Origin of the sequence: Actinacidiphila acididurans, assembly GCF_016918855.1 — a bacterium.
GTDB classification, from domain to species: Bacteria; Actinomycetota; Actinomycetes; order Streptomycetales; family Streptomycetaceae; genus Actinacidiphila; species Actinacidiphila acididurans.
Window position 1 is genome coordinate 1 of sequence record NZ_JADKYB010000002.1, and the last position, 55,976, is coordinate 55,976.

At 71.7% G+C, this 55,976-nt stretch carries 53 protein-coding genes and 2 tRNA genes (1 of these 55 running past the window's edge); 30 read left to right on the forward strand and 25 right to left on the reverse strand.

Going from position 1 to position 55,976, the window contains the following annotated elements:
* From ITX44_RS03155 to ITX44_RS03165, 3 genes are all read left to right on the forward strand, one after another.
* On the forward strand, positions 1-1,031 hold a 1,031-nt coding region (locus ITX44_RS03155; RefSeq protein ID WP_205355442.1), incomplete at its 5' end, for an AIM24 family protein.
* A gap of 6 nt (positions 1,032-1,037) precedes the next feature.
* A complete protein-coding gene (locus ITX44_RS03160; protein ID WP_205355443.1) occupies positions 1,038-1,715 on the forward strand; it encodes an AIM24 family protein in 678 nt (225 codons plus the stop codon).
* Positions 1,716-1,731: 16 nt separating this feature from the next.
* A complete protein-coding gene (locus tag ITX44_RS03165; protein WP_205355444.1) occupies positions 1,732-2,499 on the forward strand; it encodes an AIM24 family protein in 768 nt (255 codons plus the stop codon).
* A gap of 243 nt (positions 2,500-2,742) precedes the next feature.
* Here the strand turns inward: ITX44_RS03165 and ITX44_RS03170 are convergent, their stop codons facing one another.
* Complete coding sequence (locus ITX44_RS03170; RefSeq protein WP_307795068.1) at positions 2,743-3,285, reverse strand: NUDIX hydrolase; 543 nt, start codon at positions 3,283-3,285, stop codon at positions 2,743-2,745.
* Positions 3,282-4,727, reverse strand: a complete 1,446-nt coding sequence (locus tag ITX44_RS03175) for a zinc-dependent metalloprotease (RefSeq protein ID WP_205355445.1) — start codon at positions 4,725-4,727, stop codon at positions 3,282-3,284. The genes ITX44_RS03170 and ITX44_RS03175 overlap by 4 nt, the downstream gene beginning before the upstream one ends.
* A 194-nt stretch (positions 4,728-4,921) precedes the next feature.
* Between ITX44_RS03175 and ITX44_RS03180 the strand changes: the two genes are divergently transcribed.
* From ITX44_RS03180 to ITX44_RS03195, 4 genes are all read left to right on the forward strand, one after another.
* Positions 4,922-6,025 (forward strand): SDR family oxidoreductase, encoded by a 1,104-nt coding sequence (locus tag ITX44_RS03180; protein WP_205355446.1) that lies wholly within the window; start codon positions 4,922-4,924, stop codon positions 6,023-6,025.
* Between the two features lie 87 nt (positions 6,026-6,112).
* Positions 6,113-6,550, forward strand: coding sequence for a molybdenum cofactor biosynthesis protein MoaE (locus tag ITX44_RS03185; RefSeq protein ID WP_205355834.1), 438 nt, complete (start codon positions 6,113-6,115; stop codon positions 6,548-6,550).
* Between the two features lie 162 nt (positions 6,551-6,712).
* The gene (locus ITX44_RS03190; RefSeq protein WP_205355447.1) at positions 6,713-6,952 is read left to right on the forward strand and encodes a hypothetical protein; all 240 of its coding nucleotides are present in this window, start codon (positions 6,713-6,715) and stop codon (positions 6,950-6,952) included.
* A gap of 9 nt (positions 6,953-6,961) precedes the next feature.
* Positions 6,962-8,038 (forward strand): YlbL family protein, encoded by a 1,077-nt coding sequence (locus tag ITX44_RS03195; RefSeq protein WP_205355448.1) that lies wholly within the window; start codon positions 6,962-6,964, stop codon positions 8,036-8,038.
* A gap of 121 nt (positions 8,039-8,159) precedes the next feature.
* Here ITX44_RS03195 and ITX44_RS03200 read toward each other — a convergent pair whose 3' ends face one another.
* Complete coding sequence (locus tag ITX44_RS03200; RefSeq protein WP_205355449.1) at positions 8,160-8,711, reverse strand: PPA1309 family protein; 552 nt, start codon at positions 8,709-8,711, stop codon at positions 8,160-8,162.
* 109 nt (positions 8,712-8,820) lie between these two features.
* Between ITX44_RS03200 and ITX44_RS03205 the strand changes: the two genes are divergently transcribed.
* The 5 genes from ITX44_RS03205 (at position 8,821) to ITX44_RS03225 (ending at position 15,966) form a co-directional block, all read left to right on the forward strand.
* Positions 8,821-11,799: a UPF0182 family membrane protein gene (locus tag ITX44_RS03205; RefSeq protein WP_205355450.1), complete on the forward strand. Its 2,979-nt coding sequence runs from the start codon at positions 8,821-8,823 to the stop codon at positions 11,797-11,799.
* 44 nt (positions 11,800-11,843) lie between these two features.
* A tRNA-Met gene (locus ITX44_RS03210) sits at positions 11,844-11,917 on the forward strand.
* Positions 11,918-12,108: 191 nt separating this feature from the next.
* Positions 12,109-14,034 (forward strand): tetratricopeptide repeat protein, encoded by a 1,926-nt coding sequence (locus ITX44_RS03215; protein WP_372440824.1) that lies wholly within the window; start codon positions 12,109-12,111, stop codon positions 14,032-14,034.
* A 333-nt stretch (positions 14,035-14,367) separates the two neighbouring features.
* Positions 14,368-14,441, forward strand: a tRNA-Met gene (locus ITX44_RS03220).
* 280 nt (positions 14,442-14,721) lie between these two features.
* Entirely contained in the window at positions 14,722-15,966 is a 1,245-nt protein-coding gene (locus tag ITX44_RS03225; protein WP_307795069.1) for a HEAT repeat domain-containing protein, read from the forward strand.
* A 108-nt stretch (positions 15,967-16,074) separates the two neighbouring features.
* On the opposite strand, the gene ITX44_RS03230 is transcribed toward ITX44_RS03225, so the two are convergent.
* Positions 16,075-16,497: a Fur family transcriptional regulator gene (locus tag ITX44_RS03230; RefSeq protein WP_205355451.1), complete on the reverse strand. Its 423-nt coding sequence runs from the start codon at positions 16,495-16,497 to the stop codon at positions 16,075-16,077.
* A gap of 131 nt (positions 16,498-16,628) precedes the next feature.
* Between ITX44_RS03230 and ITX44_RS03235 the strand changes: the two genes are divergently transcribed.
* Positions 16,629-18,089, forward strand: a complete 1,461-nt coding sequence (locus tag ITX44_RS03235; protein ID WP_205355452.1) for a catalase — start codon at positions 16,629-16,631, stop codon at positions 18,087-18,089.
* 94 nt (positions 18,090-18,183) lie between these two features.
* Here the strand turns inward: ITX44_RS03235 and ITX44_RS03240 are convergent, their stop codons facing one another.
* Together ITX44_RS03240 and hisN are read right to left on the reverse strand one after the other, a co-directional pair.
* A complete protein-coding gene (locus ITX44_RS03240) occupies positions 18,184-18,591 on the reverse strand; it encodes a CBS domain-containing protein (protein ID WP_205355453.1) in 408 nt (135 codons plus the stop codon).
* A 249-nt stretch (positions 18,592-18,840) separates the two neighbouring features.
* Entirely contained in the window at positions 18,841-19,638 is a 798-nt protein-coding gene (gene hisN / locus ITX44_RS03245; protein ID WP_205355454.1) for a histidinol-phosphatase, read from the reverse strand.
* A 160-nt stretch (positions 19,639-19,798) separates the two neighbouring features.
* Here hisN and ITX44_RS03250 point away from each other — a divergent pair, with 160 nt between their 5' ends.
* The gene (locus tag ITX44_RS03250; RefSeq protein WP_205355837.1) at positions 19,799-20,368 is read left to right on the forward strand and encodes a TetR/AcrR family transcriptional regulator; all 570 of its coding nucleotides are present in this window, start codon (positions 19,799-19,801) and stop codon (positions 20,366-20,368) included.
* A 37-nt stretch (positions 20,369-20,405) separates the two neighbouring features.
* Here ITX44_RS03250 and ITX44_RS03255 read toward each other — a convergent pair whose 3' ends face one another.
* The 4 genes from ITX44_RS03255 to ITX44_RS03270 all read right to left on the reverse strand — a co-directional run bounded on the left by ITX44_RS03255 (position 20,406) and on the right by ITX44_RS03270 (position 24,280).
* Positions 20,406-20,729 carry a DMT family transporter gene (locus tag ITX44_RS03255; RefSeq protein ID WP_205355455.1) on the reverse strand — a complete coding sequence of 108 codons (324 nt, stop codon included), beginning with the start codon at positions 20,727-20,729 and terminating at the stop codon, positions 20,406-20,408.
* Between the two features lie 160 nt (positions 20,730-20,889).
* Positions 20,890-21,891 carry a ribosome small subunit-dependent GTPase A gene (gene rsgA, locus ITX44_RS03260; protein ID WP_205355456.1) on the reverse strand — a complete coding sequence of 334 codons (1,002 nt, stop codon included), beginning with the start codon at positions 21,889-21,891 and terminating at the stop codon, positions 20,890-20,892.
* A 9-nt stretch (positions 21,892-21,900) separates the two neighbouring features.
* The gene (aroA, locus tag ITX44_RS03265; RefSeq protein WP_205355457.1) at positions 21,901-23,298 is read right to left on the reverse strand and encodes a 3-phosphoshikimate 1-carboxyvinyltransferase; all 1,398 of its coding nucleotides are present in this window, start codon (positions 23,296-23,298) and stop codon (positions 21,901-21,903) included.
* Positions 23,299-23,566: 268 nt separating this feature from the next.
* Entirely contained in the window at positions 23,567-24,280 is a 714-nt protein-coding gene (locus ITX44_RS03270; RefSeq protein WP_205355458.1) for a M50 family metallopeptidase, read from the reverse strand.
* Between the two features lie 67 nt (positions 24,281-24,347).
* Between ITX44_RS03270 and ITX44_RS03275 the strand changes: the two genes are divergently transcribed.
* Both ITX44_RS03275 and ITX44_RS03280 read left to right on the forward strand, forming a co-directional pair.
* Positions 24,348-25,163, forward strand: coding sequence for an SOS response-associated peptidase (locus ITX44_RS03275; RefSeq protein ID WP_205355459.1), 816 nt, complete (start codon positions 24,348-24,350; stop codon positions 25,161-25,163).
* A 220-nt stretch (positions 25,164-25,383) separates the two neighbouring features.
* Positions 25,384-26,058: an alpha/beta hydrolase family protein gene (locus ITX44_RS03280; RefSeq protein WP_205355460.1), complete on the forward strand. Its 675-nt coding sequence runs from the start codon at positions 25,384-25,386 to the stop codon at positions 26,056-26,058.
* Here the strand turns inward: ITX44_RS03280 and ITX44_RS03285 are convergent.
* Positions 25,997-26,635, reverse strand: coding sequence for a helix-turn-helix domain-containing protein (locus ITX44_RS03285; protein ID WP_205355461.1), 639 nt, complete (start codon positions 26,633-26,635; stop codon positions 25,997-25,999). The two genes, ITX44_RS03280 and ITX44_RS03285, sit on opposite strands and share 62 nt — an antisense overlap.
* Positions 26,636-26,990: 355 nt before the next feature.
* Here ITX44_RS03285 and ITX44_RS03290 point away from each other — a divergent pair, with 355 nt between their 5' ends.
* The 4 genes from ITX44_RS03290 (at position 26,991) to def (ending at position 30,018) form a co-directional block, all read left to right on the forward strand.
* Entirely contained in the window at positions 26,991-27,656 is a 666-nt protein-coding gene (locus tag ITX44_RS03290; RefSeq protein ID WP_372440825.1) for a sigma-70 family RNA polymerase sigma factor, read from the forward strand.
* Positions 27,653-27,955 (forward strand): mycothiol system anti-sigma-R factor, encoded by a 303-nt coding sequence (gene rsrA, locus ITX44_RS03295; RefSeq protein WP_205355462.1) that lies wholly within the window; start codon positions 27,653-27,655, stop codon positions 27,953-27,955. The genes ITX44_RS03290 and rsrA overlap by 4 nt, the downstream gene beginning before the upstream one ends.
* A gap of 322 nt (positions 27,956-28,277) precedes the next feature.
* Positions 28,278-29,285, forward strand: coding sequence for a tetratricopeptide repeat protein (locus ITX44_RS03300; RefSeq protein ID WP_205355463.1), 1,008 nt, complete (start codon positions 28,278-28,280; stop codon positions 29,283-29,285).
* Between the two features lie 109 nt (positions 29,286-29,394).
* On the forward strand, positions 29,395-30,018 hold the full coding sequence (gene def / locus ITX44_RS03305) for a peptide deformylase (protein WP_205355464.1): 624 nt from the start codon (positions 29,395-29,397) through the stop codon (positions 30,016-30,018).
* Here the strand turns inward: def and ITX44_RS03310 are convergent.
* Positions 29,984-30,226 (reverse strand): hypothetical protein, encoded by a 243-nt coding sequence (locus tag ITX44_RS03310; protein ID WP_205355465.1) that lies wholly within the window; start codon positions 30,224-30,226, stop codon positions 29,984-29,986. The two genes, def and ITX44_RS03310, sit on opposite strands and share 35 nt — an antisense overlap.
* A 90-nt stretch (positions 30,227-30,316) precedes the next feature.
* Here ITX44_RS03310 and ITX44_RS03315 point away from each other — a divergent pair, with 90 nt between their 5' ends.
* Positions 30,317-31,312, forward strand: coding sequence for a helix-turn-helix domain-containing protein (locus ITX44_RS03315; RefSeq protein ID WP_205355839.1), 996 nt, complete (start codon positions 30,317-30,319; stop codon positions 31,310-31,312).
* Positions 31,313-31,481: 169 nt separating this feature from the next.
* Here ITX44_RS03315 and mctP read toward each other — a convergent pair whose 3' ends face one another.
* From mctP to ITX44_RS03330, 3 genes are all read right to left on the reverse strand, one after another.
* Positions 31,482-33,146 (reverse strand): monocarboxylate uptake permease MctP, encoded by a 1,665-nt coding sequence (gene mctP / locus ITX44_RS03320; RefSeq protein ID WP_205355466.1) that lies wholly within the window; start codon positions 33,144-33,146, stop codon positions 31,482-31,484.
* Positions 33,143-33,418 carry a DUF3311 domain-containing protein gene (locus ITX44_RS03325; protein ID WP_205355467.1) on the reverse strand — a complete coding sequence of 92 codons (276 nt, stop codon included), beginning with the start codon at positions 33,416-33,418 and terminating at the stop codon, positions 33,143-33,145. Before ITX44_RS03325 ends, mctP begins: the two co-directional genes overlap by 4 nt.
* Before the next feature lie 116 nt (positions 33,419-33,534).
* Positions 33,535-34,302, reverse strand: a complete 768-nt coding sequence (locus ITX44_RS03330) for a GntR family transcriptional regulator (RefSeq protein ID WP_205355840.1) — start codon at positions 34,300-34,302, stop codon at positions 33,535-33,537.
* 315 nt (positions 34,303-34,617) lie between these two features.
* On the opposite strand from ITX44_RS03330, the gene ITX44_RS03335 reads away from it, so the two are divergent.
* Genes ITX44_RS03335 through ITX44_RS03350 form a run of 4 tightly spaced genes read left to right on the forward strand, consistent with a single transcriptional unit; the run spans position 34,618 to position 39,361 of the window.
* The gene (locus ITX44_RS03335) at positions 34,618-35,922 is read left to right on the forward strand and encodes an extracellular solute-binding protein (RefSeq protein ID WP_205355468.1); all 1,305 of its coding nucleotides are present in this window, start codon (positions 34,618-34,620) and stop codon (positions 35,920-35,922) included.
* A 54-nt stretch (positions 35,923-35,976) separates the two neighbouring features.
* Positions 35,977-36,969 carry a carbohydrate ABC transporter permease gene (locus ITX44_RS03340; RefSeq protein ID WP_205355469.1) on the forward strand — a complete coding sequence of 331 codons (993 nt, stop codon included), beginning with the start codon at positions 35,977-35,979 and terminating at the stop codon, positions 36,967-36,969.
* The gene (locus ITX44_RS03345) at positions 36,966-37,856 is read left to right on the forward strand and encodes a carbohydrate ABC transporter permease (RefSeq protein WP_205355470.1); all 891 of its coding nucleotides are present in this window, start codon (positions 36,966-36,968) and stop codon (positions 37,854-37,856) included. The genes ITX44_RS03340 and ITX44_RS03345 overlap by 4 nt, the downstream gene beginning before the upstream one ends.
* Positions 37,853-39,361: a glycoside hydrolase family 3 protein gene (locus ITX44_RS03350; protein WP_205355471.1), complete on the forward strand. Its 1,509-nt coding sequence runs from the start codon at positions 37,853-37,855 to the stop codon at positions 39,359-39,361. Before ITX44_RS03345 ends, ITX44_RS03350 begins: the two co-directional genes overlap by 4 nt.
* Before the next feature lie 177 nt (positions 39,362-39,538).
* Here ITX44_RS03350 and nagB read toward each other — a convergent pair whose 3' ends face one another.
* Positions 39,539-40,324 (reverse strand): glucosamine-6-phosphate deaminase, encoded by a 786-nt coding sequence (gene nagB / locus ITX44_RS03355; RefSeq protein ID WP_205355472.1) that lies wholly within the window; start codon positions 40,322-40,324, stop codon positions 39,539-39,541.
* A 150-nt stretch (positions 40,325-40,474) separates the two neighbouring features.
* On the opposite strand from nagB, the gene ITX44_RS03360 reads away from it, so the two are divergent.
* Positions 40,475-41,524, forward strand: coding sequence for an SIS domain-containing protein (locus ITX44_RS03360; protein WP_205355473.1), 1,050 nt, complete (start codon positions 40,475-40,477; stop codon positions 41,522-41,524).
* A 408-nt stretch (positions 41,525-41,932) separates the two neighbouring features.
* Complete coding sequence (locus tag ITX44_RS03365) at positions 41,933-43,381, forward strand: sensor histidine kinase (protein WP_205355841.1); 1,449 nt, start codon at positions 41,933-41,935, stop codon at positions 43,379-43,381.
* 158 nt (positions 43,382-43,539) lie between these two features.
* Here ITX44_RS03365 and ITX44_RS03370 read toward each other — a convergent pair whose 3' ends face one another.
* Positions 43,540-43,797: a WhiB family transcriptional regulator gene (locus tag ITX44_RS03370; RefSeq protein WP_205355474.1), complete on the reverse strand. Its 258-nt coding sequence runs from the start codon at positions 43,795-43,797 to the stop codon at positions 43,540-43,542.
* Between the two features lie 326 nt (positions 43,798-44,123).
* Positions 44,124-45,092 carry a diacylglycerol/lipid kinase family protein gene (locus ITX44_RS03375; RefSeq protein ID WP_205355475.1) on the reverse strand — a complete coding sequence of 323 codons (969 nt, stop codon included), beginning with the start codon at positions 45,090-45,092 and terminating at the stop codon, positions 44,124-44,126.
* A gap of 48 nt (positions 45,093-45,140) precedes the next feature.
* Between ITX44_RS03375 and ITX44_RS03380 the strand changes: the two genes are divergently transcribed.
* Complete coding sequence (locus ITX44_RS03380; protein WP_205355476.1) at positions 45,141-45,587, forward strand: hypothetical protein; 447 nt, start codon at positions 45,141-45,143, stop codon at positions 45,585-45,587.
* A gap of 135 nt (positions 45,588-45,722) precedes the next feature.
* Here ITX44_RS03380 and ITX44_RS03385 read toward each other — a convergent pair whose 3' ends face one another.
* From ITX44_RS03385 to ITX44_RS03400, 4 genes are all read right to left on the reverse strand, one after another.
* Positions 45,723-46,628 carry an RNA polymerase sigma factor SigF gene (locus ITX44_RS03385; protein WP_372440834.1) on the reverse strand — a complete coding sequence of 302 codons (906 nt, stop codon included), beginning with the start codon at positions 46,626-46,628 and terminating at the stop codon, positions 45,723-45,725.
* A 227-nt stretch (positions 46,629-46,855) separates the two neighbouring features.
* Positions 46,856-47,269, reverse strand: a complete 414-nt coding sequence (locus ITX44_RS03390) for an ATP-binding protein (RefSeq protein ID WP_205355478.1) — start codon at positions 47,267-47,269, stop codon at positions 46,856-46,858.
* A gap of 156 nt (positions 47,270-47,425) precedes the next feature.
* Positions 47,426-47,977: a GNAT family N-acetyltransferase gene (locus tag ITX44_RS03395; protein WP_205355479.1), complete on the reverse strand. Its 552-nt coding sequence runs from the start codon at positions 47,975-47,977 to the stop codon at positions 47,426-47,428.
* Positions 47,978-48,112: 135 nt separating this feature from the next.
* Positions 48,113-49,105, reverse strand: coding sequence for a 1-aminocyclopropane-1-carboxylate deaminase/D-cysteine desulfhydrase (locus tag ITX44_RS03400; RefSeq protein WP_205355480.1), 993 nt, complete (start codon positions 49,103-49,105; stop codon positions 48,113-48,115).
* A gap of 141 nt (positions 49,106-49,246) precedes the next feature.
* Here ITX44_RS03400 and ITX44_RS03405 point away from each other — a divergent pair, with 141 nt between their 5' ends.
* Positions 49,247-50,164, forward strand: coding sequence for a MurR/RpiR family transcriptional regulator (locus ITX44_RS03405; protein ID WP_307795071.1), 918 nt, complete (start codon positions 49,247-49,249; stop codon positions 50,162-50,164).
* A 127-nt stretch (positions 50,165-50,291) separates the two neighbouring features.
* On the opposite strand, the gene ITX44_RS03410 is transcribed toward ITX44_RS03405, so the two are convergent.
* The 3 genes from ITX44_RS03410 to ITX44_RS03420 form a co-directional block, all read right to left on the reverse strand.
* The gene (locus tag ITX44_RS03410; RefSeq protein ID WP_205355481.1) at positions 50,292-52,331 is read right to left on the reverse strand and encodes an N-acetylmuramoyl-L-alanine amidase; all 2,040 of its coding nucleotides are present in this window, start codon (positions 52,329-52,331) and stop codon (positions 50,292-50,294) included.
* A gap of 157 nt (positions 52,332-52,488) precedes the next feature.
* Entirely contained in the window at positions 52,489-53,043 is a 555-nt protein-coding gene (locus ITX44_RS03415) for a Uma2 family endonuclease (RefSeq protein WP_236060003.1), read from the reverse strand.
* 241 nt (positions 53,044-53,284) lie between these two features.
* On the reverse strand, positions 53,285-54,487 hold the full coding sequence (locus ITX44_RS03420) for an NAD(P)-dependent malic enzyme (RefSeq protein WP_205355483.1): 1,203 nt from the start codon (positions 54,485-54,487) through the stop codon (positions 53,285-53,287).
* 525 nt (positions 54,488-55,012) lie between these two features.
* Here ITX44_RS03420 and ITX44_RS03425 point away from each other — a divergent pair.
* Positions 55,013-55,976, forward strand: partial view of an ABC transporter substrate-binding protein gene (locus ITX44_RS03425; protein WP_205355484.1) — the 5' portion only. Its footprint extends 23 nt past the window's final position; the window shows 964 of its 987 coding nt (coding positions 1-964); it begins with the start codon at positions 55,013-55,015; its stop codon lies beyond the right edge, outside the window.

The following is a 55,976-nucleotide window of genomic DNA, read 5'->3' on the forward strand; positions in this document are numbered from 1 at the left end:
CACCCCCTCCGACCTCGGCCGCGCCGCCCCCCCCGCCGCCGCCGGCGCCCGCCGCCCCCACGCCGCCCCCGGGCTTCACCCCGCCCCCCGGCGACCCCTCGATCCACCAGGCGCCCACGATGATCGCGCCCATGGCGCCGCCTCCCGGCCAGGCCCCGCCCGCGCCGCCGTCCTTCGGCCAGGTCCCGCCGCCTCAGCCGCCGCCCGGCGCCGGCGGGTTCCCCGCGCCCCCCGGATACGGTCAGCCCCCCGGCCAGCAGCCGCCGCCCGGTTACGCCCAGCCGCCCGGTTACCAGCAGCCCCCGGCCCCGCCCGGCTACCCGCAACCCGGCGGCTACGGGCAGCCCCAGGTCCCCGCCGGTCCCGGCCCGGGCCTGGCCGTCGCGATGCAGAAGTACCGCGAGGTGCCCACCGGCCGGCGCTGGACGCAGCAGAACCCCAAGATGATGCGCGCCGACCTCTCCCAGGGCGGCGGCCAGCCGGTGCTGGCCCGCCAGGGCAGCATGGTGCTCTACCAGGGCAAAGTCGATTTCGGCTACAAGGGCGCGGGTTTCACCGGGCGCATCGTCGGCAACCTGACCGGCCAGGAGATGCAGCTCATGCGCTGCACCGGCGGCGGCCAGGTCTTCTTCGCCGAGAACGCCTCCTACCTGCACCCAATCGAGCTGCAGAACGACGCACTTTGCGTGTCGGCGGAGAACGTGCTGGCCTTCGACGAGGGCCTGCAGCACGAGGTGCGCCGGATCGAGGGCCACGGCATCCCCGGCGGTGCCCTGTTCATCATGCAGTTCCAGGGCACCGGCACCCTGATCGTCAAGACCCACGGCACCCCCGTGGTGCTGCCGGTCACCCCCACCACCTACGCCGACAGCAACGCCATCGTGGCCTGGTCGGCCGCCGCCCAGGTGATCGTCTCCAGCCAGGTCCGTCTGCGCCGCAGCGCGTATCCCGGCCACAGCGGCGAGACCGTGAACCTCCAGTTCCGCGGCGCCCCCGGCAACTTCATCGTCGTCCAGCCCTACGAGGTGTGACCCGCCATGGACCAGCAGATGATTGCGGGATACGCGCCCACGCCGGTGACCGCCCGCATGGAGAACCACGGCTCGGCGATGCTCAAGGTCGCCATGCAGACCGGCCACGACCTGTTCGCCCGTACCGGCTCGATGATCGCGTACGAGGGCTTCGTCCAGTACGAGCCCAACCCGCCGGCCGTGCGCCAGATGGCCTCCGCCTGGCTGACCGGTGAGAGCACCCCGCTGATGAAGTGCAGCGGCGACGGCCTGCTCTACCTCGCCGACTACGGCGCCGACGTGGTCTGCCTGAACCTCAACAACGAGTCCGTGTCCGTCAACGGCACCAACCTGCTGGCCTTCGACGCGCACCTCACCTGGGGCGTCGAGCGGGTCAAGGGCCTGGCCAAGTTCGCCGGGCAGGGCCTGTTCAACGTCGGTGTGTCCGGTCAGGGCTGGGTCGCCGTCACCTCCCGCGGCACGCCGATCGTGGTGGACTGCGGCGCCGACGAGACGTACGTCGACCCGGACGCGCTCGTCGCCTGGTCGTCGGGGCTGAAGATGAAGGCCAAGCGCAGCTTCAAGGCGTCCTCGCTGATCGGCCGGGGCAGCGGCGAGGCGTTCCAGATCGGTTTCTCGGGCCAGGGCTTCGTGGTCGTCCAGCCCAGCGAGGACAGCAGCGACCGGCTCCGGATCCGGGGCTGAGGGGGAGCGACACACCATGCAGAGCCCGCTTTTCGCGTACACCGAGGTCCAGAACCAGGACCACTACAGCCTGCAGAACTCGTACCTGCTGCGGGTCCGGCTGGACGGCGCCACCGGACCGGACTGCCTGGCCCGCAAGGGGACGATGGTCGCGTACCAGGGAATGGTGGAGTTCGACGGGGAGTACCAGTCGCACCACCAGCGCAGCGGCCGCCGCCACACCGGCGAGGGCCTGGACCTGATGCGCTGCTCCGGCCAGGGCACGGTCTACCTCGCCAACCTCGCGCAGCAGATCCACATCATGGACGTGGACCACGACGGACTGACCGTCGACAGCGCGTACGTGCTCGCGCTCGACTCCGGGCTGCACTGGGACGTCATCGCGGTGGACAGCGAGTTCGGCGTGTCCGGTACGGGCAAGTACAACCTGGTGATCAGTGGTACGGGCAAGGCCGCGCTGATGACGTCTGGCAAGCCGCTGATGATGCCGGTCACGCCGGACAAGTACGTGTCCTGTGACGCGGACGCCGTCGTCGCCTGGTCCACCGGGCTGCGGGTCCAGATGCAGGCGCAGACCAGCAGCTCCGGGGTGTTCCGGCGGCGTGGCAGCACCGGCGAGGGCTGGGAGCTCAATTTTGTGGGCCAGGGGTACGTGCTGGTTCAGCCCAGTGAGCAGATGCCCCCGCAGGGGGCGGAGATCGGGCATGGATTGCGGGCCCAATACGGCCTTGGCCCGCAGGGGGCGCATGGGGCGAACCCGGGGAACATCTGGTCCAACCGCTGAGTGCCGGGCCCTCCGGGTTGGGCTTGCGTTTCGGGGTCCAGCTCGGGGGGTTCTGTTGGGTTGCCGGGTGGCGGATGGAGGGTGGTTTCTCGCGCAGTTCCCCGCGCCCCTTTCGGCAACCGGGGTGGGGGGTTCTGTGCGTTGCCGACCGCGCCTTCGCTGTGGCTTGTCGCGCAGTTCCTCGCGCCCCTAAGGGGCCTGCGGCCCCTCGCGGCCCCTTGCGGGGCCGCAGCCATTTCCGGCCTACAGCACGTCCTGCAAAAGCTTCAGCGTGCGGGTCAAAAGGGACTGGACGGACGCGTCGGCGACTTCCGGGAGCTGGGGGTAGGGGAACCAGCGGAGGTCGAGGGATTCGTCGCTGATGTGGGGGGTGGCGTCGGCGGGGGCGAGGGCGGCGTATTGGACGTCGAGGTGCCAGGCGCAGGGGGTGAGGTGGCGGTCGAGGGTGACGGGGGCGGGGGCGAGGAGGCGCAGGCCGGGGATGCCGGACTCCTCGGTGGCCTCGCGGAGGGCGGCGGCAGCCAGGGAGGAGTCCTCGGGTTCGCAGTGGCCGCCCATCTGGAGCCATTGACGCAGCTTGGCGTGGAGGGTGAGCAGGACGCGCTCGCGCTCCGGGTCGATGACCAGGGCGCTGGCGGTCAGGTGGCCCTCGGCGCAACGCTTCCAGATGCCGTCGGGGTGGGTGGCGAGGTGCGCCAGGTATTCCTGGCGCAGCTTCTCCCGGGCGGGGTCGGGCGCGGTCCAGTCCTGAAGGACGCGCACCGCGTCCGCGTGCAGGTCGCTCACTTGCCGGAGTCGCCCTCGCCGTCCGTGTCCTGACCGTCCTCGTCGGTGGCGGCCTCGCGGCGCTTGCGTTCGATCTCCTCCTGGGCGGCGTCGCCGAGGATGCGGTCGAGTTCGGCGACGTCGAAGGCCTCGCGGTGCACGAAGCCGTCCGGGTCGTCGAGGTCGGCCGCGGTGGGCAGCATGTCCGGGTGCGCCCAGAGGCCGTCGCGTCCCTCCATGCCGCGCGCGTCGGTCAGGGAAGCCCACAGCCGGGAGGCGTCGCGCAGCCGGCGCGGCCGCAGTTCGAGGCCGACCAGGGTGGCGAAGGTCTGCTCGGCGGGACCGCCGGAGGCGCGGCGGCGGCGCAGGGTCTCGCGCAGCGCGCCGGCGGACGGCAGGTGCGGGGCCGCGGCGGCGTGCACCACCGCGTCGACCCAGCCCTCCACGAGGGCGAGCGCGGTCTCCAGGCGGGCCAGCGCGGCCTTCTGCTCCGGGGTGTCCTCGGGCTGGAACATGCCCTGCTGCAATGCCTCCTGGAGCTGCTCGGGCTGCGTCGGGTCCAGCTGTCCGACGGCCTCCTCCAGCCGGGAGGTGTCCACCTTGATGCCGCGGGCGTAGCCCTCGACCGCTCCGTACAGGTGCGCGCGCAGCCACGGCACGTGGGCGAACAGCCGCTGGTGGGCGGCCTCGCGCAGCGCCAGGTACAGCCGCACTTCCTCCTGCGGGACGCCCAGGTCCTTGCCGAAGGCGGAGATGTTCGCCGGGAGCAGCGCGGACTTGCCGGCCGGGCCCAGCGGCAGGCCGACGTCGGACGAGCCGAGCACTTCACCGGCGAGGTTGCCCAGCGCCTGGCCGATCTGCGAGCCGAACATGGCGCCGCCCATCGACCGCATCATGCCGAGCAGCGGGCCGGTCATGGCCTGCATCTCCTCGGGCACCACGTCGCCCATGGCGCCGGCCACCCGCTCGGCGACCGGGTCCACCAGCTCCTGCCAGGCGGGCTGGGTGGCCTCCACCCATTCCGCGCGGCTCCAGGCCACCGCGGTGCCCGAGCCCGACGGGAGCGAGGTGACCCCGTCCAGCCAGAGGTCGGCCAGCCGGACCGCCTCCTCCACCCACGACCGCTCGGCGCGGCTGACGCTGGCGTCCTTCACCCCGTCCGGGGTGCCCTGGGCCACCGTCTGGCGCGCGATGTCCTTGGCCATGTCCCAGTTCACCGGCCCGCCCTCGTACGAGAGCATCTGGCCGAGCTGCTGGAACGCGGCTCCGATGTCGTTCGGGTTCAGCGAGCCGAACATGGCCGCGAACGGGTTGTCGCCGCCCGGGCCGAACGGCGAGCCACCGCCGAAACCGAAGGGGTCGGGCTGTCCGCCGCCCTCGCCGTCACCCTTGCGCTGCTTGCCGTCGTCGCCGTCCTCGGGCTCCTCGGGAGGGACGCCGAATCCGAAGGGGATGTCGCTCACGGGATTCCTCGGCTCTGTGTCGTAATGGCTGGGTCGTAGTGGCTGGGTCGTAGTCGCTGTGTCGCAGCCCCGCCGGCTGTGTGCGAGGGCTACGAATCCGGGTCGGCTTTTGTCTGCGGGCTGTACCTCCAGCCTAGACACCTGTCCGGCAGGATGGCTGCGTACATAACTGAGACAACCGTGGGAGACACCCGGTGAGTTCCCCAGAAGCACACGTTCGCCCAGAGCGGAGCGCCCAGCGCCCGGGGACGGGTCCGGTGGTCGCGGTCACCGGCGCGGCCTCCGGGGTGGGCCACGCGCTGGCGTGCCGGCTCGCCGCGTCCGACCAGGTCAAGAAGGTCGTGGCGATCGACGAGCGGCGGGCGGACGTGCCGGGGGCCACCTGGCGGGTGCTGGACGTGCGCGACCCCGCGATCGCGGACAAGCTGCGCGGCGCCGACGTGGTGGTGCACCTCGCCCTCGACCTCGACCTGGACTCCGACCCCAAGGCCCGCTCGGCGTTCAACGTCCGCGGCACCCAGACGGTGCTGACCGCGGCCGCCGCGGCCGGGGTACGGCGGGTGGTGCTGTGCACCTCGGCGATGGTCTACGGCGCCCAGGCCGACAACGACGTGCCGCTCGCCGAGGACGCGCCGCTGCGCGCCACCTCCGAGGCGAGCTTCGTGGACGACCTGCTGGAGATCGAGCGCCTCGGCCGCCGCGCCCCGCGCGCCCACCCCGGCCTCAATGTGACGGTGCTGCGCCCTGCGGTGCTGGTCGGCGGCACCGACACCGCGCTCACCCGGTACTTCGAGTCGCCGCGGCTGCTGGTGGTGGCCGGCAGCCGGCCGTGCTGGCAGTTCTGCCACGTGGAGGACCTGGTCTCCGCGCTGGAGTTCGCGGCGCTGGAGAAGGTCGACGGCGAGATGTCGGTCGGCTGCGACGGCTGGCTGGAGCAGGAGGAGGTCGAGGAGCTGACCGGGATCCGGCGGATGGAGCTGCCGCCGTCCATCGCCTTCGGCACCGCCTCCCGGCTGCACCGCCTGGGCCTGACCCCCTCGCCGGCCGGCGACCTGGCGTACACCATGCACCCCTGGGTGGTCAGCGGCAGCCGCCTCCATGACGCGGGCTGGCGGCCGTCCTGGACGAACGAGGAGGTGCTGGCCGAACTGATCACCGAGGTGGCCGGGCGCAATTCCGTCGCCGGGCGGCGGCTGGGCCGCAAGGACGCCACCGCCCTCGGCGCGGCCGGCGCCACTGTTGCCCTGGTGGGCGCCGCGGCCGCGGTCCGCCGGGCTCGCAGACGCAGGGGTATTTAGGGGTACGGCGTCGCAGATGCGAGGCCGTTTCGGGGCTGGAATGGAACCGCCTTTCCGTATCGCGGCACATGAGGCAGCATGAGCCGCATGACGACCGTCCACGACCCCATCCGGCTGCTTTCCGTCCGCGACACGCCCCTGTCGGTGGACGAGGTGTTCGCCGCGGTCGGCGACGCCGCGGCGGGCGGCACCACGCTCTTCGTCGGCACGGTGCGGGACCACGACGGGCGCCCGGACGCGGAGGTCACCGCCCTCACCTATACGGCGCACCCTTCCGCCGAGGCGGAGCTGCGCCGGGTGGCGGAGAAGGTGGTCGCGGACTTTCCCGTCAGCGCGCTCGCCGCCGTGCACCGGGTCGGTGAGCTCGCCGTCGGCGACATAGCGGTCGTGGTCGCCGTTGCCTGCCCGCACCGGGCGGAGGCTTTCGCGGCGAGCAGGCGCTTGATCGACGAGCTGAAAAGTACGGTGCCGATTTGGAAGCACCAGGTGTTCGGTGACGGCTCCGAGGAGTGGGTGGGGGTCTGAGCGGGTTGGGCTTCTGGCGGAGCCCGGCTCGGGGGCGGTGATCACCCTCCGTCGGGGGGATGTGGGGTTGCGTGACCTCGGTGGCGGTATGAACGTGGGGGAGTGGGTGGCTAATCTGCTCATACGTCCGCTTTTGGGGTAGTACGGGGTCGGGAGTTCGCCGTGGGAGCACTCGCTTGGCTGGTCATTCCGATGGTGGCGCTCTGTGCGGCGGCCCTGTGGTCCAAGTGGGCGTCGCGCAACAAGGGGGCGACCGGGGACGGGGCTTCGCTGGCCGGGTACGAGCGGTTCCGGCAGGCCATGCAGCAGCCGGCCGGGCGGGGCGGGACTGCCCCCGCCGAGGGGCCCTCGGAAGGGGACGAGGACTCACCCAGGGGCCCGCTGGCCGGTCCGGTCCCGTAGATTCGTCGTATGCCACGCCGCACCGCGACCCTGCTCGCCTCGACCCTGACCCTCATAGCGCTGCTGTGCGTGGCACTGCTCGCGCCCACTCCGTACTCGGAGATGTCGCCGGGCCCGACCGTGAACACGCTGGGGGACTACGGCAGCGACACGGTGATCCAGATCTCCGGCCACAAGACGTATCCGGCCGACGGGCACCTGAACATGACCACCGTCCGGGTCACCGGCGCCGACTACACCATGAACCTGGTCGAGGCGTTCATGGGCTGGGTGCGGCACGACGACAAGGTGGTCGAGCACGACACCCTCTACCCGCAGGGGCAGACCGCCCAGCAGGCGGACCAGCAGAACGCCGAGGAGTTCAGCCAGTCCCAGGACAGCGCCAAGGTGGCCGCGCTCGACGAGCTGCACATCCCGGTGACGTCGCGGGTGATCGTGGCGGCAGTCGTCAAGGGCGGCGCCTCGGAGGGCGTGCTGCACGCCGGTGACGTGATCAAGGCGGTGGACGGCTCCCCGGTGAACAAGGCCGAGGACGTGGCCCCGCTGGTCACCAAGCACAAGCCCGGTCAGCGGGTCACCTTCACCGTGGTCAGGGCGGCGGACGCGAAGAACAAGCAGGCCCCCACCCAGCAGGTGACCGTCGTCACCCGTACCTCGAACGACCAGGGGCCCAAGCGCGCGGTGGTCGGCATCCAGGCCGGCGTCGAGCACACCTTCCCGTTCACCATCGACATCAAGCTGGCCGACGTGGGCGGCCCCAGCGCCGGCATGATGTTCGCGCTCGGCATCATCGACAAGCTCACCCCGGGCAACCTCACCGGCGGCCAGTTCGTCGCGGGCACCGGGACCATAGACGACAGCGGCAAGGTCGGCCCGATCGGCGGCATCAGCCTCAAGACGATCGGCGCGCGCGACAAGGGCGCGAAGTACTTCCTGACCCCGGCCGACAACTGCGAGGAAGCCGCGAAGGACATCCCGCACGGCCTCACCCTGGTCAAGGTCTCGACGCTGAACGACGCGATGTCGGCGCTCACCGACATCCGCACCGGCCACACGTCCGCGCTGCCGAGCTGCGCCAAAGGCTGACCCCAGGGGCTGACACCGAGGGCTGACGCCCAGGGCCGGCGGGACGGAAACGGACACGGGACGGCATCGCGCGGGTCCCCGCGCCGTACGCCGTCCCGCACCCGTGACGCGGATTACGGGATTACGCGAAGGTCGCCGACAGGGCGTCCGCCAGGCCCGGCACCAGGTCGGCGCCGGTGAGCACCTCGGTGGCGGAGTCCTTGTCCCGCAGCCGCACCGCCGACTCGCGGGCGCCGTCGCGCAGCACCGCGACCGTCATGCGCACCTCCTGCCGGTCCGGGTGGGCGGCCACCCAGGCGGTCAGGGCGGCCTCGTCCAGGTCGCCGGGGATGGCGGCCTCGGCGGACGGCGGCAGCATCAGGCGTTCCACGGTGAGCGCGCAGCCGGCGATCACCTCCGGCCAGGCGATGGTGGCCAGGAACTCGTCCAGCGGGCGCCCGGGCGGCAGTTCCTCCTGCTCGATCGGGGTCAGGCCGGCTTCGGACGGCTCGTCCAGGCCGAGCCGGTCGGCCAGCCCCGGCTCCTGGGCGCGCAGATGCGCGGTGTCGACGAGGGCGAACAACCGGGCCGGCTGGTCCCAGCCCAGCCCGGCGGCATAGGTGTCGATCTCCAGGACGGCTCGGGTCAGCGGGCTCGCGGCGAGTGGGGCACCGTCGGGGGTGGTCTCAGGCATGGTCACTATCCTGCCTCTTCCCCGGCCGGAATCGGGAACCGGCCAAAGCGTGAGTAAGTTGCACCAGTGGGGTCCGAGCCGGGCACCCGCGAAACCGTGACATTTCGAGGTGTGCGCCTTGGTATTCCAGATGCCGGACCGGAGCGAAGGGCCGCCGGGACCGCGGACGAGGGTCGGCCGTCCGTCACGGCGCGCGCGGACGCTTCTGGTCACCATCGGCGTCCTCATGGTGCTCATGATCGCCTTCGTGATGTTCGCCGGTTTCTGGACCGACCTGCTGTGGTACCGCTCGGTGCACTACTCGTCGGTGTTCTCCACCATGGTGTGGACGAAGATCGGGCTGTTCTGCGTCTTCGGACTGGTGATGGCCACGGTCGTGGGCGTCAACATCTACCTTGCGTACCGGCTGCGGCCGCCGCTGAGCGCCATGTCGGCCGAGCAGCAGAACCTGGACCGCTACCGGATGGGGATCGCGCCGTACCGGGCCTGGGCGCTGGCCGGGATCTGCGCCGCGGTCGGGCTGGTGGCCGGCGGCTCGGCGGCCACCCAGTGGCGGCTGTGGCTGCTGACCACCAACGCCACCCCCTTTCACGTGAAGGACCCGCAGTTCCACAAGGACGTTTCCTTCTACGCCTTCGACCTGCCCTGGTACCGCTTCCTGCTCGGCTTCGGCTTCGCCGCCGTGCTGCTCTCCCTGGTCGCCGCCCTGCTGGTGCACTACCTCTACGGCGGCCTGCGGCTGACCTCACCCGGCGGCGGCCGGGCCACCGCCGCGGCCACCGGCCACCTGTCGGTGCTGCTCGGCGTGTTCGTGTCGCTCAAGGCGGTCGCCTACTGGCTGGACCGGTACGGCCTGGCCGTCAAGCACAGCGACTTCAAGGCCACCGACAACTGGACCGGCCTGCGGTACGTGGACGCCAACGCCTATCTGCCGGCCAAGACGATCCTGTTCTTCATCGCGGTGATCTGCGCGCTGCTGTTCTTCGCCACCTTGTGGCGGCGTACCTGGTCGCTGCCGATGATCGGGCTCGGCCTGCTGGTGCTGTCCGCGATCCTGATCGGCGGCGTGTACCCGGCGCTGGTGCAGAAGTTCCAGGTGCAGCCCAACGAGGCCGCCAAGGAAGCGCCGTACATCCAGAAGAACATCGACGCCACCAGGGCCGCGTACGGCATCGCCGACAGCAAGGTGACGGATTACGCCGGCACCAGCACCGCGTCCGACTCGACGCTGCGGGCCGACAGCAACACCTCCGCGTCGATCCGCGTGCTCGACCCCAATGTGGTCTCGCCCACCTTCCAGCAGACGCAGCAGTCGCGCGGCTACTACTCCTTCCCCTCCACGCTCGACGTGGACCGCTACACCGACGGCGGCAAGGAGCAGGACACCGTGGTGGGGCTGCGCGAGCTGAACATCAAGGGCGTGCCCGAGAGCAACTGGATCAACGACCACTTCACGTACACCCACGGCTTCGGCATAGTCGCGGCCAAGGGCACCGAGGTGACCAGCGGCGGGGGCGCCACGGAGGGCAACGACCCGAACGGCCAGCCCGTCTACACCGAGAAGGACCTGCCGACGACCGGCAGCATGGGGCCGTACGAGCAGCGCATCTACTTCGGCGAGCAGACCACGCAGTACTCGATCGTGGGCGGGCCGGCCAAGGAACTGGACTACGCGGACAAGCGGTCGTACTCCTACCACGGCAAGGGCGGGGTCAGCCTCAGCAACCCGGTGACGCGCGCCGCCTATGCGGTGGCTTTCGGGGAGCCGCAGATCCTGTATTCCGGCGCCATAGGTCACGGTTCGAAGATCCTGTACAACCGCACACCCAAGGACCGGGTCGAGGCGGTCGCGCCCTGGCTGACGATCGACGGCGACCCGTACCCGGCGGTGGTCGACGGGCACATCGTGTGGATCGTGGACGCCTATACGACGACCGACGGCTATCCCTACGCCTCGCGGACCACGCTCGGCGACACCACCACCGACTCGCTCACCGACGACCAGCGCTCGGTGGTCGCGCAGCAGAACCAGGTCAACTACATCCGCAACTCGGTCAAGGCGACCGTGGACGCCTACGACGGGACGGTGACCCTCTACCAGTGGGACACCCAGGACCCGGTGCTCAAGACCTGGATGAAGGCCTTCCCGCACACCGTGCAGCCCAGGAGCGCCATCCCGCCGGACCTGCTGGCCCACCTGCGCTACCCGCAGGACCTGTTCAAGGTGCAGCGGCAACTGCTGGCCAAGTACCACGTCACCAAGGCGGCGCAGTTCTACGCCGGCAGCGAGGTGTGGGAGGTGCCCGACGACCCGGCCTCGAAGTCCGGCAAGGCGGTGCCGCCGTACTACCTGAGCCTGAAGATGCCGGGCCAGGACGCCCAGGCGTTCTCGCTCACCTCCACCTTCACCCCCAACAGCCGCAAGAACCTGGCCGCCTTCGTGGCGGTGGACGCCGACGCCACCAGCCCCGACTACGGCACGATGCGGATGCTCAAACTGCCCAGCGACGCGCCGGTGGACGGCCCGCAGCTCGTGCAGAGCAAGTTCAACTCCGACTACGCCCAGTCGATCACCCTGCTGCGCGGCAAGGACTCCACGATCGAGTACGGCAATCTGCTGACGCTGCCGCTGGACGGGGGGCTGCTGTACGTGGAGCCGGTCTACGTACGCGGCGCCAACACCGACTACCCGTTGATGAAGAAGGTGTTCGTCAACTTCAACGGTCAACAGACCGCCCTGGAAGACACCCTCGGCAAGGCACTGGATTCCGCCTTCGGCACGACCGGCGCCGGCCCGCCCTCCGGGCCCGGTACGGGACCGGGTACGGGAGGCGGCACCGGCACCGGCGGGGGCACGGCGACCAGCCCGCCGCACGCGGCCTCGCCCTCGCTCCAGGACGCGCTCAACCGCGCGCAACAGGCGTACGACGACGGGCAGCAGGCGCTCAAGGACGGCGACTGGCAGAAGTACGGCGAGGCGCAGAAGCGGCTCGCGGCGGCCCTGAAGGACGCTCGGGCGGCGGAAAAGGGGACGTCATCCGGCGCATCGGCCTCACCCGCCCCGAAGGCATCGGGAAAGAAGGGCTGAGTCGGGAAAGACCCCGCGTCGTGGTACTGTTTGGGACACAACGACGCGGGGTGGAGCAGCTCGGTAGCTCGCTGGGCTCATAACCCAGAGGTCGCAGGTTCAAATCCTGTCCCCGCTACGTATCAAGAGGCCCGAAGTCAACCGACTTCGGGCCTCTTCACGTGAACGTGAATTCACTTGAACCGGGGACGTCGTCGCGTACGTGTTTGATCGTGAGCGATGTCGGGAAGTCGGGAAGTCGACAAAACGCTGAAGTGACCGATCGGGTTGCGGTATACCTGGTGTACGCCGGTAACAGGTGGTGCGACGATGGGGCTTATGGGGGACGGTGCGAGGCTGCTGAACACTCGTCAGATCCATGATCAGCGTGGGTCGGCGGGCGGTCCGGCCACGCCCGCGGGCCCTGCGCAGGGAGCCGCGGCGGGAGCGCTGCTGCCCGCCCAGCGCACCGAGGACGCCGTGCCGCAGCTCGCCGTCCCCGCGGGCGACGGGAGCGGACCGGCGGGCGAGGAGCTGCCCGCCCCCGTCCTGCTCACCGAGCTGCCCGACGAGGAGACCCTCGCCATGCGCGAGGAGGCCGAGATAGAGGCCAGGCACCGCAGGGCGGCCGAGCAGGGCGACCCGGGGGCGATGAGCGCGCTCGGCACGCTGCTGCTGCGCCGCGGCGACCTGGACGGCGCGGAGCCGTTCCTGCGCGCCGCCGTCCAGCACGGCGACCGGGCCGCCGCCAACAACCTCGCGGTCCTGCTGCACCAGCGCGGGTACGCCGACGAGGCGGCCGGCTGGTGGCGGATCGCCGCCGTCGCCGGCTCCGCGCCGGCCGCGCACGCGCTCGGCCGGCACTTCCGGGAGCGCGGCGACGAGCCGGGCGCCGAGTACTGGCTGCGCCAGGCCGCCGAGTCCGGCCACACCCTGGGCGCCTACGCGCTGGCCGACCTGCTCGACCACCGGCGCGACGTCGGCGCCGAGCGCTGGTACCGGGCCGCGGCCGAGCACGGCCACCGCGAGGCCGCGTACCGGGTGGCCCGGATCTGCGCGGAGCGCGGCCACGACCGCGAGGCCGAGCAGTGGTACCGGCAGGCCGCCGCGCGCCGCCACCGGCGGGCCGCGCTGCGCCTGGGCACCCTGCTGGAGGAGCGCGGCGAGATCAAGGAGGCCGGGCACTGGTACCTGACCGCGGCCCGTGACGGCGAGGCCCGCGCGGCCTGCGCGCTCGGCTTCCTGCTGCGCGACGCCGGCGACGTGGAGCAGGCCGCCACCTGGTGGCGGCGCGCCGCCCAGGCCGGCGACGGGAACGCGGCGAACGCGCTCGGCGCCTTGCACGCGCAGGGCGGCGAGACCCAGACCGCCGAGCGGTGGTACCGCTCCGCCATGGCAGCCGGTGACGTCAACGGCGCCTACAACCTCGGCCTGCTCTGCGCCGGGCAGGGCCGCACCACGCAGGCCGAGCAGTGGTACCGCAAGGCGGCGTACGCCGGGCACCGCGAGGCGGCCAACGCGCTGGCCGTCCTGCTGCTCCAGCGCGGCGACGCGGCCGGGGCCGAGCCCTGGTTCTCCAAGGCGGCCGAGGCCGGCTCCATCGACGCGGCCTTCAACCTCGGCATCCTGCACGCCGGGCGGGACGAGAGCGAGGACGCCCGGCGCTGGTACGAGCGGGCCGCCGCGGCCGGACACGCCGAGGCCGCGCTTCAGGTGGCGATCGCGCTCCAGCACGAGGGCGACCACCACGCCGCCGAGCGCCATCTGCGGTGCGCCGCGGGCGGAGGCAGCCCCGAGGCCGCCTTCCGGCTCGGCGGGCTGCTCGAGCGGCGCGAGCAGGAGGAGGGCGCCGTCGCGCACGGCGAGGCGGAGGAGTGGTACGAGCGGGCCGCCCGGCAGGGGCACGCCCGGGCCCAGGTGCGGCTCGGCATGTGCGCGGCCAAGCGCGGTGACGTGGTGGGCGCCGCCCACTGGTACCGCCAGGCCGCCGAGTCCGGCTCCCGCAACGGCGCGTTCAATCTCGGGCTGCTGCTGGCCCGGGAGGGGTCCGAGCCCGAGGCCGCGCTGTGGTGGACCCGCGCGGCGGATGCCGGGCACGGGCGCGCTGCGCTGCGCTTGGCTCTGCTTTCCGCTCGTCGCGGTGACTTGTCCGCGGCGCAGTCGTGGTGTGCCCGCGCGATTTCCTGCGGGCCGCCGGAAGTGGCCGAGCGGGCGGCTCGGCTCACCGATGCGGTGGCTCACGAATTGACGGCTTGACCGGGGGGAGGGCCGCGGCTCCCTGCGGGGCTCGCCTTTGTGGCGTCCAGCTCGGGGGGTGCGGTGCGTTGCCGGGTGTCGGTGCGTTGTGGTTTCTCGCGCAGTTCCTCGCGCCCCTGGTGGGGCGGCCTGCTTCCCGGCTCACCCGCGCCCCTGGTGGGGCGGCGTGCTCCTTTGCGCCCCTGGCGGGGCGGCCTGCTTCCCGGCTCAGCCGCGCCCCTGGCGGGGCGGCCCTGCCCGACCCGCGCCCTCTGCCCAGCCGCGCCCCTGCGGGGCGGCCTGGGAAACGGATTTGGTCGGGTCACCGTGCGTGGTCTAGAGTGGTCGCAACGACGCGGGGTGGAGCAGCTCGGTAGCTCGCTGGGCTCATAACCCAGAGGTCGCAGGTTCAAATCCTGTCCCCGCTACGAAAAGAAGGGCCCGGAGGCAAGTGCCTCCGGGCCCTTCGTCTGTTCCGGCAAATGTTCCGGCAAAGACCGGTCGAACCGGGTTGGTGGAGACCGGGCCGGAGGGAGATCCTGGAGCCGGCACCGGAGGTGCCGGACGCAGCGCGCGGCGGGAGGGAACCCCGCACGGCCCGGGAAGACCAGCCCGCGGTCGCGCGCGGCGCGAGGTGCCGCCGTAACGGGGAAGATCCAGGCAAGCGTGGAGGCGGGATTGCTGCGCAGACGGCGGAGCCGGTCCGCGGTGACCGTGAACACGGCGCGCTGGAGCATGTGGTGCGCCCGCGCCCAGTCCGGCCGCCCCGAGGACGTGCGCTCTCTCGTCGTTCAGTTGCGGGGAGCGGTCGAGCAGGGGCCGGTCTACGACCGTGCCGCGGCTCTGGACGCGCTCGCCCGGGATCCCGTGCCGCTGCTGATCCACTTGGACCGGCACGCCCGTCCGGGCGGACTGACCACGGGTGTGCCCGAGGGCCCCGCCGACCTGCTGCGCCTGCTGATGTGCTCGCTCGACTCCGACGGCCGGCTCCGCGAGGCGGCCGTCGAGGGGCTGGCGGGGCGGGGCGGGCCGCTGCCGACCGCCGCACTGGCGCTGCGGGCCGTCGACTGGGTGCCCCGGGTCCGGGACCGCGCGGTCGCGGCGCTGCTCGCCCGCTGCGCGCCGGACGAGGTGGCCGCCGCCGTCCGGGTGCTGCTCCGGCTGGACGGCCGGCGCCGGGCGGACGGCCTGCTCGCCGCCTACCGCCGGACGCTGGCCACGCCCCCGCACCGCCGCGCGGTGCGCGCGCTGGCCGCGGACACCGACCCGCCGACCCGCCGCTTCGGTATGGAGCTGGCCCTGGACCTGGGCGAATACGTGCGCGGTGACCTGCTGCGCACCGCCCTGCACGACCGGGACCAGGTGTGCCGCAAGCTGTGCGCCCAGCGGCTGCTGGAACTCGACCCCGGGCAGGCCGGCCGGCTGCTGCGGGCCAGGGGGGCGGGGGTACGGGAAATGGCGGTGGCCGCGCTGCCCGGTGACGTACCGGCCGCGCGGCTGGTCCCGCTGCTCGCCGACCGCGCCCGGATGGTGCGCGCCCAGGCCCGCTGGCAGCTCTACCAGCGCGGCGAGCCGCCCGCCGACGTCTACCGCGGACAGCTCCGCCGGGCGCTGCGTGCCCAGGCATCGCCGGGTTTACTGGCCGGTCTGGCCCGGGGGCTCGGCGAATGCGGGGACGCGGCGGACACCGAACTGCTCACCCGCCTGCTCGGCCGCCCGCCGGCCGCGGTGCGCCGGGCCGCCGTCCACGCGGTGGGCCGGCTGGCCAAGCCCGAGGAACTGGTCGGCCTGCTCGGCCCGCTGGCCAACGACCCCGACCCGGGCGTGGCCCGCGAGGTCTTCGAAGCGCTCACCCGCGTGCCCGAAGGGGTGCCGGCTGAGACCGTCTGGGTCGGCCGGGTCCGCAGCGAGCCGGCCGTCCGCCGCGCCGCGGAGCGCATACGCCGCAGGTGACGCGGATTCGTCGCAGGTGAGAGGGATACGACACGCCGGACACCCAGCCGTACGGACGTACGCCGGGCCGCCGTCAGGACGTACGCCGTCCTCGGGACGTACGACCTGCTACGCCGCCGCGCGGGCGCAGTCCGGGCACAGGCCGCGGTAGGTGACCTCGACGTCCGCGACCGCGAAGCCGAAGCGCTCCTCCGCCGGCAGGCTCGCCAGCGGGTCGCCGTGCGGGTGGACGTCGCGGATCGTGCCGCAGCGGGAGCACACCAGGTGCTGGTGCGGCCGGTGGGCGTTCGGGTCGTACCGCTTGGCGCGGCCGTCGGTCGCGACCTCGATGACTTCCCCGATGCCGACCATCTCGCCGAGCGTGTTGTAGACGGTCGCACGGGAGATCTCGGGCAGCCGCTCGATGGCGCGCGCGTGCACCTCGTCGGCGGTCAGGTGGACGTGCTCGCCGTCGAGGACCTCGGCCACGACGCGGCGCTGGGCGGTCAGCCGCCATCCCCGCTCGCGCAGGCGTTCCAGCAGGTCACTCATGCCATCAGGGTAACAGCCCGGCTCCTGGAGCAGAATATGTCCGCAACTGACTCACATCTTGACTTGGACAAAGTCCATTGTAGGATCAGGTCCGGTACAGCCGAGGACAGCTCGATCGCAGGGAGAAGCACGTGACCGTATCGGAGACGGGTCCGCTGACCACGGAGGCCGGCGCGCCGGTAGCGGACAACCAGAACAGCGAGACGGCCGGCCTCGGCGGACCGGTCCTGATCCAGACCCAGCACCTCATCGAGAAGCTGGCCCACTTCAACCGGGAGCGCATCCCGGAGCGCATCGTGCACGCCCGGGGCGCGGGGGCGTACGGCACCTTCACCCTCACCCGGGACGTCTCGCAGTGGACCAGGGCCGCCTTCCTCTCCGAGGCCGGCAAGCAGACCGAGGTCTTCCTGCGCTTCTCCACGGTGGCCGGCAACCTCGGCTCGGCGGACGCGGTGCGCGACCCGCGCGGCTTCGCGCTGAAGTTCTACACCGAGGAGGGCAACTACGACCTCGTCGGCAACAACACCCCGGTGTTCTTCATCAAGGACGCCCTCAAGTTCCCCGACTTCATCCACACCCAGAAGCGCGATCCGTACAGCGGCTCGCAGGAGGCGGACAACGTCTGGGACTTCTGGGGCCTGTCGCCGGAGTCCACGCACCAGGTGACCTGGCTGTTCGGCGACCGCGGCATCCCCGCGTCCTACCGCCACATGAACGGCTACGGCTCGCACACCTACCAGTGGAGCAACGAGGCCGGCGAGGCCTTCTGGGTCAAGTACCACTTCAAGACCGACCAGGGGATCAAGAACCTGACGCAGGCTGAGGCCAACCTGCTGGCCGGCGAGGACCCCGACAGCCACCAGCGCGACCTGCGCGAGGCCATCGAGCGCGGCGAGTTCCCCAGCTGGACCGTGCAGGTGCAGATCATGCCGGCGGCGGACGCGGCCACGTACCGCTTCAACCCCTTCGACCTGACCAAGGTCTGGCCGCACGCGGACTACCCGCCGATCGAGATCGGCCGGCTGGAGCTGAACCGCAACCCGGAGAACATCTTCGCCGAGGTCGAGCAGTCGATCTTCAGCCCGGCGCACCTGGTGCCCGGCATCGGCCCGTCCCCGGACAAGATGCTCCAGGGCCGGCTGTTCGCCTACGGTGACGCGCACCGCTACCGGGTCGGCATCAACGCCGACCACCTGCCGGTGAACCGGCCGCACGCCACGACGGTGCGCACCCACAGCCGGGACGGCGCCCTCTACGACGGCCGGCACGGCGGGGCGAAGAACTACGAACCCAACAGCTTCGGCGGCCCGTTCGAGACCGGCCGGCCGCTGTGGGAGCCGTCGGAGGTGTCCGGCACCACGCAGTACAGCGCGGCGCCCACGCACGCCGAGGACAACGACTTCGTCCAGGCCGGCACCCTCTACCGGCTGATGCCGGAGGACGAGAAGGGCCGGCTGATCGACAACCTGGCGGGCTTCATCGCGAAGGTGTCGCGCGACGACATCGCCGAGCGCGCGGTGAACAACTTCCGTCAGGCCGACCCCGACTTCGGCAAGCGGCTGGAGGCCGCGGTCCAGGCCCTCCGCGGCTGACGACCCACCGCTTGACCGAAAGGCCGAAGGGGGCCGGATGTCATGGGACTCCGGCCCCCTTCGCCGCGCGTGATCGCCGATCGGGCGGCGCGGATCAGGCCGGGACGGACGCCGCCGGGACGCCGGTCTTCAGCGGTGCCCAGCAGCGGACGATGTCGCGGACCGAGACCACCCCGACCGGATCACGGCCGTCGAGCACGATCAGGTGGCGGAAGTTGCCGCGCAACATCGCTCCGGCCGCCTCGTCCAGGGTCCACTGGGGGGCGGCGAAGACGACGTCGGTGGTGGTGTGGGCGTGGGCGTGCTCACGGTCGGGGTCCAGACCGGCGCCGATCGCGTTGAGTACATCGCGTTCGGTGAGAATGCCCAGGCCGTATGTGTCGGGGTCGAGGACGATGGCCGCACCGACCCGGCGGGCGGACATGAGCTGGGCTGCCTTGCGGAGGGTATGGGCGGGGCCGATCGTGAGAACGACCGTGCTCATCGCGTCGCGGACCAGCATATGGGGGGACACCTCCTAGGCGAACGCACTCGCGTGAATGCGTTCACAAGTTCACAAGCGGGGGTTTTCTCATGTTCACATGCCCCCGCTCGCCCCACAAGGGGGCGCGCACAGCACTCCCTTGACGGGCCGGTGCCTCGCGCGCTGCCCCGTTCGGCGGTTGCCGACCCTCCGACCGGCCCGGATCAGGGACCGACCAGGCTCTGATCAGGGCCCTGACCGGGCGTCAGGCGTCAGGCCCGACAGCCGTCAGCGCGGCGCGAGATGGCCGAGCAGCGCGTCGTGCAGCAGCCCGTTGGAAGCCGCCGCGTCCTGGCCGAACGGCCCGGGCACCCCGTCCAGTGACGTGAACTCCCCGCCGGCCTCACGCACGATGACCTCGTTCGCAGCCATGTCCCACACGCTCAGTTCCGGCTCCGCGCAGATGTCCACCGACCCCTCGGCGACCATCATGTACGGCCAGAAGTCGCCGTATCCGCGGGTCCGCCAGCAGGCCCGGGTCAGGTCCAGGAACCCGGGCAGCCGGCCCCGCTCCTCCCAGCCGCTCAGCGAGGAGTACGCGAAGGAGGCGTCGGCCAGCCGGCTCACCGCCGACACCCGCAGCCGGGTCGCGGAGATCAGGTTGCGCCCGGTGTACGCGCCCCCGCCCAGCACCGCCCACCAGCGCCTGCCCAGCGCCGGCGCCGACACCAGGCCGACCACCCCCCGGTCACCGCCCTCGCCCCGCACCACCAGCGCGATCAGCGTGGCCCACACCGGCACCCCGCGCACGTAGTTCTTGGTGCCGTCGATCGGGTCGATGATCCAGCGGCGCGAGCCGCCGCCCTCGATGCCGAACTCCTCGCCGAGCACCGCGTCGCGCGGCCTGGCGCGGGCGAGCTGACCGCGGATCAGCTCCTCGGCGGCCTTGTCGGCCTCGCTGACCGGGGTCAGGTCGGGTTTGGTCTCCACCTTCAGGTCAAGGGCCTTGAAGCGGGACATGGTCGCGGCGTCGGCGGCGTCGGCGAGCACATGGGCCAGCCGCAGGTCGTCGTGGTAATCCGGCATGAGCCGAACAGTAGCGAGCCCGCCCGGCCCCGGTCATGCACCGACCGCGGCGGACCGCGGCGCGAGCCCTTGACACGCCCTCGGGCCGCGCCGATTCTTTCGGCACGGCCGCGGCCCGCGGGTACGCGGGATCGGAGGGGCCCGCGGCGGCTTGGAGGCGATGATGCCTGCCGCGCCCACCGCGCGCGAGTCGCTGCTGAACGCCGCCTGCGCCGCCCTGGGCGACCGCCCCTGGGCCGCGGTGCGCATGGTCGACGTGGCCGCCGCCGCGGGAGTGTCGCGGCAGACCCTCTACAACGAGTTCGCCGGCAAGGCCGGGCTGGCCCGCGCACTGGTGGGGCGGGAGACCGGGGCGTATCTGGCGGGCGTGGAGCGGTCGCTGACGCTGGCCGGGCGGGACGGCGGAGACGCCGGGGAGTGCTTCGCCGCCGCCGCGGGCTGGACCCTGCGCACCGCGCGCCGCAGCCCCCTGGTCCGCGCGGCCCTCACCGGCGGCCGCACCCCCGCCCCACTGCCCGTGCCCGACCTGGTGCCCGCCGTTCAGTCCCGCGCGGTGCGCGCCATCGGCGCCGGCCTCCCGGGCCTGCCGCCCGCCGACGTCGCGTGGGCCTGCGAGGCGGCGATAAGGCTCACGCTGTCGTACGTCATCGCGCCCGCGCCCAGCGACGAGACCGCGTGCCTGGGGGTGGGCCGACTGGTCCGGGAACTGCTGCGGCGGGCTCCGGGCTGACCTGATCCCCGCGCGCAGGGACCGCCGGGCGGCGCCGTCAGTGCGCGGAGCCGGAGATCTGCAGGCCGATCACGCCGAGGATGACCAGGCTGATGGACACCAGCTTCAGCGTGGACACGATGTCACCGAGGAAGGCCATGCCGTAGATCGCGGTGCCGGCCGCGCCGATACCGGTCCACACCGCGTACGCGGGGCCGACGTCCAGCTTCTTCAGCGACAGCGTGAGCATGCCGAACGAACCGAGGGCGAACAGGCAGAAGGCCACGGTCGGCCACAGCCGGGTGAAGCCGTGGGAGAGCTTCAGGCAGACCGCGAAACCGGTCTCGAAGAAGCCCGCGACCACCACCAGGAGCCAGGCCATCGGGTGTGCCTCCGTTCCGTCCGCCCGCCCGCCGCGTGCGATGTGTGTGTGCTGTGTGCGGGGTCGATCATCACACAGCGGGACGGGTGAGCGGGAAACGCCCCTGGACCGCGGTTCCACGGCGGTCCACGAGCAGGCGCGGGGACAGGGCCGCCGCGGCCTAGTCGCCTTCCTTGCGGTCCCGGGTGGACAGCAGCCGGCGCAGCGAGTCCAGCCGGGCGGGCTCCGCGTGGCCCTCGGCCACCCAGGCGTCCAGCGCGCAGTCCGGCTCGTCGTGCGAGCAGGCCCGCGGGCAGCCGGCGGTGCCCGGTTCGAGGTCGGGGAAGGCGTGGATGACCCGCGAGGGGTCGATGTGGGCCAGCCCGAAGGAGCGTACGCCGGGGGTGTCGATGACCCAGCCCGCGTCGTCCGGCAGCGGCAGGGCCAGCGCGGAGACGGTGGTGTGCCGGCCGCGGCCGGTGACCGCGTTGACCACCCCGGTCAGCCGCTGCCGCTCCACCAGCGAGTTGACCAGCGTGGTCTTGCCCACCCCGCTGTGCCCGACGAAGGCGGTCACCCGCCCGCTCAGCCGGTCGCGTATCGCGTCGATCTCGCCGGCCTCCAGGTCCTCCTTGCGGGTCACCACATAGGCCAGGTCGAGCATGCCGTACGTCTCCAGCAGCGGCTCGGGCGAGGCCAGGTCGGACTTGGTGAGCACCAGCAGCGGGTCGAGACCCGCGTCGTAGGCCGCGACCAGGCAGCGGTCGATCAGCCGGGGCCGCGGCTCGGGGTCGGCCAGCGCGGTGACCACCGCGAGCTGGTCGGCGTTGGCGACCACCACCCGCTCGAACGGGTCGGTGTCGTCGGCGGTGCGGCGCAGCGCCGAACTGCGCTCCTCCACCCGGACCACCCGGGCCAGGGTGTCCTTTGCGCCGGACAGGTCGCCGACCACCGCCACCCGGTCGCCGACCACCGCCGACTTGCGGCCCAACTCCCGGGCCTTGACCGCGGTGACCTCTCGGTCCCCGACCAGCACGGTGAGCCGGCCGCGGTCCACGGTGAGCACCATGCCCTCGGCGGCGTCCTCGTGCTTGGGGCGGTTGCTGCTGCGGGGGCGGTTGCCCTTGGGGTTGGGGCGGACGCGTACGTCGTCCTCGTCCGGGTTCTTGCCGTAGCGGCGCATGGGAGTCCGTCAGCTCCGCCCGGCCGGCCCGGCGTCGCCCGCCGGGGTACGCGGCGCCGAGGCTTCCGGGGCGTCCCGGTCGTCCGGCGCGGGAGGCCCGGCGAGCATCGCCGTCCACAGTTCGGGGAAGTCGGGCAGGGTCTTGGCGGTGGTCGCCACGTCCTCCACCAGGATGCCGGGGACCGCCAGGCCCAGGACGGCCGCGGCAGTGGCCAGCCGGTGGTCCTCGTAGGTGTGGAAGATCCCGCCGCGCAGCCGCTGCGGGCGGATCAGCAGCCCGTCGTCCGTCTCGGTGACGTCGCCGCCGAGCCCGTTGATCTCCTTGGTGAGCGCGGCCAGCCGGTCGGTCTCGTGCAGCCGCAGGTGGGCGATGCCGAGCAGCTCGCTCTCGCCGTCGGCCAGCGCCGCGACCGCCGCGATCACCGGGGCCAGCTCGCCCACGTCGTGCAGGTCGGCCCGGATGCCGCGGACCTGCCCGGTGCCGGTGAACGTCAGCCCCCGGTCGCCGAGCTCGTACGAGCCGCCCATCCGGCTGAAGATCGCCCGCAGCGCGTCCCCGGGCTGGGTGGTGCGCTGCGGCCAGCCCGGAATGGTCACCCGGCCGCCGGTGATCAGGGCGGCGGCCAGGAACGGCGCCGCGTTGGACAGGTCCGGGTCCACCGTCAGGTCCCGCCCCAGCAGGGCGCTGGGCGCGACCCGCCACACGTTGCGGGTGCCGCCGTCCTGCGGGGAGTCCACCTTCGCGCCGGCCCGGCGCAGCATGTGCACGGTCATCCGGATGTGCGGCACCGACGGCAGCAGCCGCCCGGTGTGCCGCAGCTCCAGGCCCTTGTTGAAACGCGGCGCCGACAGCAGCAGGGCGCTGATGAACTGCGACGACTTCGAGGCGTCCACGTCCACCGCGCCGCCGGCCAGCGACCCCGCGCCGTGCACGGTCAGCGGCAGCGAGCCGCGGCCCTCGTCCTCGACCCGGGCGCCCAGCGACCGCAGCGCGTCGATCACCCCGCCCAGCGGACGCTCACGGGCCCGCGCGTCGCCCTCGAACCGGACCGGCCCGTCGGCCAGCGCGGCCACCGGCGGCAGGAACCGCATCACGGTCCCGGCGTTGCCGACGTCCACCGTGGCCGGGCCGTGCAGGCCCGCGGGGATGATCCGCCACGCCTCGCCGCCGTCCGGGTTGACCGTCTCGTCGATCTGCACCCCCATGGCCCGCAGCGCGTCGGCCATCAGGGTCGTGTCGCGGCTGCGCAGCGGCCTGCGCACCCACCCGGGCTCGGCGGAGTGAGCGGCCAGCACCAGCGCGCGGTTGGTCACCGACTTGGAACCGGGCACCGTGACGGTCGCGTGCACGGCACCGGTCGCGGTCGGCGCGGGCCACAGGGCGTTCTGCGGCGTGCTGTCGGTCATGGGCGCAAGCGTAGTGGCTCGAGTACCGGGAGATAAGTCGGCGAATGCGGCGAAACCTACCGGAAACACGAAGGTAGTGGGGTTCGGGAGGGGCTGGGCCGTACGTGTGGTGCGGGTTTTTTTGGGGTTGGGCTTCTTGCCGTCCGGGTGGGGTGGTGCTGTCGTTGCCGGACCTTACGGTCCGTGGGGGCTTGTCGCGCAGTTCCCCGCGCCCCTGACTACTCCCGGCGAGCCGCCCTTCATCGAGGCCGCGCCCCTTCGGGGCGCCTCAGCGCGGGAGGAGCCAGCGGGCGCCGGCCACGAGGGAGCAGAGGGCGATGGCGTAGAAGAGGAGGATCCAGAGGCCGGCGGGGGTGTGGGTGAGGCGGCCGAGTTGGTCGGCGTCGGAGGAGCCGGTGCGGTCGCGGTGGCGGCCGCGCTGGAGTTCGGTGACCGGGCGGGCGCCGCCGACCAGGAGGAACCAGACGGCGAGGTAGGCGAAGGCGGCCTGGACCTGGGCGGAAGTGAGCCAGGAGACGGCCAGGAAGAGGGCGCAGGCGATCACCACGGTGAGGACGCCGTAGGCGTTGCGGATCATCACCAGCATGATCAGGAGCAGGGCGGTCGCGCCCCACAACAGGGCGGTGATGTGGCCGGCGGACAGCAGTGCGGCGCCCGCCAGGCCCAGCAGGGGTGGCGCGGTGTAGCCGGCGGCGGCCGTGAGGACCATGCCCGGGCCGTGCGGCTTGCCGCGGGAGACGGTCAGGCCCGAGGTGTCGGAGTGCAGGCGTATGCCGTCCAGCCGGCGGCCGGTGAGCAGGGCGATCAGCCCGTGACCGCCCTCGTGCGCGATGGTCACCGCGTTGCGGGTGACCCGCCAGGTGGCGCGGGAGAGCACCGCGGCCAGGGCCAGCAGCGCGGTCGCCCCCACCAGCCAGTGCGACGGGTCGGGCTGGGTTCCGGTCAGGCGGTCCCACATCTGGTGGATGCTCGCGGGATTCATGGTGCGGGATTCATGTTTCTGTGCGGTCCTTGCTTCTGCGGGCGGGGGTCGTGGCAGTGTGGCAGCTATGTGCGGTCGATACGCAGCCAGCCGGAAACCCGAGGATCTCGCGGGCATCTTCGAGGTCAACCACTGGGACCCCACGGAGACCCTCGCGCCGGACTGGAACGTGGCTCCGACGAAGGACGTCTACGTGGTACTTGACCGTCCGGTACGGGACTCCGGTTCCCCCGACCCGGTACGCCAGCTGCGGGTGCTGCGGTGGGGCCTGGTCCCGTCCTGGGCGAAAACCCCCGAGGGCGGCGCCAAAATGATCAACGCGCGGTCCGAGACCGCGCTGGACAAGCCGTCCTTCCGCCGCGCCCTGACCGCCCGGCGCTGCCTCATACCCGCCGACGGCTATTACGAATGGATGACCGCCCACGACGAGCGGCGCCTGGAGGAAGAGGGCAAGCGCAAGCGCGCTCCCAAGCAGCCCTATTTCGTCACGCCCGCCGACGGTTCCGTCTTCGCCATGGCCGGCCTCTACGAGTTCTGGCGCGACCGCACCCTCCCCGACGATCACCCCCGGGCCTGGTGGGTCACCTGCTCCGTCCTCACCACCGCCGCGGAGTCCGGCGACCTCGCCGGGTACGCCGGGACGGGACCCCGTTCCCTCTCGGACATCCACCCGCGCATGCCTTTGATGATGACGGCGGACCGGTGGGCGTCCTGGCTCGACCCCGGCACCACCGACCCCGACGTCGTGCGTGAGCTTTTGGCCGCGCCGCCCGAGGGGTTGCTTCGCGCCTATCCCGTCGGGACCGCGGTGAGCAGCGTTCGCAACAACGGACCCGAGCTCATGGAAGAGCTTTCCGGCCCGGAAGTGGGCACCCTTTTCTGAGTCCGGTTCGCCGGGAGTACCTAAGGGGCGCGGGGCTGTGGTCGACATGCGGCCGGCGCCGCGTGGGCGCGCTCAGCCACATCCGTGGCGCGGGTCGCCACCGGCCCGAAGGGGCAGTTGCTGCCGCGTCCGGACCACCGGCCGTTGGCCGGTTGCTCGCGCAGTTCCCCGCGCCCCTTTGGGGCGCTCCCGGCGAACCCGGCGTGGTCTCATGGACCCCATGAACGCCGAGACGGAGCTGGTCGAAACCCCGGCCGGGCAGGCCAGGATCACGTGGCACCGGGCGGCGAACCGCCCGAAGAGCGTGGTGGCGCTCAGCCATGGGGCGGGGGGCGGGATCGAGGCCCGCGACCTGGCGGCGTTGGCGGGCGTACTCCCGGCGCGAGGTGTGGACGTCGCCCTGGTGGAGCAACCGTGGCGGGTCGCGGGAAAAAGGTTGGCGCCGGCGCCGAAGACGCTGGACGCGGGGTGGACGGGGCTGTGGCCGGTGCTGGCCGCGCGAGGGCTGCCGGTGATTTCGGGTGGGCGCAGCGCCGGCGCAAGAGTGGCGTGCCGGACGGCGGAGGAGCTGGGGGCGGCGGCGGTGCTGGCCCTGGCCTTTCCGCTGCATCCGCCGGGGAAGCCGGAGAAGTCGCGGGCGCAGGAGCTGGCGGCGCCGGGGCCGGGGCGGCCGGTGCTGGTGGTGCAGGGCGGGAACGACACGTTCGGGCGGCCGGCGGAGTTCCCGCCGGGGCACGAGCCGGTCGAGGTGCCGTACGCCGACCACGGTTTCAAGGTGCCGGCCCGGGCGGAGATCACCCAGGAAGCGGCGATCGAGGTGGTGACCGGGGCGGTCAGCGACTGGCTGGCCGGGCTCGGACATGCATCCGTTCGCCCTGGCGGCCGAAGAGGCTGAGGACTTCCACGGGCTGCGAGCCGGCCGGGCCGAACCAGTGGGGGAGGCGGGTGTCGAACTCCGCCGCTTCTCCGGGCCGCAGCTCGAGGTCGCGGTCGCCGAGGAGCAGGCGGAGGCGGCCGGAGAGGACGTAGAGCCACTCGTAGCCCTCGTGGGTGCGCTGCTCGGCGGGGCTGGGGTCGATGATCAGTTTGTACGCCTGGAGGGCGCCGGGCTGGCGGGTCAGCGGCAGGACGGTCATCCGGTCCATCCGGCGCGGCACCGCCCGTACCCGGGGATCGCCCACCTCGGGCGCCCCGACCAGCTCGTCCAGCGGCACCTGGTGCGCCCGGGCCAGCGGCAGCAGCAGCTCCAGTGTGGCCCGCCGCCGCCCGGACTCCAGCCGCGACAAGGTGCTCACCGAGATCCCGGTCGCCGCCGACAGCCCGGCCAGCGTCACCCCGCGCTCCACCCGCGCCGCCCGCAACCGGGCCCCGACCTCGGCCAATGTCCGCTCGACGTCGTCACTGACCCCTGCCGCCCCCCGCGCGCCGGGTCCCTTGGCGGCGGTCGCGTCCTCGTCCGTCCTGCCGGTCATACCCACCATTTTTACGGCCGGATTTCACCCTCGGCAAAACCCCTTGCCACGGCGGCGAAAATTTCTCGTCCCCGGGAATGACGACACCGGCGGCGGTGTTGTGGAAAGCGTTCGAACGGGACACCAGCAGCGAACGCAGCCGCACAGCACGGTGAGAGAGGCAGACCGCATGGTTTCAGCCGCATGCCGGCCAAGTGACCAGGCCGCCGCACAGCAGGCCGCCGCGCCGTATCTGGACTGGGCCGAATGGTCCGGGAAGAAGGACGCGAAGGCCGACCTCGGCGTGCCTGTCCCCGGTGCAATATCCTCCCAGACGAGCGGGTCAGCGTATGGCCTCGCAGGCGTCACCAAGGAGGTGGGTCCGGTCACCGGCACCGACGACAGCACGGCGAGCACCGCGGGTGCGTCCGGCCAGACGGCACAGGAGAGCGACCTGGAGCGCACGGCGCGCTTCGAACGCGACGCCCTGGGCTACCTGGACCAGATGTACTCTGCCGCGCTGCGGATGACCCGTAACCCGGCCGACGCGGAGGATCTGGTCCAGGAGACGTACGCGAAGGCGTATGCCTCGTTCCACCAGTTCCGCGAGGGCACCAACCTCAAGGCGTGGCTGTACCGCATCCTCACCAACAGCTTCATCAACTCCTACCGCAAGAAGCAGCGCGAGCCGCTGCGCAGCGGCGCGGAGGAGATCGAGGACTGGCAGCTCGCCCGCGCCGAGTCCCACATGTCGACCGGTCTGCGGTCGGCCGAGGCCCAGGCGCTGGACCACCTTCCGGACTCCGACGTGAAGGCGGCCCTTCAGGCGATCCCCGAGGAGTTCCGCATCGCGGTCTATCTCGCGGACGTCGAGGGCTTTGCCTACAAGGAGATCGCGGACATCATGGGTACACCCATCGGCACGGTGATGTCCCGGCTGCACCGCGGACGTCGCCAGTTGCGCGAGCTGCTCGAGGACTACGCCCGGGACCGCGGGCTCGTCCCGGCGGGCGCGGCAGACGAGAAGGGCGCGGATTCATGAGTTGCGGCCACCCGCACGCGACGGACTGCTCCGAGGTGCTCGACCACCTCTACGAGTATCTCGACGACGAGATGTCCGACGACGCCTGCGCCAAGTTCCGGGAGCACTTCGACGAGTGCGCCCCGTGCCTGGAGAAGTACGGCCTCGAGGCGGCCGTCAAGAAGCTGGTCAAGCGGTGCTGCGGGTCCGACGACGTACCCACCGACCTGCGCTCGAAGGTGCTGATGCGGATCGAGCTGATCCGGGCCGGCGAGGCCGTGGGGGAGGCCGGGAGCGTCACGCAGGCGCCCTCGGCCTGAGCGACCACATCGCTGCTACGGACCGTTCAAGGGGTCCGCGTCTCACTCGTGCGGGTGAGATGCGGACCCCTGTTCATAGCGGGACGCGACAGGAACCACCCGAACCGGGGTACCGGCGCGGGGCCCCACCAGGGCATGGTTGGATGCCGATCGGGACGGCGACCCGGCCGGTCCCGGCCGCATGCGCCCGGGAGAGCCGGTTTTCGGGCTGAGACAGCCGACAGAATGTGCAAGGTTGGTGTCGTACGGGGGGACGTGATCGTGGTGCGGGAAGGCGACGTCCTGGCAGGGAATGGGCCGATCGGGCAGGCGGGTATCGACGTTGAAGATCTTCGGTAAAGTGCGGCACCGGCCGTCGCCCACCTGGCGCCAGGCCACCGACCGGGCGTTCTCGCTGATCGACGACGGCCGCTACGAGGACGCGGGCGCCCTGCTGACCCGCGCCGCCGACCTGGAGCCGTGGCTGTCGGAGTCCTGGTACAACCTCGCGCTGCTGCACAAGTTCCGGCACGACTGGGCGCAGGCCCGCATCGCCGGGCTGCGCGCGGTGGCCCTGCTGGACCGCCCGGCCGGGGCTCCCGACTGGTGGAACCTGGGCATCGCCGCCACCGCGCTGCAGGACTGGCCGCTCGCCCGGCGCGCCTGGCAGGCGTACGGGCTGCGGATGCCGGCCGGTACCGCGGACCGGATCGGCGAGGAGTCGGTGCGGATGCCGCTGGGCAGCGCCACCGTACGGCTGTCCCCGGAGGGCGAGGCCGAGGTGGTCTGGGGCCGCCGGCTGGACCCGGCCCGGATAGAGGTGCTGTCCATTCCGCTGCCGTCCTCCGGCCGCCGCTGGGGCGAGGTCGTGCTGCACGACGGGGTCCCGCACGGCGAGCGGGCCACCGCCGACGCGCTCGGCGGCCCGGCGGTCTACCCGGTCTTCGACGAGATCGAGCTGTGGGCACCCTCGCCGGTGCCCACCTGGCTGGTGCTGCTGGAGGCCGCCGACGAGTCCGACCGGGACGCGCTGGAACGGCTGGCCGCCGAGGCCGGATACGCGGCGGAGGACTGGTCCTCCTCGGTCCGGCTGCTGTGCCGCACCTGCTCGGAGAGCCGGATGCCCACCGACGACGGCTCGGCCGCCACCCGCGACCCGCACGACCAGGGCGAACCCGGCCACCCCGGTCACCTCAGCCACCTCAGCCACGGCAGCGAGGGACCCCAGTGGTCCACGGAACGCGAGTGCGGCATCGCCGCCCCCGCCGCCCTCGTCCGCGGCCTGCTCGACAGCTGGGTCGCCGACAGCCCGGACACCCGCGACTGGCGGGACCTCGAAGAGGTCTGCTGAAGCCCGCTCGAGACCCGCTTTGTGGCTCGGATCGGCCGTGCCCACTTGCGGGGCACCGTACCCTGGGAAGGATCACAACCAGCAGGATCCGGGAAGGCGTACGGCGGAGATGTCCCAGCAGCAGACCGAGCAGGACCAGGCGTTCACCGACGACGCGACGGACGCCGAGGCCCGTGAGCAGGCGTACCGGGAGCGGGGTACGGTCCGCCCGATCACCGTGGTCGGCAACCCGGTGCTGCACCGCGAGTGCCGGGACGTCACCTCCTTCGACGAGGAGTTGGCCGCGCTCGTCGACGACATGTTCGCCAGCCAGCGCGCCGCCGAGGGCGTGGGCCTGGCCGCCAACCAGATCGGCGTCGACCTGAAGGTCTTCGTCTACGACTGCCCGGACGACGACAACGTCCGGCACGTCGGCGTGGTGTGCAACCCGGTGCTGGAGGAAGTGCCGGCCGACAAGCGGCGGCTGGACGACTCCAACGAGGGCTGCCTGTCCGTGCCGGGCGCCTACATGGAGCTGGCCCGCCCCGACTACGCCGTCGTCCGCGGCCAGGACGCCCAGGGCAACCCCATCCGCGTCCGCGGCACCGGGTACTTCGCGCGCTGCCTCCAGCACGAGACGGACCACCTCTACGGGCGGCTCTACATCGACCGCCTCTCCAAGCGCGAACGCAAGGACGTGATGCGGCAGATGGCCGAGACTACGCCCAAGTTCGCGACGGTCCCGAACGACTGACCCGGCGCCCGGTCCCGGATTCCGTCCCCTTCTCGCTGCCGGCCCCGGCCCCGGCTCTGTCCGGCTGTCCGGGGCCGGACCTCTGCCGCGCCTGCGCGCGCTCTATCTGCTTGGTGATCCTGCGGTCGGCCAGCAGCCACAGCCCCGGGACGAAGGTCAGGGCCAGCAGCAGCGCGCCCAGCGCGGCGATGTCGAGTAGCACTGTCATGAGTCAACCGTGCCGTCGGTGATGACATCCTGCCCAGTGGCAGGACTGTCGTACTACCGCAACATCCTGCCACGTGGCACGCTGGGTTCCATGCTGCAGAACGTGGTGGCCGTGGTGCTCGACGGTGTGCATCCGTTCGAGCTCGGCGTGGTCTGCGAGGTGTTCGGGCTGGACCGCGGCGACGAGGGGCTGCCGGTCTACGACTTCGCGGTCGTCTCGGCGGAGGGCCGCGAACTGTCCACCCACGCCGGGTTCGGGCTGGTCGCCGACCCCGACCTGTCCCGGCTCGAACAGGCGGACCTGATCGCCGTACCCGCCGGCGACTCCTACGCCGTACGGGACTTCCCGCCGGAACTGCTGGCCGCGCTGCGCGCCGCCGTCGACCGGGGCGCCACCGTGCTCAGCGTGTGCGCCGGCGTCTTCGTGCTCGCCGCCGCCGGACTCCTGGACGGCCGGCGGTGCGCAGCGCACTGGCGGCACACCGAGGAACTGGCCCGCCGCTACCCCCGGGCCCAGGTCGAGGGCGACGTCCTCTACGTCGACGACACCGGCGTCGTCACCTCGGCCGGCACCGCCGCCGGCATCGACGCCTGCCTCCACCTCGTACGCAAGGAACAGGGCACCGCCGTCGCCAACGGCATCGCCCGCCGCATGGTGGTCCCGCCCCACCGCGAGGGCGGCCAGGCGCAGTACGTCGACCGGCCGTTGCCGCGTGCCAAGACCGACACGGTGGGTCAGGTTCTCTCCTGGATGGAGCGGCACCTGGACCGCGAGGTCACGATTGAGGACCTCGCGGCCCGGGCGCACATGTCGCCCCGAACCTTCGCCCGTCGCTTCCAGCAGGAGACCGGGACGACGCCCTATCGCTGGCTTCTCGGGCAAAGGGTGCTTCTGGCCCGGGAATTGCTCGAGGGTACGGACGAGACGATCGATGCGATTTCCGTTCGGGCCGGGTTCGGTAATGCGGCGACCTTGCGGCATCACTTCGCCCGGTGGACCGGGACGACCCCCCACGCCTACAGGCGCGCCTTTGCGGGAAGCCGGTTCGCCGGGAGTACTCAGGGGCGCGGGGAACTGCGCGACTAGCCCAATTCCGGGCTGAGGGTCGTCACCGCCCCAAAGGGGCAATTGCTGTCGTTCCCGGGCCACCGGCCGTCAGTGGTTGCTCGCGCAGTTCCCCGCGCCCCTGGGTATTCCGGTGTTGCCGCACCGCGCACGGATCCCCGCGCCCCTTGGGTACTCCGGGGCGAAGCCCCTACGCCCCTGCGGGTTCGGGCAGGCCCGGCGGCACTCCCGGCTCGCCCGGCTTCGGGGAGGTGCCCGGGAGAGGGGCGGGATCTTCCGTGTCCAGGACGTAATCCTCGCGTGCCGTTTCGTCGACCCCGGCGGGAGCCCGAAGCGCGTTCAGGACAACGGAAAGGACGAGCACGATCGCGATGTTGAGGACGAACGCGGTCAGGCCGATGTAGCCCTTTTCGCCGATGCCCGGGATGACATCGGAATTGCCGCCGAAGTGGGACTGGGTGGCGGAGGACTGGTCGTACGCCTTCCACGTGCCGTAGGCCATGCCGGCGGCCCAGCCGGCGAGCAGGGCCCAGCGGTGGAACCAGCGGGTGAAGAGGCCGCCGACGATGGCCGGGACGGTCTGGAGGATCCAGATGCCGCCCAGGAGTTGGAAGTTGATGGCCACCGTCTTGTCCATGGCGAGCACGAAGACCAGGGCGCCGACCTTGACGACCAGGGAGACCAGCTTGGAGACGCGGGTCTCCTGCTCGGGTGTGGCGTCGGGCTTGATCAGGTCCTTGTAGATGTTGCGGGTGAAGAGGTTGGCCGCGGCGATGGACATGATGGCGGCCGGCACCAGGGCGCCGATCCCGACCGCCGCGAAGGCGACGCCGGCGAACCAGGAGGGGAACATGTTCTCGAAGAGCTGCGGGATGGCGAGCTGGGCGTTGTAGCCCTTGATGCCCTTGCCGACGCCGTCGGCGATCGCCATGAAGCCGAGCATGGCCAGCAGGCCGAGCATGAGCGAGTACAGCGGCAGGATCGTGGTGTTGCGCCGTACCACGTTGCGGCTCTTGCTGGAGAGCACCGCGGTGACCGAGTGCGGGTACAGGAAGAGCGCCATCGCCGAGCCCATGGCCAGCGTGGCGTACGCCCATTGGGCCTTGGGCCCGGACACCAGGGAGCCGCGTGGCTGTTTGGTCACCGGGTTCTGCACGGCGTAGGCGGTCTTGGCCGAGTGGAAGATGTCGTGGAAGCCGCCCAGCTTGTACGGGATGTAGATGATCGCCACGATGATCACGATGTAGATCAACGCGTCCTTGACGAAGGCGATCAGCGCCGGGGCCCGCAGCCCGGAGGAGTAGGTGTAGGCGGCGAGCACGCCGAAGGCGATGAACAGCGGCAGGTCCTTGGCGAACCAGTTGCCGCTGTTGCCGATGCCCATCACGTTCAGCACCGCCTGGATGCCGACGAGTTGCAGGGCGATGTACGGCATGGTGGCCACGATGCCGGTGAGCGCGACCGCCACCGACAGGCTCTTGGAGCCGAACCGCCCGCGGATGAAGTCCGACGAGGTCACGTACCCGTGCTTGCGGGAGACCGACCACAGCCGGGGCAGGAACAGGAACACCAGCGGGTAGGCCAGGATCGTGTACGGCAGGGCGAAGAAGCCGGACGCGCCGGCGCCGTAGACCGCGGCCGGGACGGCGACGAAGGTGTATGCGGTGTACAGGTCGCCGCCGAGCAGGAACCAGGTGACCCAGGTGCCGAAGCTGCGCCCGCCCAGGCCCCATTCGTCCAGGTGCAGGGCGTTCTCGGCGCGCCGCCAGCGGGCGGCCATGAAGCCCAGCACCGTGACGGCCAGGAAGAAGGCGATGCAGACGCCGAGCGCGACGCCGTTGACTCCGTTCTTCATCGGGCCGCACCCCCCTCGCGGGCGGCGCGCTGCGCCCGCTCCTCGGCACGTACCAGGAGGTAGGCGGTGTAGGTCAGCGCGGCGGACACCGGGACCCAGGCCATCTGGTACCAGTAGAAGAAGGGGATGCCGATGAACTCAGGAGTCGTCCGCGCGTAGGAGTTGACCCACAGCAGCGCGACGAACGGAATGACGATGCAGATCCCGGCCAGGGCCCGCCTGGGCGTGACGAGCGGTGGCCGATCTGCCGAGTCCGGCCGATCTTGCGACATAGATGGTGCTCCCATCCCCTAGAGCTGCGGCTGTTGCCCGCGAGAATCTAGGGGAGTGGACCGACAGTCGTCACTACTTGTGCCGTTGTCAATCCGCTGGGCGGCTGATGTTGCTGTCAATCTGCCGGGCGGCTGAGGCGCGCGACGAACTTGTAGCGGTCACCGCGGTAGACCGAGCGCACCCACTCCACCGGTTCGCCGGTGGTGTCGATGGAGTGCCGGGAGAGCATCAGCATCGGCAGCCCGACGTCGGTGCCGAGCAGGCCGGCCTCCCGCGGGGTGGCCAGTGACGTCTCGATGGTCTCCTCGGCCTCGGCGAGCCGCACGTCGTACACCTCGGCCAGCGCGGTGTAGAGGGAGGTGTACTTGGCGAGGCTGCGGCGCAGCGCGGGGAAGCGCTTGGCGGACAGGTGGGTGGTCTCGATGGCCATCGGCTCGCCGTTGGCCAGCCGCAGCCGCTCGATCCGCAGCACCCTGCCGCCGGCCTTCATGTCCAGCAGCCCGGCCAGCCGGTCGTCGGCGGTGATGTAGCCGATGTCCAGCAGCTGCGAGGCCGGCTCCAGGCCCTGGGCGCGCATGTCCTCGGTGTACGAGGTCAGTTGGAGGGCCTGCGAGACCTTCGGTTTCGCCACGAAGGTGCCCTTGCCCTGGATACGCTCCAGCCGGCCCTCGACCACGAGTTCCTGGAGGGCCTGCCGGACGGTGGTGCGGGAGGTGTCGAACTCGGTGGCCAGGGTGCGCTCGGGCGGGACGGGGGTGCCGGGCGGCATGGTCTGGGTGATGTCCAGCAGGTGGCGCTTGAGCCGGTAGTACTTGGGCACGCGCGCGGTGCGGCCCGCGGTGCCGTTCCCCGTGGTCTCCGCCGTCCCCGCGTCGCTGTCCATGACGTCCACTCCCGACTGCTGTCGTGCTGCCGTCACCGGCTTCCTCCGTTGATTGCGGCTCACATGGTGGCACGGGCTGTCCTGGTGAAGGGAGGCAGTCCGGGGCCGGTCGCTCAGGTGTCGGTCCGATAACAGACCCGACCTGTGCTCTTATACACCCTTGACACCCCTAAAGGTCTAGGCCAAGCTCCGGTTACTGGTCTACACCATTAAGGCCTACCCAGACCCACGAGCAGGACGCGGCTGTCACTTGTCGTGCGGTAACCGCCGATTCGGGCGGTGGGGGGAGTTTCGGGCATCCTTGAGGAGGGTGGCGTGAAGCGCAAGCTCATCGCGGCGATCGGCGTCGCGGTCATGATCACTGGCATCGCGGCCTGCGGGTCCAGCAAGAAGGACGACAACAAGGCCGGCGGCGGCTCTGCCGCGAAGTCCAGTGCCTCGTCGATCACCGTGTGGCTGACCGTCGACGCCCAGCACAACTGGCCGGAGCTGGTGAAGGCCGCGGACGACGCGCTGGTCGCCAAGCACCCGGGGCTGAAGGTCAATCACGAGTACTACGCCTGGCCGGACAAGAACGCCAAGCTCGACGCCGTGCTCGCCACCGACAAGGCGCCCGACGTGGTCGAGATGGGCAACACCGAGATGGTCGCCTACATGGCCGAAGGCGCCTTCGCCCAGATCGACCCCTCCAAGTTCGACAACTCCGCCGCCTGGCTGGACGGCCTGAAGCAGTCGGTCACCTACGACGGCCAGGTCTACGGCGTCCCGTACTACGCCGCCGCCCGCATCGCCACCTGGCGCAAGGACATCGCCGCGGCCGCCGGCGTGACCACCACCCCCAAGACCTGGACCGAGCTGACCGGCGACCTGGACAAGATCCAGGCCAAGGAGGGCGCGAAGTTCAGCGCCTGGTACCAGCCCACCCGTGACTGGTACGCCGCGATGTCCTTCGTCTACGACGCCGGCGGCGCCATCGCCAAGCAGTCCGGCGGCCAGTGGAAGTCCTCGCTGGAGGACCCGGCCGCCATCCAGGGCCTGACCGCGTGGAAGAACGCCGAGGCCAAGTACATGCACGGCGACCTGACCAAGGACGAGTCCGACCGGTACATCGTCTACGGCCAGGGCAAGTCCGCGATGATCTACGCCCCCGGCTGGGAGGCGCCCTCCGCCGCCGACCCGAAGTTCGACAAGACCGGCGGCAAGCTCAAGACCAACCTGGTCAACTTCGTCATGCCCGGCCCGTCCGGCAAGGCGCTGCCGGTCTTCCTCGGCGGCTCGGACCTGGCCATCCCGACCAAGTCCAAGAACCAGGACCTGGCCGCGGAGTGGATCAACGACTTCACCGACACCAAGGGCCAGCAGGGCCTGATGGGCAAGGGCAACCTGCCCAACAACAACACCCAGCTCGCCACCCTCAAGGCGGACCCGGCCTCCGCGGTCACCGCGCAGGCGGCCGAGATCAGCTGGTTCGTGCCGACCGCGCCCGGCTGGGGCACGGTCGAGAAGCAGAACACGCTGCAGGACATGCTCCAGTCCATCGCCACGGGCAAGAAGTCGGTGCAGCAGGCGGCCAAGGACGCGGACGCCGCGATCGACAAGGTCATCAACGTCAAGAACTGACCCGGCCCCACGATCCGCCCCGCACCACGACCAGGGACGCCTGAGGAGCACGTGATGAGTGCCGCAGAGACAACCACCACCGAGGTGCCGCCGCCGCGGCACTCATCACCTCCCTCCGACGGAGGCACGCCACGCCGCCCGCCACGCGGCAGACGCGCCGGCCGCTGGGCCGCCCCCTGGCTGCTGCTTGCCCCCTGCCTGCTGGTGCTGGTGCTGGTCCTCGGCTATCCGCTGGTGCGGCTGGCCACCCTGTCCTTCCAGGACTACAAGAAACCCCAGCTGTGGGGCTTCAAGCCGGCCACCTGGGTCGGCTTCGACAACTACAAGGCGGTCCTGACCGACAACGAGTTCTGGTCGGTCGTCGTCCGCACGGTCATCTTCGCCGGCGGCTCGGTGCTGCTCACCATGGTCGCCGGCATGCTGGTCGCGCTGCTGCTCCAGCGCGTGTCGTCCTGGGTGAAGACCCTGGTCAACATCGCCCTGGTGGCGAGCTGGGCGATGCCGGTGGTCGTCGCGGTCACCGTCTTCAAGTGGATGTTCGACACCGACTACGGCGTCGTGAACTGGGTGCTCAGCAAGCTGCCCGGAGTGAACTACGACGGCCACAACTGGTTCGCGTCCGGTCCCGAGGGCCTGACCGTGATCATGCTGCTGGTGGTCTGGGGCGCCATTCCGTTCGTCGCGATCACCCTGAGCGCGGGCCTGACCCAGGTGCCCAAGGAACTGGAGGAGGCCGCCCGGCTCGACGGAGCCGGCGCCTTCGGCACGTTCCGCTACGTCACCTTCCCCATCATCAAGCCGCTCGTGGTGATGATGACCACCCTCTCGGTGATCTGGGACATGGGCGTCTTCCCGCAGGTGTGGCTGATGCGCGGCGGCCACCCCGAGCCGGAGTTCCAGCTGCTGACCACCTACTCGTACGAAAAGGCGTTCGGCGTCAACGACTACGCGGCCGGCGCGGCCATCGCGCTGATCACCGTGGTGCTCCTGATGGGCGTGGTCGCCGTCTACATGCGCCAGATGCTGAAGATCGGAGAGGTGGAATGAGCGCCCTGACCACGCAGCCGCCCGCGAGGCCCGCGCCGTCGGCCGGGGCCGCCCTGCTCGCCGCCCGCCGGCGCCGCAGCAGGATCACGTACAACATCCTCGGCCTGATCGTCTTCTGCCTGAGCGCCTTCCCGGTCTACTGGATGCTCAACACGGCGTTCAAGCCGGCCAAGGACGCGATCGACCCCAACCCGCACTTCTTCCCGTTTCCCCTGTCGCTGGAGAACTTCCGGCGCGCGCTGAACATCAGCGACTTCTGGGGGCCGGTCGAGCGCAGCCTGATCGTCAGCGCCGCCACCGTGCTGATCGGCGCGGTCGTCGGGCTGCTGGCCGCGCTGGCCATCTCCCGGTTCGCCTTCCGCGGCCGCAAGATCGTGATCGTCGGCATCCTCACCGTCCAGATGGTGCCGCTGGTCGCGATGATCATCCCGGTGTTCCTGCTGCTCAACCAGATCCACCAGATCGACAAGCTGTCCGGCCTGGTGCTGACCTATCTGACCTTCATCCTGCCCTTCACGGTGTGGACGCTGCGCGGCTTCCTCGTCAACATCCCCAAGGAGCTGGAGGAGGCGGCGATGGTGGACGGGTGCAGCCGCGCCGGTGCCTTCATCCGGGTGGTCCTGCCGCTGCTCGCCCCGGGCCTGGTCGCCACCTCGATCTACGGTTTCATCCAGGCGTGGAACGAGTTCCTCTACGCCCTGCTGGTGATGAGCCAGGAGCATCAGACCGCCACCGTGTGGCTGAGCTCCTTCACCACCCAGCACGGCACCGAATACGCTCCGATGATGGCGGGCTCGACCATGATGGGCATCCCCATCGTGCTGCTGTTCCTGCTCGTCCAGCGCAAGATGGCAGCCGGCCTGACCGCCGGCGCGGTGAAGGGATGACCGTCATTTCCGCCGACACCCCCGCGGACGCCCTCACCCGGGACGCGCTCACCGTCCTCCAGCCCGGCTTCGGCGGCCTGACCCCGCCGGACTGGGTGCTGCGCCTGCTGGACGAGGGGCTGGGCGCGGTCGCCCTGTTCTCCCGCAACATCCAGACCGCGGAACAGGTCGCCGCGCTCACCGCCCGGCTGCGCGAGGTCCGGCCGGACCTGCTCATCGCCGCCGACGAGGAGGGCGGCGATGTCACCCGGATCGAGGTGCGCGGCGGCTCGTCCTTCCCCGGCAACCTCGCGCTCGGCGCGGTGGACGACCTCAAGCTGACCCGGGCGGTGGCCGCCGAACTCGGCCGCCGGCTCGCCGAGGTCGGCGTCAACCTGGACTGGGCGCCCTCCGTCGACGTCAACTCCGACCCGCGCAACCCGGTCATCGGGGTCCGCTCCTTCGGTGCCGACCCCGACCTGGTGGCCCGCAACACCGCCGCCTGGGTGGAGGGCCTGCAGTCCGCCGGCGTCGCCGCCAGCGTCAAGCACTTCCCGGGCCACGGCGACACCTCGGTCGACTCCCACCACGCCCTGCCGCGCATCGACGTCGACCTCGACACCCTGCACCACCGCGAGCTGGTCCCCTTCCGGGCCGCGCTGGCCGCCGGCGCCAAGGTCGTGATGAGCGCTCACATCCTGGTGCCCGCCCTCGACCCCGACCTGCCGGCCACCTTGTCGCCCGCGGTGCTGGGCGGCCTGCTGCGGGCCCCCCGCTCGGCCGGCGGCCTCGGCTACGACGGGCTGATCATCACCGACGGCATCGACATGCAGGCGATCGCGGCCACGTACGGCATGGAACGCGGCACCGCGATGGCCATCGCGGCCGGCGCCGACGCGATCTGCGTGGGCGGCGGCCCCTACGACGAGGGCACCGTCCTCGCGCTGCGGGACGCCCTGGTGGCCGCCGTACGCGACGGGTCGCTGCCCGAGGAACGCCTCGCCGACGCCGCCGCCCGGGTCCGCGCGCTCGCCGCCTGGACCCAGGAGCAGTCCGGCGCCGCCACCCGCCTCGTGGCCGGCCCCGAACTGGGCCTGGAAGCCGCCCGCCGCGCGGTCCGTATCACCCGCGGCCCCGGCTTCACCCCGCTCACCGCCCCGCCCTACGTCGCGGCCTTCACCCCGATGGCCAACATCGCCGTCGGCGACGTCACCCCCTGGGGCGTGGCCGCCGAACTCGAACGCGCCCTGCCCGGCACCGAGACTGGCACCTACCGCTCCGAGGATGTCTCCGACGTGCTCGCCGCGGCCGGCTCCCGCCGCCTGGTCGCCGTCGTCCGCGACGTCCACCGGCACCCCTGGATGGCCGGCGCCCTCACCGCGCTGCTCGCCGCCCGCCCCGACACCATCGTCGTCGAGATGGGCGTCCCGCAGTCCCCGCCCGCCGGCGCGCTCCACGTCGCCACCCACGGCGCCGCCCGCGTCTGCGGCGAAGCGGCGGCGGAAGCGATTCTGTCGGCGCGCTGAGGTCACCCACCGACTGTTCGGCCTTACGGGGCCGGAGGAGCGGGGGTCCGAAATGCTGCCGTCTATTTGTGAGCCGCCAGGCTCGTGAACAGACGATTTCGGACTCCCGCTCCGGAGGTCCCGCACGGACCGCCACCACAGCGGGCAACGGCGGTCCGACGGACTACGGCACCCTTCTCAGAGCCCCTGCCAAGAAGGCTTGGCCGCATACGTCGCGCGGAAGTACGGCGCCAGCTTCAGCTCGGAGGCGGCGGCCTCGTCCACGACGACGGTGGCGTGCGGGTGCAACTGGAGCGCGGAGGCCGGGACGATCGCGGCGACCGGGCCCTCGACCGTCTGGGCGACCGCCTCCGCCTTGCCCTCGCCGGTGGCCAGCAGCACCAGGTGCCGCGCCTCCAGGATCGTGCCGATGCCCTGCGTGATCACGTGGTGCGGCACCTGCTCGATGTCCCCGTCGAAGAACCGCGCGTTGTCCACCCGGGTCTGCTCGGTGAGCGTCTTGATCCGGGTCCGCGACGCCAGCGACGAGCCGGGCTCGTTGAACCCGATGTGGCCGTCCGTGCCGATGCCGAGCAGTTGCAGGTCCACCCCGCCCGCCGCCGACAGCGCCGCGTCGTACGCCTGGCACGCCGCCGGTATGTCCTGGGCGGCCCCGTCCGGCCCGAGGAACGCGTCGGGGGACAGCCCCAGCGGCTCGACCACCTCGCGCAGCAGCACCGAGCGGTAGGACTCCGGGTGCCCGGCCGGCAGCCCCACGTACTCGTCGAGCTGGCAGACCCTGGCCCGGTCCACCTGCACCTCGCCGGCCCCCACCTTCGCCGCCAGCGCCCGGTAGACGGGCAGCGGGGTGGACCCCGTCGCCACCCCCAGCAGTGCGTCCGGCTTGCGGCGGAGCAGTTGGGCCATGGCCTCGGCGACGATCTCGCCGCCTGTCGCGGCGTCCGGAACGATGACAACTTCCACGCTGGTCCTGCCGTTCTGGAGAGGATGAGTGTGGTATAGACCAATCGTATAGACCAATTTAGCAGACGGGCTCCGTTCCGCCGATGGTGCGGCCCCGCCCCTCCTGTGGTCGACTTGTGGGGTCGGGCGCGGCCGGAGGAGGCGGTGCGGATGTCGGCGCCGACGAAGGGCCGACCGGGCTGGATCATGTCCGGGGAGATGGCCGAGCAGCCGGCGGTGCTGCGCCGGGTCCTGGTCGAGGGCGGCCCGGCGATCCGGGACACGGCCCGGCGGATCGCCGCCCACCGCCCGCGTTTCGTGCTGCTCAGCGCCCGCGGCACCTCCGACCACGCCGCCCTCTACGCCAAGTACCTGATCGAGGCGGAGCTCGGCCTGCCCTGCGGGCTGACCTCGATGTCCACCGCGACCGCCTCCGGGGTGCGCCCGCAGCTCGCCGGCGTGCTGCTGATCACGGTCAGCCAGTCCGGGGGCTCGCCGGACCTGGCCGCCGCATCGAGGGCCGCCCGGGAGGCGGGGGCGATCACCCTGGCCGTCACCAACAACCCGGACTCGCCGGTCGCGGAGGCCTCCGAATACCACGTCGACCTGCTGGCCGGGCCGGAGAAGGCGCTGCCGGCCACCAAGACGTACACGGCCGAACTCCTCGCGCTCTACCTGTTCGTCAAGGGCCTGCGCGGGGAGTCCGGCACCGAGGCGGCGCCGGTGCCGGAGCTGGCCGAGGGGGTGCTGGCCCGCGACGCGGAAGTACGGCACCTGGCCGGGCGCTACCGGTTCGCCGAGCGGATGGTGATCACCTCGCGCGGCTACGGCTACCCGACCGCCCGTGAGGCCGCGCTGAAGCTGATGGAGACCTCGTACATCCCCGCGCTGGCCTACTCCGGGGCGGACCTGCTGCACGGCCCCCTGGCGATGGTCGACAACATCTCGCCGGTCATCGCGATCGTCACCGAGGGGCGGGGCGGCGCGGCCCTGCAACCCGTACTGGACCGGCTGCGCGGCCGCGGCGCGGACCTGGTGGTCGTCGGCCCGCCCGGCCAGGTCGCCGCCGCACCCCTGGGCTTCGCCCTGCCCACCACCTCCGTGCCCGAGGCCCTCCAGCCCGTCCTGGAGATCCTGCCCCTCCAGAAGCTCGCCTACGAGGTCTCCCTCGCCCGCGGCCAGGACCCGGACGCCCCACGGGCCCTGCTGAAGTCGGCGTAGCCGCGCGAGGCCGTGCAAGGGGGCGGCGCAGGGGCGGAAAAAACTCGGGGCCGCGGTGCCGGGAGAGGACCCTCAACCTCATCGGCACCGCAGCCCGGAGTCGCTGTCGGCGCCGTGGCCTGCGAGGTGTGCGGTCCCCGCGGGCCCGATAGGGCCGACCGGGAGGCGCCGACGTAGTCAGGGCAGAGAACGCGCCGCCTCGGTCCGCGCTCCTGTGCGGGGAGCGCGGAGGTTCACGAGAGGAATTGTGGACTAGACCATTGCCGGTTGTCCATGCCCTCAGCAGGGAATCCTAGGAGAATTCCCTGTGAATCACGGCACCCGCGGGCTGCCCCGCCGGCCACCCTCCCACCGCTCGCGACCCCGCCGCCGGTCCGCCCCGGGGGGTACCCTCGCAGCGTGCCCTCCATGAACGACCTCGTCCGCGAGCACACGGCCCTCGGCGACTCCGACCTCGAATGGCTGCACCTGCTCGTCTCGGAGTGGCAGCTCCTGTCCGACCTGTCCTTCGCCGACCTGGTGCTGTGGGTCCCCACCCGGGACGGCACCCGCTACGTGTCGGTGGCCCAGATGCGGCCCAACACCGGCCCCACCTCGTACCAGGACGACATGGTCGGCCACCTGGTGCCGCGCGGCCGGCGCCCGCTGCTGGACGCCGCGCTGGACGAGGGGCGGATCGTCCGGGAGGGCGACCCGGAGTGGCGCGAGGAGGTGCCGGTCCGGGTGGAGTCGATCCCGGTACGGCGGGACGGGCGCGTGCTGGGCGTGATCGCGCGCAACACCAACCTGCTGACCGTGCGCACCCCGAGCCGGCTGGAGCTCACCTACCTGCAGAGCGCCTCCGACCTGGCGCAGATGATCGCCGCCGGGGCGTTCCCGTTCCCGGCCGAGCAGGTGGACATGGACGCCTCGCCGCGGGCCGGCGACGGGCTGATCCGGCTGGACGCCGACGGCATGGTGCAGTACGCCAGCCCCAACGCCCTGTCCGCGTACCACCGCCTGGGCATGGCCACCGACCTGGTGGGCCAGCACCTGGGCAAGGCCACCGCCGAACTCGCCCCGGTCCGCGGGCCGGTGGACGAGGCCCTGGTGAAGCTGGCCAGCGGCTGGGCACCCCGGGAGTTCGAGGTCGAGGGCGGCGACGGGGTGATCCAGCTGCGGGCCATCCCGCTCAAGCCCAAGGGCACCCACACCGGTTCGCTGGTGCTGCTCCGCGATGTCACCGAACTGCGGCGCCGCGAACGGGAGTTGATAACCAAGGACGCCACCATCCGGGAGATCCACCACCGGGTGAAGAACAACCTCCAGACGGTGGCCGCCCTTCTCCGGCTCCAGGCCCGCCGAATGGACTCCGACCCGGCCCGCGAGGCGCTGGAGGAGGCGGTACGGCGGGTCGGCTCGATCGCCATCGTGCACGAGACACTCAGTCAGACGCTGGACGAGAGTGTGGAGTTCGACGAGATCGCCGACCGGGTGCTGGCGATGGTCGCCGAGATTTCCCCCGGACGAGTGACGACCCGGCGCACCGGCAAGTTCGGCGTGCTGACCGCGGAGATCGCCACCCCGTTGTCCATGGTGCTCACCGAACTGCTGCAGAACGCCCTCGAACACGGCTTCGGGCCGGGGGAGTCGGGCACCGTCGAGGTCACGGTCACCCGCGGCCGGGAGCTGATCACCGTGGTCGTCCAGGACGACGGCCGCGGCCTGCCGCCCGGCTTCGACGCCCAGCAGGCCGGCAACCTCGGCCTGCAGATCGTCCGCACCCTCGTGGTCGGCGAGCTGTCCGGCACCTTCGACATGCTCCCCGCGCCCGGCGGCGGCACCCGGGTACTGCTCGAACTCCCGCTGGACTCCTAGCAGTCGGCGCCCGGCGGACGACGCACGCCCGTCGTCGCACAGTTGGCGGCACAAAAAAAGGAACCCCCGTACCGGGTTCGGTACGGGGTCCCTTCGATCCTGCGTGCTGCGCGTGTTGGCAGGTGCTGCGCGCTGCGGCTCGGTCGGAATGCCAGGGATCAGGCGCTGGCGTTGCGGGCCCGGTTACGAGCGGCGCGACGCTTCATCGCGCGACGCTCGTCCTCGCTGAGCCCGCCCCAGACACCGGCGTCCTGGCCGCTCTCAAGGGCCCACTGCAGGCACTGCTCCATGACGGGGCAGCGGCGGCAGACGGCCTTGGCTTCCTCGATCTGCAGCAGCGCAGGATCGGTGTTGCCGATGGGGAAGAAGAGCTCCGGGTCTTCCTCGCGGCAAACGGCGCGGTGACGCCAGTCCATGGCTGCTCCAACTCCTCGTGTGACAAGCACGTTGCTTGTGAATGTGAACGCTTTCACGAATCCCTTCACAGCGAACGGGACGTCAACCAGCCTGGCGGCTGGTGCGGTCCCGCGCCTGGTGTGAAGTGGAGGATTCGGGCTCTCATGGGGGTCGTCTACCCGACCCGTCCCGATCGCCACCTAGAGACTCGCAAACCTCGGCGGGAGATACAACCCCTTCCGAAAAGTTTTTTTTGATTCCTCGGTGTCGCCTCGGTCACAGCCCTACTTCCATGGGGTGCCGGGCAGGCTAAACGTTCGAGTAAAAGGACTTTAGGCTCTTCGACTTACACAATGACACGCAGTGCACGGCGTACACCTGTGAAGGTCGCGCTCGTTCGCAGCCCCAGGTGGTCACCGTCCACCTGGAAGGGCAGCGGCGCCTGCGATTGCAAGGTGAAGTCGGTCAGGTCGTGCAGGCTCACCGTGTGCCGCCCGCGCGGCCCCCGCTCCGGTGTGGAGCGGAGCAACTGCGCGGCGTAACGCGTTCCGGACACCGTGGACATCCGGGTGACCCCGAGGACGTCCAGCGCCGTGTCGAACGAGGCCTCCGGAGAGGCGTACACTGGCCGGTTCCCGATGTACGTCCAGGGCGCGGTGTTGCAGATTATGGCCATCGCCAGCCCCGGGACCGGCTCCTCGTCCGGGCGGTCCAAGGTGATCGTGCCCTTGCGCCGGTGCGGGTCGGCCATGAACTGCCGGGCCACCTGCCGCAGATACAGCGCGGGCGTCGAACGCTTGCCCAACTCCCGCTGCTGCTCGACCCGGCCGATCACCCCGGCGTCGAAGCCGAAGCCCGCGCAGAAGGTGAACCAGCGGGCCGGCACGCCCTCGTCCTCGGTGCCGGGAGTGCCGCTGACCAGACCGAGCCCGACCGTACGGGAGGAGCCGGCCCGCAGGGCGCCCAGCAGGGCGCCGGTGGCCTCCACCGGGTCGTTGGGCAGCCCCAGCGCCCGGGCGAACACGTTGGTCGAGCCGCCGGGCACCACCGCGAGCTGCGGCAGGTCGTCAGGATCGGGGCCGTGGTGCAGCAGGCCGTTGACGATCTCGTTGACGGTGCCGTCGCCGCCGAGCGAGACCACCAGCTCCACCTCGCCGCTCTCCGCGGCTCTGCGCGCCAGGTCCCGGGCGTGCCCCCGGTACTCCGTCGTGGCCACCTCCAGCTTGAGGTCGCTGGCGAGCGCGGTACCGATCACCTCACGGACCCGCGCGCTGGTGGTCGTGGCAGCCGGATTGACCACGAGAAGTGCACGCATGGCCGACAGCGTACCCACCGATTTTCCGGCCCGGCTACGCTGGCCGGTGTGAGCAACACGTCCAAGCGCCCCCGTACCGCCCCTCCCGCGGACCCGGCCGCCGGGGCTCCGGCCCCCGCCGGCCGGCCCGTACTGCGGCTGATGCTGGCCGCCGCCGTGGCCGGACTCGAAGGGCTGGCCGTGGCGGTGTGGGGCATCACCATGTGCTTCACCGGCGGCCACAACGCGGTGCCGGCCGGCCTGCTGGTGCTGGTGCTCGCCGCGATCCCACTGGCCGCCGCCCACGGCCTGCGCAAGGCCCGCAAGTGGAGCCGCGGGCCCGCGCTGATCATGCAGCTGATCGCGCTGCCCATGGCCTGGACCATGCTGCACAGCGGCGGCCCCGCCGTCGCCGGTGGCATCGTGCTCGGCCTGCTCGCGGTCCTGGGCCTGGTGCTGCTGGTCCACCCGGCCACCACCGACGCCCTCGGCATCAAGCGGACCGCGTCCTCGTAGCGGCGCCTGTAAGGGGCCCTGGGGCGCCTGGGGCGGGGGAGCCCTGTGGAGGGGCCCCGTAGGCGCTCTCGGCCGCGGACGGGCCCCTCGGCGTCCAGGTAGGTCCGGGCGTGCCACCGACGGCACGCCCGGCGCTCACTCGTCGATGAGCAGCTTGTCCCGCAGCTGGGCGAGGGTACGGGCCAGCAGCCGGGAGACGTGCATCTGGGAGATGCCCACCTCCTGGGCGATCTGCGACTGGGTCATGTTGCCGAAGAACCGCAGCAGCAGGATCGTCTTCTCGCGCGGCGGCAACTGCTCCAGCAGCGGCTTGAGGGACTCGCGGTACTCCACGCCCTCCAGCGCCTCGTCCTCCGAGCCGAGGGTGTCCGCGACGGCCGGCGACTCGTCGTCGGTGTCCGGCACGTCCAGCGAGAGCGTGCTGTAGGCGTTGGCCGACTCCAGGCCCTCCAGCACCTCCTCCTCGGAGATCTTCAGGTGCTCGGCCAGCTCGTGCACGGTCGGCGCGCGCCCGTGCCGCTGGGACAGCTCGCCGGTGGCCGTGGTCAGCGCCAGCCGCAGCTCCTGGAGCCGGCGCGGCACCCGTACCGCCCAGCCCTTGTCCCGGAAGTGCCGCTTGATCTCGCCGACCACCGTCGGGGTGGCGTAGGTGGAGAACTCCACCCCGCGCTCGACGTCGAACCGGTCCACCGACTTGATCAGCCCGATCGTGGCGACCTGGGTGAGGTCGTCCAGCGGCTCCCCGCGGTTGCGGAACCGCCGGGCCAGGTGCTCCACCAGCGGCAGGTGCATCCGCACCAGCTGGTTGCGCAGCTCGGCGCGCTCCGGCGACCCCTCCGGCAGCTTGCTCAGCTCGACGAACAGGGCCCGGGCCCCGGAGCGGTCCTGCGGGTCGTGCGGCTCGTAACTGTCGACCGTGTCGACGGTGTCGGCACCTTCGGCGCTCTCGGCACCGCCGGTGTCCGCCGCGCGCTCGTGCTGCTCCGCCGGCGCCACGTCCGCCGTGCCCGCCGTGTCCTGGTCGTCGTCCATCGGGTCCATCGGGTCCATCGGGTCCGTCTGCTCCGCCGCGTCGATCACTTCCCTGGGGGTGGCCGCCCGGTCGGCCGGGTCGTGCGCCGGTTCCGGATGCGGCCGGGCCGTCTGCTGCCGCCCGGCGGGCTCGGGTCCGGCCGGGTCCGGCGCCTGGGCCGGTACGGAGGCACGCTCCCGTGCCGCCGCGGCCGGTGCCTCGTGCTCGGCGGGGATGCCCGGGGTCTCCGACGGCTTCACGACAGTCCTGGTACCGCGCCGCGCTTCTTGTGCAGGCTGATGCTGACCGTGCGGTCGTCGGCCACCGAGGAGTCCACCTCGCCGGCCAGCGCGGACAGCACCGTCCAGGCGAACGTGTCGCGCTCGGGCGCGCGGCCGTCGGTGGTCGGCGCCGACACGGTGACCCACAGCGAGTCGCCGACCAGCCGGAACACGCAGCTCAGCACCGAACCCGGCACGGCCTGCTGCAGGAGGATCGCGCACGCCTCGTCCACGGCGATGCGCAGGTCCTCGATCTCGTCGAGGGTGAAGTCCAGCCGGGCCGCGAGTCCGGCCGTGGCCGTCCGCAGCACCGACAGATACGCCCCCGCCGCGGGCAGCCGGACCTCGACGAAGTCCTTCGACCCGGGCTCGCCTGCGATCTGGGACACCCTCACCTCCACAGTGGCACACAGTGATTGCTCTGGTTCGCAGCGACGCTATCGCGATCCGCCGCCCGGTGTCGCCCGGACGGAGCACGGTTGGCCACTGCTCTTGTCACCCATGGTAAGCGTACGAGTACGCACCGTGGGTAGTGCTCCGAGGTCTCAATTCGTCTGCGAAATCGCTCGGTTGTGCGCAGGCGTAGCCGGCCCGGCCGCCAGTGACGCCAGCGCGTGCAGGGCCGGGCCGGTGAGCCGCTGTACCGTCCACTCGTCCTGCGGCAGTGCGCCGATCGAGCGGTAGACGCCGAGCGCCTTCTCGTTCCAGTCCAGGACCGACCACTCGAACCGCTGCCAGCCGCGCTCGACGCATATCGCGGCGAGCGCGGCCAGCAGCGCCTTGCCGTGGCCGGCGCCGCGGGCCCCCGGTGTCACGTACAGGTCCTCCAGGTACAGCCCCGCGGTGCCGGTCCAGGTGGAGAAGGACCGGAACCACAGCGCGAAGCCGACCGGCTCCGCAGCCCCGCCGTCCGCCCCGTCGGAGCTTTCGGTGCTTTCGGCGATCAGCGCGTACGCCGCCGGGTCGGGACCGAACAGGCTGGCGTGAAGCTGTTCCTCGGTGGCCCGTGCCTGCTCCAGTTCGCGTTCGTACGCGGCGAGTTCACGGATCAGGGTGTGGATCACCGGGATGTCGGCGGGCGTCGCGGCGCGGATCATGCCCCCCAGGGTACGGCGGCCCGCTGTGCGCGGACGAAGGCCGCCGCCTCCGGTGCCGCCGACCGGCAAGCGGCGGCCGAACCACCGGAGCGTTCGGGCGAGGGCGAGGGGCGGGGGCGGCGCTCCCGGGCCGGCTCAGCCGGTGATCACCGCCGCCACCCGGGTGCCGGGCGGGAAGGCGCCCTCCTCGGCGAGCGTGACCAGGGCGTGCAGCGCCTTGGCGACGTAGACCGGCTCGGGGACCAGGCCGTGCCGGGCGGCGAAGTCCGCCGCGAAGGCGTCCAGCAGGGGGGTGGTACGGGCGTAGCCGCCGTGGTGGAAGCGCGCCTCCAGCGCCCAGTCGCCGCGCGGGCCACCGTAGGCGGCCTGTTGCAGCGCCCGTACGTCGTCGGCCAGGAAGCCGCCACCGCGCAGCACGGGCACGCCGATCGCCCGACCGGCGCCGTCCAGCCCGGCCGCGAGCCCGGCCAGGGTGCCGCCGGTACCGCAGGGCACCACCGCCACGTCGGCCAGGCCGCGCAGTTCCCGGCCCAGCTCCGCGCAGCCCAGCACGGCCGGCGCGTTGGAGCCGCCCTCGGGCAGTACGTACGCCCTGCCGTGCCGGGCCGCCAGCGCCGCCGCCACCTCCGGCTCGGCCTTGCGGCGGTAGAGCGCGCGGTCCACGAAGTCCAGCGTCATCCCGTCGGCCGCGGCCCGGGCCAGGGACGGGTTGAGCGGCCGGCCGGCCAGTTCCTCGCCGCGTACGACGCCCACCGTGCGCAGGCCCAGCAGGCGGCCCGCGGCGGCGGTCGCCCGCAGGTGGTTGGAGTAGGCGCCGCCGAAGGTGAGCAGGGTGTCGTGGCCGCCGGCGAGCGCCGCCGCCAGGTTCAGCCGCAGTTTGCGGTACTTGTTGCCCACCAGGTCCGGGTGGATCAGGTCGTCCCGCTTGAGCAGCAACGTCACCCCGCGCCGCGCCAGCCGTGCGTCCGCCGCCTCCTCCAGCGGCGAGGGCAGTGCCACCCCGCCCCGCGCGAGCGCCGCGTCCACCTCGGCCGGCGCGGGCCCGAGGGCACCCGGGGCCGGGACTGCGGCGGGTTCGGTGGCGGGGTCGGTGCCAGGATCGGCGGTCACCCGCCCATCCTGGCGCATTCCGCGCCCCGCCGGTGCTCCGGTGTCACCCGCAGCCGTGACAGTCGCCATGGACGCGGGCCGGGAACGGCGGGCCGGATACGGGGCGCGAATCTGCCGCACCTGATCCCATGAGGCCGGTTCGCGGTGCATTCTGCTGCCGTGCACCAAGAAGCCGCGGCCCGCGACGGGTCCCCCATGGAGAGCGCCACTGCGCCCAGTGACGCCGGTGACGCGCTGACCGCGACCGTACGGGGGCTGCTGCCCTCGCTGACGCCCGCCGCGGCGCGGATCGCCTCGCTGATCGTGGCGGACCCCGCGCAGGTGGCGCGCAGCACCATCTCCGAGCTCAGCGCGCTGGCCGGGACCAGCGAGTCCTCGATCGTGCGCACCGCGCGGGCGCTGGGCTTCGCCGGCTACCCGGAACTGCGGCTCGCCCTCGCGGCCTCGGCGGCCCGGCAGGGCCCGAAGACCACCCTCAGCTCGGGCATCACCCCGCAGGACTCGGCGGAGGAAGTGGTGGCCAAGCTGGTGCACACCGAGTCGCAGGCGGTGCTGGAGACGGCCACCCAGCTCGACCCCGACCAGCTGCGCGGGGCGGTGGCCGCGGTGTGCGGCGGCGGGCAGTTGCACATCGCCGGGGTCGGGGCGTCCGGGCTGGTCGCCCAGGACCTCCAGCAGAAGCTGGCCCGGATAGGCCGGCCCTGCCACGCGCACGGCGACTCGCAGTCCGCGCTCACCAGTGCGGTGCTTCTGGGTCCTGGTGATGTGTTTCTGGTCGTGTCGCACTCCGGGGAGAGCCGGGACGTGCTCGAGCCGCTGCGGCGGGCGGCGGACGAGGGGGCCGCGACCGTGGTGATCACGAATCATCCGTTGTCCACCGCGGCCCGGCTCGCCGACTGGGTGCTGGTGTCGGCGGGCCGGGAGACCACGTTCCGGCCGGGTGCGATGGCCAGCCGGATCAGTCAGTTGGTGGTGGTGGACTGTTTGTTCGTGTGCGTGGCGCAACACACGTATGAGATGTCGAGCAGGGCGTTGCGGTTGACGCACCAGGCACTCGAGGGTGACCGGGAGCATTGAGTTCCGCCCTGACGGGGCGCGGGTTGGTGCCGGGCCGGAGGGGTTGTTGCTGTCGTCTCCGGACCACCCGTTTTCGGTGGTTTCTCGCGCAGTTCCCCGCGCCCCTGCGGGGCGCTCCCGGCCCGCCCTACTTCACCAGGTCCACGTCGGCCGCGTTCACGAAGGCCATGCGGTGGTTGTAGACGATTTCGTAGACCTTGGTCTGGCCGACGAAGTCGTGCTGGTCGTAGGGGGCGGAGCCGTCGTAGTTGATGGCGTAGTAGGAGTCGGTGTTCACCGCGGGGCCGGCGGCGACGTAGGACTGGCCGGCGGGGATGGTGTATTTGGCGCGGGCGGTCTGGGGGCGGGGCGGGGTGCCGCCTTCGAAGGCGACGAAGTCGGGCGGGTAGACGGAGGCCTCGGGGTAGGCGGTGGTGTAGACCGGGATCGAGGTGCGGCCGGGCTTGGGGACGATCCGCAGGGCCTGCTGGGGGACGGTGGCCGGGTGGGCGGCGGAGTCCTGGAACCAGGCCTCCTGGCCGCCGAACCAGATGGCGGTCCAGCCGGGCCGGCGGTCGGCGACGACGTACTGCTCGCCGGTGGGCGCCTTGTCGCCCCAGTCGTTCATGGCGTCGGTGCCGGGTGAGCCGTCCTTGTGCAGGTAGGGGTCGGACAGCAGCGCGGCGGTGGTGCTGGGCGCGGTGTACAGCGGGACGAAGCTGCTCGGGGCGTCCGTGGAGGTCACCGGGCAGTCGAAGCTGCGGTAGGGGCCGGGGAACTGCTTGTAGCCCTGCACGTCGTCGCAGTACGTGGTGGTCTGCGGGTTGTGCGCGAAGCCCGGCTTGATGGCCACGACCGGGCTGCCGGGCGCGGCGGTGGGGTGGATCGGGGCGCCGAGCAGGTCGAAGAAGTGCTCCCAGTCCCAGCCCGGGCCCGGGTCCCAGTGCTGGGTGGCGACGCCGCTCTCGGTGGTGCCCGGCACGTTGTCGTGGCCGAGGATGTGGGCGCGGTCCAGCGGGATGTCGTACTTGGCGGCGAGGTACTTCACCAGCGACGCGGTCGAGCGGTAGAGGTCCTCGCTGAACCAGGCGGCGCCGTGGGTGGCCCAGGCTTCCTGCTCGATGCCGATGGAGTGCTGGTAGAAGGAGCGGTTGCCGCTGTCCCAGGCGATGTCCTTGGTGGGGATCATCTGGGTGACGTGGCCGTCGGAGGAGCGCACGACGTAGTGGGCGCCGGCGGCGTAGGTCGGGTCGCGGAACAGGTCCAGCGTGCCGTCGTACGTCTCGTCGGTGGTGTGCAGGGTGATGTAACGGATCTGCAGGTCGTGCGGGCGGTCGGCCAGGTCGTGGCTGCCGTAGTCGGTCAGGTTGTTCGGGTCGAGCAGGGTGTACGCCCCGGGGATGACGTCGCAGTCGAGGGAGGGCGGGCACTCCGGCTTCTGGTCGCTCTTGGGCGGGGTGACGTCCTTCAGGCCGAGCTTGGTCACGTCCTCGCGGTTCGGGTGCAGGCCGGGCACCGGGGCGAGGGTGATCTGCTGGCCGTCCTGGGTGGTACGCGTCTGGCCGCTGCGCATCGTGTCCCACACGCCGTCGGCGAAGGTCTGCGCGACCTTGTCCTCGGTGGCCTGGCTGTAGCGGGCCGCGGCGGCGTACCAGCCGTCGACCGTACGCGGCAGTTCGCCCCGCCCGTAGCCGCGGGCGTACTGCGCCAGCAGGGCGGCGCCGCCGCGGATGTTCTGCGCCTCGTCGCTCTGCACGGTGGCGGCGTCGGTGCCCAGCAGCGCGGCGGCGGCCGGCGCGGTGTGCTCGGCGGGCGCCTTCAGCAGGTCGGCGTAGCGCGGCGAAAGCGTGGACAGGCCGTCCGCGTCCAGTTCCTTGGTCGTCAGGTCGGTGAGGTTCATCGGGCCGTAGCCCGCCTCGGCGTTCTCCTGCCCGGCGTGCGCCTCCCACCGGGTCTCGTAGTACGACACCGCTTCCAGCACGGGCAGGGGTACGCCGAACTCCTGTGCCGCCGCGGCGAATTCGGCCTGCCGCCGGCCTTGCGGATCCACCGCGTGCGCGGCGGTCGACGTGACCGCGGTGACCGACAGACCGGCCAGCAACGACAGCGCGGCGGCCAGCGTCACCGCGCGCCGCCGCGGCCGTCCGAGCCGCGGCTCCGGAGTGTGTGGGCTGAGGGGGCTGTGCATCCAGGCTGCTCCTCGCAAGACGGGGACCACGATTGGTGCGTACGAGCGTGCGGATCTGCTGGCCGCAGCCTGACGACCCCGCCTGGCAACAAGCAACCTCTCCACCCCAATTGGTGAAACTTTTTGCCCGTCACCCCCTCTTGCCCTTTGCCTCGCCTCAGAACTGCGCGGTGTCCAGCTCCATGTCGAACGGCGCCGGCAGCCGGATCGGCGTCCCGAACGGATGGGGGCCTTCCGCGGTGGTGTAGCCGAGCGGGCCAGGGTGCGAGAAGAGGGTGCTCGTGCGGGACCGGCGGTCGATCAGCAGGTGGAGCGGGGCGCCGTACTCCGCGTACCGCCGGCGCTTGGTGACGCGGTTGGTGTCGCCGTTGGACTCCGAGGTGACCTCCACGACGAGGAGGGTCTGGTCGGGAGCAAGGGCGGCTGCGCCTTTGGCGAGCTCGCGAGGGACCACGGCAAGGTCCGGCACGTACCAGTTGGAGCTTCCCGGCAGATCGAGATTGCCCGAGCCGGCCATGCAACCGAGCCGCCTGACCGCAGGGCCGATCTGTTCCCGTACGGAGTCGGCTGCGGCCTCGTGGTCCCATGTGGGCGACACCGGTTCGATCACTCCCTCGATGATCTGCACCCGGTCCCCCCGGACGTGCTGAATCGCGTACTTCAATGCCGTTTCCGGGTCCTCGGCCGCGTAGTAATGCGGCTCAGCGCTCAACGGATCCTCCCTGGGTGATGCCCTGGTCCGATGGTTCCGGTCTACCTCACCGGGCGTACACATGGGCGACTTCTCGGGCCGAGATCACTCGTTCGGGAAAACAGCAAAAAGCCCCCGTCCGCCGGTACGGGGGACCTGGCGGACGGGGGCGACTCGGGCCGGCGCGCGGCCGGTATGGGTATGAGGCCGCGCGGGGGCCGAGTGTGACACTTTCAGGGTGTGAGGTGGATCACATGGGGGGTCAGGCGCGGGCCACGCCCTCGGCGCGGGCGGCGGCGGCGACCGCGGCGGTCACCGCGGGGCCGACCCGGGGGTCGAAGGGGGAGGGGATGACGCGGTCGGCGGACAGTTCGCCGGCGACCACCGCGGCCAGGGCCTCGGCGGCGGCCAGTTTCATGCCCTCGGTGATGGCACTGGCCCGCACCTGGAGGGCGCCGGCGAAGATGCCGGGGAAGGCCAGCACGTTGTTGATCTGGTTGGGGAAGTCGGAGCGGCCGGTGGCGACGACCGCCGCGTACTTGCGGGCGATGTCGGGGTGGATCTCCGGGTTCGGGTTGGCCATCGCGAAGACGAACGCGCCCGGCGCCATGGTGGCCACCGCCGCCTCCGGCACGGTGCCGCCGCTGACCCCGATGAAGACGTCCGCGCCGGCCATCGCCGTCTCCAGCGAGCCGGAAAGGCCCGCCTTGTTGGTGTAGCCGGCCAGCATCCGCTTGACCGGGTTGAGGTCCTCCCGCTCGGCGTGCACGACGCCCTTGCGGTCGGTGACCGCCACGTCCCCGATGCCCGCCTCGACCAGGATCCGCGCGATGGCGACCCCGGCCGCGCCCGCCCCGGAGATCACCGCCCGCAGCTCGCCCAGCGACCGCCCGGTCAGCGCGCACGCGTTGCGCAGCGCCGCCAGCGTGACCACCGCGGTGCCGTGCTGGTCGTCGTGGAAGACCGGGATGTCCAGCCGCTCCTTGAGCCGGTCCTCGATCTCGAAGCAGCGCGGCGCCGAGATGTCCTCCAGATTGATCCCGCCGAAGGACGGCGCGAGCCGCACCACCGTCTCCACGATCTCGTCCACGTCCGTGCAGTCGAGCGCGATCGGCACCGCGTCCACCCCGCCGAACTGCTTGAAGAGGATCGCCTTGCCCTCCATCACCGGCAGCGACGCGCGCGGGCCGATGTCGCCCAGGCCCAGCACGGCCGTGCCGTCGGTGACCACCGCGACCACCTTGGACTTCCAGGTGTACTCGTCGACCAGCTCCGGCTGTTCGGCGATCGCGGTGCACACCTCGGCCACGCCGGGGGTGTACGCCAGGGACAGGTCCGCCGCGTCGCGCAGCGGCACGGTCGCGGCCACCGCCAGCTTGCCGCCGCGGTGCAGCGCGAACACGGGCGAGCCGGTATCGCGCGTGGTGGTGTCCTGCTCGGTATGTCCGGTCCGGGTGGAATTCATGGAATCCGTTGACTGCGCGCTTTGCGTGGGCTGTTCCGCTTGCGCGGACTGTACGGTGTGCGCGGGCTGTGAGGATTGCACGATCTCCGTTGCCACGTGAAGACCCCTTCGCGGGAATTGAGGGAACACTCCACCCCGGGACGGGAGGAGTGGGAGTTCGGCGCCGCGCTGCCGGCCGGTGATGGTGGATACGGCGACAGCCGACGCCGGGGCACGCCGCACCAGCGCGCCCCGGGGTCCCTGATGAGGGACGAGGGCTTGTACTGCCGGAAAGCCGATTGCGAGCCGTTTCCGGGTTTCCACTGCCGAATGTGGTTCACAGGGCGCGTCCTCACCGTGACCCGGTCGTGGTCTGCCGGTCCGGTGAGCGCCCGGGGATCGCCCGTTATCCGATTTTGACACAACGGCGACCCTGACCGGGCCTGTCCGGATGGCAAGATGCACAGATCACTCACGGTGGCGGCACTCGAAGGCGTGTGCGCAGGCCCCCGCAGAAGGACCCTGACCTCGCAGGAGGAAGCAGCGATGCCCGCTTGTACGACCAGGCGCTCGACCGCCCTGACCCGTCTCACCGCGGTCGCCGCCGTCGCGGTCGCCGGCACCCTGGTGCTCACCGGGTGCGGCGATCAGACCAAGAAGGACTCTTCGAGCAGCGGTTCCTCCTCCTCGGCCACCGCGTCGTCCGGCAGCACTGCCGGTACCGGCAACAGCGCGGGCGCCGCTCCGCTGTTCGCCAAGCTGCCCAAGAAGTACCAGGACGCCGGCGTGATCAAGGTCGGCACCGACGCCTCGTACGCCCCGATGGAGCAGACCGAGAACGGCAAGATCGTCGGCATCGACCCGGACCTCGGTGACGCTCTGTCCAAGCAGCTCGGCGTGAAGTTCGAGTTCACCAATGGACAGTTCGACGGCCTGATCACCTCGCTCTACACCGGCCGCGAGGACATCGTGATGTCGGCCATGAGCGACACCAAGGCCCGCCAGCAGGGCCTGGACGACAAGGGCAAGAAGGTCGGCAAGGGCGTCGACTTCGTCGACTACTACATGTCCGGTTCCTCCCTGCTGGTCAAGAAGGGCAACCCCAAGGGCGTCAAGACGCTGGCCGACCTGTGCGGGCAGACCGTGGCGGTGCAGCGAGGCACGATCTACGAGGACGCGTTCAAGCAGCAGAAAACTGCCTGCGGCAGCAAGGGCCTGACCATCGAGTCCTTCGACACCGACACCGAGGCGCAGACCCGGGTCAAGGCCGGCGGCGCGGTCGCCGACCTCAACGACACGCCGGTGGCCGCCTACATCGCCCAGAAGTCCGGCGGCGCCTTCGAGGTGGCCGGCTCCCCGGCCGACGCCGGCCCGTTCGGCATCGCCGTGGACAAGAGCAACAGCCAGCTCCGCGACGCCCTCCAGCAGGCCATGCAGGCGATCATCGCGGACGGCAGCTACGCCCAGGTGCTCCAGAAGTGGAACGCGAACGTCGGCGCCCTCACCACGG

Coding starts and splice junctions, on each gene's coding strand:
- ITX44_RS03195 (WP_205355448.1), top strand. CDS start 6,962: ATGCCACGCCGCACCGCGACCCTGCTCGCCTCGACCCTGACCCTCATA.
- ITX44_RS03165 (WP_205355444.1), top strand. CDS start 1,732: ATGCAGAGCCCGCTTTTCGCGTACACCGAGGTCCAGAACCAGGACCAC.
- hisN (WP_205355454.1), bottom strand. CDS start 19,638: ATGCCGGATTACCACGACGACCTGCGGCTGGCCCATGTGCTCGCCGAC.
- ITX44_RS03340 (WP_205355469.1), top strand. CDS start 35,977: ATGAGTGCCGCAGAGACAACCACCACCGAGGTGCCGCCGCCGCGGCAC.
- ITX44_RS03385 (WP_372440834.1), bottom strand. CDS start 46,628: ATGGACCCGATGGACGACGACCAGGACACGGCGGGCACGGCGGACGTG.
- ITX44_RS03310 (WP_205355465.1), bottom strand. CDS start 30,226: ATGACAGTGCTACTCGACATCGCCGCGCTGGGCGCGCTGCTGCTGGCC.
- rsgA (WP_205355456.1), bottom strand. CDS start 21,891: ATGCGCCGCTACGGCAAGAACCCGGACGAGGACGACGTACGCGTCCGC.
- aroA (WP_205355457.1), bottom strand. CDS start 23,298: ATGACCGACAGCACGCCGCAGAACGCCCTGTGGCCCGCGCCGACCGCG.
- ITX44_RS03375 (WP_205355475.1), bottom strand. CDS start 45,092: ATGCGTGCACTTCTCGTGGTCAATCCGGCTGCCACGACCACCAGCGCG.
- ITX44_RS03280 (WP_205355460.1), top strand. CDS start 25,384: ATGAACGCCGAGACGGAGCTGGTCGAAACCCCGGCCGGGCAGGCCAGG.
- mctP (WP_205355466.1), bottom strand. CDS start 33,146: ATGAAGAACGGAGTCAACGGCGTCGCGCTCGGCGTCTGCATCGCCTTC.
- ITX44_RS03285 (WP_205355461.1), bottom strand. CDS start 26,635: ATGACCGGCAGGACGGACGAGGACGCGACCGCCGCCAAGGGACCCGGC.
- def (WP_205355464.1), top strand. CDS start 29,395: ATGTCCCAGCAGCAGACCGAGCAGGACCAGGCGTTCACCGACGACGCG.
- ITX44_RS03395 (WP_205355479.1), bottom strand. CDS start 47,977: ATGATCCGCGCCGCGACGCCCGCCGACATCCCGGTGATCCACACCCTG.
- ITX44_RS03370 (WP_205355474.1), bottom strand. CDS start 43,797: ATGGACTGGCGTCACCGCGCCGTTTGCCGCGAGGAAGACCCGGAGCTC.
- ITX44_RS03420 (WP_205355483.1), bottom strand. CDS start 54,487: ATGAATTCCACCCGGACCGGACATACCGAGCAGGACACCACCACGCGC.
- ITX44_RS03230 (WP_205355451.1), bottom strand. CDS start 16,497: ATGAGTGACCTGCTGGAACGCCTGCGCGAGCGGGGATGGCGGCTGACC.
- ITX44_RS03185 (WP_205355834.1), top strand. CDS start 6,113: ATGACGACCGTCCACGACCCCATCCGGCTGCTTTCCGTCCGCGACACG.
- ITX44_RS03200 (WP_205355449.1), bottom strand. CDS start 8,711: ATGCCTGAGACCACCCCCGACGGTGCCCCACTCGCCGCGAGCCCGCTG.
- ITX44_RS03350 (WP_205355471.1), top strand. CDS start 37,853: ATGACCGTCATTTCCGCCGACACCCCCGCGGACGCCCTCACCCGGGAC.
- ITX44_RS03255 (WP_205355455.1), bottom strand. CDS start 20,729: ATGGCCTGGCTCCTGGTGGTGGTCGCGGGCTTCTTCGAGACCGGTTTC.
- ITX44_RS03330 (WP_205355840.1), bottom strand. CDS start 34,302: ATGGACAGCGACGCGGGGACGGCGGAGACCACGGGGAACGGCACCGCG.
- ITX44_RS03270 (WP_205355458.1), bottom strand. CDS start 24,280: ATGAATCCCGCGAGCATCCACCAGATGTGGGACCGCCTGACCGGAACC.
- ITX44_RS03365 (WP_205355841.1), top strand. CDS start 41,933: ATGAACGACCTCGTCCGCGAGCACACGGCCCTCGGCGACTCCGACCTC.
- ITX44_RS03345 (WP_205355470.1), top strand. CDS start 36,966: ATGAGCGCCCTGACCACGCAGCCGCCCGCGAGGCCCGCGCCGTCGGCC.
- ITX44_RS03410 (WP_205355481.1), bottom strand. CDS start 52,331: ATGCACAGCCCCCTCAGCCCACACACTCCGGAGCCGCGGCTCGGACGG.
- ITX44_RS03400 (WP_205355480.1), bottom strand. CDS start 49,105: ATGCGCCAGGATGGGCGGGTGACCGCCGATCCTGGCACCGACCCCGCC.
- ITX44_RS03250 (WP_205355837.1), top strand. CDS start 19,799: ATGATGCCTGCCGCGCCCACCGCGCGCGAGTCGCTGCTGAACGCCGCC.
- ITX44_RS03240 (WP_205355453.1), bottom strand. CDS start 18,591: ATGCTGGTCCGCGACGCGATGAGCACGGTCGTTCTCACGATCGGCCCC.
- ITX44_RS03160 (WP_205355443.1), top strand. CDS start 1,038: ATGGACCAGCAGATGATTGCGGGATACGCGCCCACGCCGGTGACCGCC.
- ITX44_RS03275 (WP_205355459.1), top strand. CDS start 24,348: ATGTGCGGTCGATACGCAGCCAGCCGGAAACCCGAGGATCTCGCGGGC.
- ITX44_RS03325 (WP_205355467.1), bottom strand. CDS start 33,418: ATGTCGCAAGATCGGCCGGACTCGGCAGATCGGCCACCGCTCGTCACG.
- ITX44_RS03315 (WP_205355839.1), top strand. CDS start 30,317: ATGCTGCAGAACGTGGTGGCCGTGGTGCTCGACGGTGTGCATCCGTTC.
- ITX44_RS03360 (WP_205355473.1), top strand. CDS start 40,475: ATGTCGGCGCCGACGAAGGGCCGACCGGGCTGGATCATGTCCGGGGAG.
- ITX44_RS03215 (WP_372440824.1), top strand. CDS start 12,109: ATGGGGCTTATGGGGGACGGTGCGAGGCTGCTGAACACTCGTCAGATC.
- rsrA (WP_205355462.1), top strand. CDS start 27,653: ATGAGTTGCGGCCACCCGCACGCGACGGACTGCTCCGAGGTGCTCGAC.